Here is a 56,298-nt window from a genome sequence, read left to right on the forward strand (position 1 = left end):
GAAAGATCAAAGAGGACAAATCGAAAAAATACGCTCCAACACCCAACCCCGGGGAAAGCTGCACGAACCTAGCCCGTTTCCACACAGCCTCCGGACATTGCTGACGTTAATGTCTGGAAATCAGAAGCCCGTTTACATAGACACCCGTTCGTGTCGAAGTATCAACTTTTTGCACGGCGGTTATCACTGCTCTGACGCTCTTGGCATCAGCATTCAGACCAAAGTCGATTGTGGTGAGAACAATAAATGGCCATGTTGTTCAACATGTTGCCGCGTTTGAAACACGTGTTGTCTCAATCTACCCTCTCAATGAGGTTCTTTGCTTTCGGCTTTATTGTTATGTTGGGCGCTGCTCTCGTACTGGGATCATGGGCCAGCAAGCGAATTGAAGCCGGTGTCACAGAAAACTACGGCGCGGCGGCAGCGCTTTATTTTGAAAGCCTCATTCCGCAACTTTCATTCCTGCAAACCACTTCTGAGTCATTCTCTGAGGACAATAAAGACGAGTTGCGTCGGGTGTTCATCGATGGTGCACTCCAAGCACAGGTTGTTACTTACAAAGTGTGGGCGCGGGATGGGACTGTTCTCGCTTCGTATGATCCATTGCTAGAAGACCGAAAATTTCAGATCTCTGCTGCGCTGGCGGAAGCCTGGCAAGGGCACGTTGCCGCTGAGTACGAAGTGATTCAATTGCGTGATTTGGCGGATGTTGCATCAATAGAATTGCCGTTGCTTGGCGTCTACGTGCCGATCCGCAATATCGCAAACGGCGAAGTTGTCACCGTTATCGAATTTTATCGTCGCGCTGAGGATCTGCTCGACGATCTCGTGCAAGCGCGCAGACAAACGTGGTACATGGTTTCAGCGGTGTTTCTCGTCAGCGGTGTGCTGCTGTTTGGCATAGTTCATGCAGGAAGCCGTCTGATCGAGAGACAGCGCAAAGTTCTATTGCAGCAACTGAACAAGAACAAAGACCTTAAAGAACGCGTAACAGCGGCAGCGACGCGTTCGACATCTCAGGCAGACCGCGTCATGCAACGGATCGGGTTAGATTTGCATGACGGGGTTGCGCAACATTTGTCCCTTCTGGCTTTGCGTCTCGAAGGGGCCGGTATCAATGACACGGAAGACGCCGCGACGATCCGAGACGCTCTAGCGAATGCAATGACAGAACTTCGCGCGATCTCACGCGGGCTTGCACTTCCGGACATTGACGTCCTGACACCCGCGGAAACGGTCAGAAGAGCCGTTAGTGACCACAATAAGGCTTTTGGAGCTGAAGTGAAATTCGAAGCGAAAGACCACCCGCCCATTCAGGCAGAGGCTCCTATGAAACTTGCACTGTACCGGGTGACTCAGGAATTGCTGGCCAATACTCACAAACATTCAAAGGCGGCGATGGTCACGGTGACATATCAGCAGTCGGCAACCGAAGTAACGGTCACTGTTTCAGATGATGGCGTCGGTTTCGTGGCCGACAATCCCATCCTCCAGGAAGCTGGCGGGCAAGGATTGTTCGGCATACGCGACAGATTGCTTCCTTTGGGGGGGCGCCTCGAAGTTCAATCGCAACCCGAGCATGGGACAACTGCCGTCTTCACCTTACCACAAGGTGGAGCACGCTCATGACAACAACTGTTCTCGTTGCAGATGATCACCCGATCTTTCGGGATGGTCTGGTGAAGAGCCTTGAGGAACATGGAACATTTTCGGTTGTTGGAGTGGCCGCATCCGCAACTGAAGCGATCAAGCTCGCAGCATCTTTGAAGCCCGATATAGCTTTGCTCGATTTGTCGATGCCAGGCAGCGGGTTGTCAGCGATTGCGCAGATTGCATCTCAGAATCTTGCGAAACATGTCGCAATGCTGACCGTTTCCGAAGACGGTGAAAACGTCTCGGAGGCTCTCCGTCTTGGGGCCAAAGCATATATCTTAAAGGGCGTGTCCGCCCGAGAGTTGCGAGCAATCCTCAGCGACGTTGCCAATGGTGAGACACATGTTACCCCAAGTTTGGCGGCAAAGATGTTGACTTTCATGACAAAGGAACAGAATGCCGCTTCACCCTTGGATGACCTGACCAAAAGGGAGGAAGACATTTTACGACTAGTCGCAACAGGTCAGAGCAACAGAGAGGTCGCCGACGCTCTCGGGCTTCAGGAAAAAACCGTGAAACACTACATGACCACTATCCTTGAAAAACTCCACGCGCGAAATCGGGTAGAAGCAGCGCTTATCGCCCACAAAGCGTTCGAGCGCCAAAACGACGAATAAGGTCAGCCTTTCTTCGATTTTTTTGAGAATGTCGCGTTAAATGCAATAGTGATCCGCTCGTCATCTGCGGTATTCGGGTAGACCCAGTGTACCAGGTATGAGGGAAACAGGACCATCTCGCCTGGTTGCGGCTTCAGACTTTTCTTCAGATTGAAAGCTGATGCCTTCAGGATACGCCAGTTCGGCAGGTCACTGCGCGGATCCAGAAACTCGATGCGGCCAGCATTCTCATCATCAACTTCTGGCTGGGATACATAGTACACACCGGACCAATGCGCACCTGGGTGCGTATGCGGCGCATTGAAAGCGCCAACAGGATTGATGTTCATCCAAGCAAACAGTTTTAGATCAAGGGTATCGGGGTCGACTTTACTGATACGCCGTGTGGATTGGAGAACTGCTGTCTCCACCATGACCGACATAAACGAAAAGCATTGAGCTTTTTCATTGAGTAAATTGCCTTTCGAATGCCAGCCGCCTCTGTTTGACTTTGCAGTACCATCACTCTGATCGCATAGGCGTTTCCCCTCTTTGATCAATTCGGTATTAACGGTCTCGTATCCTTTGACCTCAAAGGAAAATAGTGGCGTCGAGAACAGCTTTTCATACTTGGTCTGTTCAATCAGTGTCATGGCCGCAGTTTCTTTTGAATTGCGGAAACTCGCGCAATGAACGCTGGCATCCGTCACGTTGAAATCTTTAAGCTACTATCCAGAGACGACAATCATCGATCGTCACTGTCGCCTTCGTCGCTGTCGCTCTCGTCGCCTTCGTCGCTATCGCTCTCATCGCCTTCGTCGCCTTCGTCACTATCGCTCTCATCGCCTTCGTCGCTGTCGCTCTCATCACCTTCGTCGCTGTCGCTCTCATCGCCTTCGTCGCTGTCGCTCTCATCGCCTTCGTCGCTGTCGCTCTCATCACCTTCGTCGCTGTCGCTCTCGTCGCCTTCGTCGCTGTCGCGCTCGTCATCGTCGCGCTCATCGTCGTCCGACTCGTCATCACGTTCGTCATCCTGCGAGACCTGAATTTCTGGTGCGGATACGAGACCATCGCCGTCAAGATCACTACGATTAATGATACCTCTGGCACCACGACGCCCGAACGCCTCTTCCAGCTCCTCAAATGAAAGTTGCCGGTCTCCGTTCGTATCAATAGAGCTGAAAGTGCGCGACTGAGCCAGCAAGGGACCTGTGGCAACCGCACAAAGTGAAGTGGTCATAAGTAGGTGGGAAAGCTTCATCGGGGTTCTCCATGGCTGTTTGTGGGTAGTTTGAACCATCTTGCGGAGGGCAACGATAAGCGAACGTCTGACGGATTTTCAGACCATAGTCTGAGCATGCGAAGCCTAATTTCTCCGAAAGCTGACTTTCGCCAACGTGTAGATATACTGAACTTTGGGCTCGTTGTAGACATCGGAGGCAGTGCAGCATGTGCTCAGGATCGTTTCAGGGCCCGATTGCGGGCGGCCCTAAGCTGAACTTGGCCTGGGCTCCAAGCCGCTGCGGCGCGTCCGTCGAACCGGTCACTCACTGCACACGCACAGACACATTGCGGCCGAACCGCTGGCGAACTTTCATGCTACAACAGACGCTGCGGATCGAGTTATCCCCTGCGCCAAAATTTGGTCGAGGTATTCTACCACAAGATTTTTCCATCTTTCATTTGTGAATAGACTTTTGGGCAACAACCCTTCGACCGTATCCAATGCTGCGAAGATCGCCAACGCGTCAGTTGCGCCTGCCAGCACTTGATGTATTTCCTGCTCTCTTGGATCACGAAGTTTGTAGCGACTTCCGTCTTCGTTTTTCCCCAATAAGTAGCGGAACCAGACCGCTGTCGCGAATGCATAAGTTTGGGTGGGTGCACCTTTCTCCAGCGCTTCTATAGCGGGTTCGAATATACGTTGGGGCATTTTCAGGCTGCCATCCATCGCGATTTGGTAGGTTGAATGCTGAATGTTTGAATTCTCGAAGCGTTCGATCAGCTTGTGGGAGTACATCGTATAGTTAACTCCGTTCAGCGGCGTCAAATTCGCGCTAAGCTCAGCCAAATGAAGTTGCAGGAGCATTCGCAACTCGGCAGTTTTCATGCAATCGCTGATGGTCTTTATTCCAGCCACATGTCCGGCGTAAGCCAACAGTGAATGAGACCCATTCAGCATTCGCAGTTTCATCTTTTCATAGGGCGCTACGTCTTCAACGAATGTTGCCCCAGCTGTTTCCCAGGTAGGTCGGCCGTGTTGGAAATTATCCTCTATAACCCATTGGCTGAACGGCTCTGTCTGAACGGGAGCCGCATCAAATATTCCCGCTGCTTCCCTGGTCTCTTCGAGTATGTCATCTGTCGCTTCGGGCGTTATTCTGTCCACCATCGTCGATGGAAATGTCACGTTTTCTTCGATCCAATCAGAAAGATGCAGATCAATCCTGTCCGAGAAATCCAGCACGACTTGTTTTGTTATTTCACCATTGTTGGGAAGGTTGTCGCAGCTCAGAACTGTAAACCCGTTCATTCCCAGCTTTCGTCGCTCGCTCAGCGCCTTAACAATTAGGCCGGGAACGCTGATCGGTTGATCAAACTCTGCAAGATCGTGACAGATTGCTTCGTTATTCAGGTCAAGTCCCCGATCGCGTGAGGCATAGCAATAACCTTTTTCAGTCACTGTCAGGCTGACGATTTTGACCTTTGGTGAGGTCAGCAGCGCCATGATTTCAGCGCGCTGATTGCGAAGCGCTAAAGCCGAGGAAATACTGCCTATGATCCGAGCGTTGGTCTGACCAGGCGCTTTTTCAAGCAGGGTATAAAGGCCATTTTGTTCGGCCAGATTTCGTGCCGCTTCGGTAGAGCGCATACTGACAGCAGCTATGCGCCAGTCTCCACCGCATGCTGCCAGCGCTGTGTCGGTGTAAGCCGCCTGATGCGCGCGGTGGAACGCCCCAAGCCCGATGTGGGCAATTCCCGTTCCGTGAGCGGAGGGATCGTACTTGGGGCGTTCCACGTTGCGGCGGGCGTTTGGGAGTGAACGCCCGTCCAACCGCCGGTCAGAGGCGGGTTTCATATGAAATTCCATCAATCAGACCTCGTAGTTCTGCCAGACCTTTTAGGCGTCCTATCGCGGGGTAGCCCGGATGCGCCTTGCGGGTCAGATCATCCAGAATGTCCTGACCATGATCGGGTCTAAACGGAATCGAATGATCCGCGCGGGCAGTAGACTTGCGGCGCTTTTCTTCGCGCAGAATTGCGGCAACCAGATTCGGCATGTTCAGATCACCATTCAAGTGTTCGGACTCGTGAAATGATCCGAACACGCCATCATGCTCTCTGCGGACGTTGCGCAGATGCAGGAAATGCACCCTGCCACCCAATCGATCCATCATGCCGGGCAGATCATTGTCGGACCGGGCGCCTAACGACCCGGAACATAGCGTGATTCCGTTGGCCGGAATATCAACCGATTCGATCAGGCGTCTGTAATCGGCCTCCGTTGACATGATCCGGGGCAGGCCCAGTAACGGTACTGGTGGATCATCGGGGTGACAGCAGAGCCGCAGCCCCAGTTTCTGCGCAACTGGCGCGATTTCTTCAAGGAAATCTGTTTGATTGCGTGCGAGTTGATCGTGATCGAAAGCAGCATAAATCGCCAACTGCTCCTTTATGTCGTTGAGGCTGAAATTCTCCGCAGCGCCCGGCAGACCGCAAACGATATTGTCGACGAGGCGCCTTTTGAATGTGTCGTTTGTCGACTGGAACCGGTGCTGAGCCTCTGTGACAAGCTCGTCGTCATGTTCTTCGGATGCGCCGTGACGTTTCAATATGAGGACATCAAACATGATGTAATCAATAAGGTCGAATCGCATACAGGTGGCGCCTGTATCCAACTCATACGCGAGGTCCGTTCTGGTCCAATCGAGAAGTGGCATGAAGTTGTAGCAGATGACTTTAATGCCAGCTAAGGCGATGTTTTCAAGGCTTGTTTTGTAGTATTCGATATGTTCGCGCCAGTTGCCTGTCTGCCTTTTGATATCCTCTGATACAGGCAGGCTTTCGACAACAGACCATCTGAGCGGCCGCTGCGCACGTACGGAGTTCTCAGCAATGTAATCCCGGCGCTCGGTAATTTCGGATAGCGGCCAGATAACTCCGGGCGGAATGTGGTGAAGGGCTGTGACAATCCCTGATGCACCCGCCTGTGTGACATCGCTTAAAGAGACCTGATCCTGTGGACCGAACCATCTCCAAGTCTCCTGCATTGCGTCTTCCTCCTAAGTTCTTACGGTTGCTTTGTCTGCCATTGGCGGCGGTCTGTCAACATTCTTGTTGACTTGTATGGAAGAATGTAAGAAACAACACGTAGGAGGACAACGTGGTGCATGAAGTCGTTATCAATGATGCTTTCGATCGCGATGTGGCGATAACGCCGCAGATTTATCGGATATTGCGCGAGCGGATCATCAAGAACGATCTGCCTCCGGGTTCCAAGCTGTCAGAGCCAGAGCTTGCGCGGCACTATGAAATCAGCCGCCAGCCCGTGCGCGAGACTTTCATAAAGCTTTCAGAGGAAGGGCTTGTGATCGTGCGTCCCCAACGGAAGACGCAGGTCACGAAAATCGACTTCCCGACTGTGATGCAGTCCAGATTCGTTCGCGAAGCTGTCGAGGCCGATATTGTCTCGGAACTGGCGGCATCAACCGACGAGGCGTTGATCAAAGAGCTTCGCAGTCAGCTAATGAACCAGTTGAAGGTCGCCAAAACATCGCGCCCGGACTTCATCAACGAGGATATGAAATTTCACCGTACGCTGGCGGAGGCGGCCGGAAAAGAGATCGCCTGGAAGTTTCTGGAAGGGCTCAACAGTCAAATGGACCGGGTTCGTTTCCTAAGCTTGGGGCAATTCCCGGCCGAACAACTGGTCGAAGAGCACAAGAAAATCGTGGATCAGATCGAACGACAGGACGCGCCGCAGGCCTCAGTCGCCATGCGTGAGCACCTGAGGCGCCTGATCAATGATCTGCCAAAAATCGTTCGCGAGAACAAAGAATTCTTTGATCGGTTCGACCCCGAATTGATCGACGAATAGTCACCAATAAGGAGGATAAAATGGTGTTTAAGCTCAAAAATCTGGTGGTCGCAGGGCTGCTATCTCAACTACTCGGCGGGGCAGCGGCTGCGCAGGAGGTTACCCTGAAGCTAGGCCATCTGGCCAATGAGCAAAACGCCTGGCACCTTGCTGCTGTGAAATTTGGCGAAGAGCTTAACGCGTTGACCGACGGGCGCATTGCTGTGGAAATCTTCCCCAATGAATCACTGGGTAAGGAAATCGACCTGATCAATGGCATGCAATTGGGCACAGTCGATATGACGATCACCGGCGAAAGCCTGCAGAACTGGGCCCCGATGGCCGCCCTGCTGGCGGTACCCTACGCCTATGCCTCGACTGAACATATGGACGAGGTCGCCGGTGGTGAAATCGGCGATCAGATCGAAGCGCAGATCGTCGAAAAAGCGCAAATTCGACCGATTGCATACTTTGCTCGCGGGCCGCGCAACCTGACATCAAACCGCCCGATCGCGCATCCCGATGACCTGAATGGACAAAAAATGCGCGTTCCCAACGTTCCGCTTTTTGTCGACGTTTGGAATGCACTTGGCGCCAACCCGACCCCCATGGCATTTTCGGAAGTCTTTACCTCGCTGCAGAACGGCACAATCGGATCGCAGGAAAACCCGCTCGCCCTGATCCGCTCAGCCAATTTCAATGAAGTCCAAAGCCACGTGAATCTGACGCAGCACGTTCGCTCGTGGATCTATCTGACGATTGCTGAGTCCACCTGGCAATCGCTCAGCGAAGAAGACCAGGCCCATGTGATGGAGGCAGCAGCGCGTGCTCAGGCCTATGAGCGCGGATTGCTGGAGACCAGCCTCGCAGAAGACCGGGCGCATCTTGAGGCAAACGGCATGACCTTCGTCGAAGTCGACGGCGCGGCCTATGCGGCAAGGGCGAAAGACGCTGTGTTGGCCAACGTCAATGATGAGATCAAGCCGATCGTAGAAGAGCTGTTCAACAGCCAGAACTAAGTCATCAGGCAATACATCTGCCGTTGGTGCGATCAGCGGCAGATGTTTTTAAGGGAGGGACAAAGCCGTGCTGAAACATGTCCATAAATACATGACATCGATATGCAGGATCGGCGCGCTGGCTGCCTTCTCGGTTCTGATTATCGCTGTACTCACTCAGGTGATCGGCCGCACCATCGGCAACTCACCGGTCTGGACCGAAGAGTTGACCCGCTTTGCCCTGATTTACCTGACTGCTTTTGGCACCGGTGTTGCTCTGATGACCGGCGATCTGGTGAATGTTGATGTCATCTGTGATGCGCTTCCCGGAGATCTGCCAAGAAAACTGAGAATGCTGGCGTCTGCCGCGACTGCCATTCTCAGCATCGCGCTCATTCCCGGGGCCATGAAATACGTAAAGATTGGCACAATGCAGAGCTCTCCTGCGCTGGCGCTGCCGATGGAATTCATACATTTCAGTGTGTTGCTGCTTCTCGGACTGCTCGCCGCCTTCGCAGTTCTGCGCTTCGTCCTTGATTGGGCAAATATCAAATACCGCCCGCAGGGTGTCAGTGGAGCAGAACAATAATGGAAGTCTTCGTCCTTTTCTCGGTTTTCATCGCCGGTCTGATGGTTGGCATCCCCGTTGCCATCACTCTCGGCCTGTCTTCGATGGCCTATCTGCTGCTTGCGGACATACCACTGGTTGTCATGCCGCAAAAAATCTACGCAGGTATGGATGTCTTTGTGCTGCTGAGTATCCCGGGCTTCATTCTAGCTGGGAATCTGATGAACAATGGCGGGATTACCGAACGCATCATCCGGTTTGCGAATGCGCTTGTCGGTTGGGTGCGCGGTGGTTTGGGCCTGACCAATATCGGTGCCTCCATGCTGTTCGGAGGAATCACGGGAACAGCCGTAGCTGATGCGGCCTCGATCGGTGGAGTAATGATACCCGGCATGAAAAAAGCTGGATACCCGGCAGATTTTTCAGCTGCGGTCACCGCCGCGTCTTCGACCGTGGGCCCCATCATCCCGCCAAGCGTTCCGATGATCATCGTCGGTGCCTTATCCGGTATTTCAGTCGGTAAGATGTTCCTCGCCGGGGCAGTTCCGGGTCTTCTGATGGGCTTGGGCATGATGGTAACGTGTTACCTCATATCCGCACGTAAAAGGTTTCCGCGGCAAGAATGGCAGGGGTTCGGTGAAATCGGAAAAGCGTTTGGAGGTGCATTCTGGGCCCTCGCCATGACCGGGATCATTCTCTATGGGCTGCTTAGTGGCATTGCGACACCAACAGAAACTGCCATCGTTGCCAGCATTTATGCCTTCATAGTCGGTGCGTTCGTCTATCGCGAACTGCCTGTCAGAATGGTGCCCAAGATCATCACCGACAGCGCCATCTCCGCCGCAGCAATTCTGGCTTTGGTCGGATTTGCCAATGTGTTCGGATGGATACTTGTTTCTGAACGCATCCCCCAAGCTATTGCCTCGGGCGTGCTGACGATCACTGACAACCCCATTCTGGTCATTCTGATCATCAACATCCTGTTGTTGTTTGTTGGCATGTTCATGGAGACAATCGCAGCGCTGATTATCCTATTCGTACCGCTCCTGTCCCTCGCCACTGCCGTGGGCATCGAACCTTTGCACTTTGCGACGTTTGCGGTTCTCAACCTGATGATCGGTCTTACGACGCCTCCGGTCGGTGTGTGCCTGTTCGTCTGCGCGGGGATTGCCAAGCTGCCACTTACTCCGGTGGTTCGTGCAATCTTTCCGTTCTTGCTGAGCAATCTGATCGTGTTGCTTATGGTCTCCTACATTCCTGCGCTGGCCACGTGGCTGCCCAATCAAATCCTTCCGTAAGGCTGTCTCATGGAAACGCGAATTTGCCGACTACATGCGGCGCATGACTTGAGAATCGAATCTCAGCCCGTGTTTGGCCCCGGTCCGGATGATGTGCAGATCGCGGTTGGTGCCGGAGGTATCTGCGGCTCGGACCTGCATTATTTTCACGACGGTGGCATTGGGCAGGTCAGGGTACGTGAACCGATCATTGTCGGGCACGAGGCCGCCGGAAATGTGCTTGAAGTCGGCGAAAAAGTGGCTGAATTCGCCGCTGGCGATCTGGTCGCGATCAACCCAAGCCTACCCTGTGGGCAATGCCATTATTGCAAAAAAGAAGAGTTCAACCACTGCACAGAGATGCGATTTATGGGTTCTGCCTACCGCATGCCACACGAACAGGGCATGTTTCGCGATTTCCTGACTGTGCCAGCCGCGCGCGTGCACCGTTTCACCAATCCGATACCCGTCAACCGAGCCGCTTGCGCGGAACCTCTTGCTGTATGTCTTCATGCCGAAGCACAGGCTGATTGTCTTCACGGAAGGCGCGTTCTGATCACCGGTGCGGGTCCCATCGGCGCGCTGATGACATCGGTCGTTGGCCGGAAGAACCCACGCGAATTGATCGTAACGGACCTTCACGATTATCCTCTGTCTGTCGCAAAAACGATGGGGGCGTTCGAAACGATCAACGTTGCGTATCGGCCAAAGGCATTGGAGTCTTTCCGTCAGAACAAAGGGCAGTTTGATGTGGTGTTCGAATGCACCGGGTCGCCTGCGGCTATTGCCGATGCCATGACCATGCTCAGACCGCGCGGAACCATGGTTCTGGTTGGCGTTGCCGGTGAGATCAGCCTGGCCTTGAATGTCATCGTAAGCAAAGAGATCCGAATGCTTGGAACTCACAGGTTTCACCCCGAATTCGCCAAGGCCGTCAAGCTGATCGACAGTGACGAAATCAATGTCGATCCCATCATTAGCCGATCCTTCAACATCGAAGACGCCACCGCGGCGTTCGAATTTGCCGGGGACAGAACACAGGCCATCAAGGTCCATCTAACTTTTGAAGAGGGGCGCAACTCATGAGCGGGTTAAAAATTGCTTGTGTAGGTGAGGCGATGCTTGAATTGCAGGTATCCTCGGTCCCCGGCCCAGCTCAAGTCGGAGTGGCAGGAGACGTTCTCAACACAGCGATTTACCTGCGACGTATGCTGCCTCGGGAACATAGCGTAAGCTTTGTCAGCCTTTTAGGGGATGATCGCCTATCCGATGATATTGTCAGGTTCGTAGCCGCGCAGGATATCGACACCTCTCAATTAAGCCAATTGAGCAACAAGCTTCCCGGGGCATATGCAATCACCACGGATGATACCGGTGAACGCAGCTTTCAGTACTGGCGGGAAAATTCAGCAGCGCGGCAGCTGTTTCAAACAGATAGCGCTCCATCTTTTGCTATGTTGGCCGGTTTCGACCTTGTCTATCTTTCTGCCATTACTCTGGCAATCTTGCCTAATGACATCCGGCTTGGCCTTCTTGATTGGTTAAACACCTACCGATCTCGAGGAGGGCTGTTTGCCTTCGATTCAAATTATCGTCCCAAACTCTGGGAATCGGAAAACGTCGCACGGCAAATAAGCGAGGCGGCGTGGCGAATTTGTGATATTGCCTTGCCCTCTATAGACGATGAACTGGCCCTGTTCGGAGAAGTCGGCGAAACGGATGTCCTTGCCCGGTTCAGTGGCTACACCAATTGTGTGGGGGCGTTGAAGCGGGGCTTCCTGGGGCCAAAGTCCATCAACGAGCTCACGGATTTTTCGGATTTTGAACCGGCGCGAAACGTTGTGGATACCACAGCAGCAGGCGATGGGTTCAATGGCGGGTATTTGGCGGCAAAGCTGTCGGGCCGCCCTCAGGCCGAAGCGCTTAAGCAAGGTCACGAACTAGCCAGCAGAATTGTTGGATTTAGAGGTGCTATCATTCCGATTTAGAGTTTGTAGCGGTCGGCGCGGCCCAGAGCTGTACCTGAGCACGGTCCTCAAATGTTGCGGGCGCAGCTTGCATTCCAGACTTTGGCTACAACCGCAAAATCGCAATCAGTTTGGAGGTAGGAACCGCGGACTTGGCCGCCGTTCGATGCTTCGTGGCGAATGGCTGATTTATCGCGTCGATGCCATCAGGGCGCTGCCGCCGAGAAGGCATGACCCTCCGGCGTAGCCCATCGACTTCCGTGCCCGCAGGCTTTTGAGCTGCCGCCGTGCTTGGGCCGCCAACAGAGCATATCCAAACAGGACCGAAAAAACGACCATGCAAGAGGTTGCCATCAGGATCAGAAACTGGGGCGTCATTGGGAGCTCAGGGTTCATGAACTGCGCCAAAAAGGCCATGTAGAACATGATGGCCTTGGGATTGAGTATCCCGGTCAAGAATCCTGCTCGCAAACTAGCGGATCGGTGTCCGACCAATCCTATGTCTTTCAGATCGTCTTCGCGAAGTTGGCGTGCGGCTTTGATTTGGGTGTATCCCAGCCACGCCATGTAGGCCACACCTGCCCATTTCAGTACAAAGAACGCCTCGCTCGACGCTGCCAGAATGACACCAAGACCTGCATAGGATGCTGTCATGACGATCACCCCGCCACAGACATCTCCCACGACGCAGTATGCCGCAGCTTTCAATCCACGCGATAGTGTTTGGCCAAGTACCATGAATACACTTGGACCCGGAATGAGGGAAATGACCACTGTGGCCGCCACATAGGCCAACCAGGTTTCAATATTCATTCTATCAACTCCAATCTTTGGTATTGTGGTTGTCGTGCCTTGGCTTGGTGGCAGAGCCAAAATTCCTGCCCCCAGGATAACGAATATGCCAATTAATACGACGATGCCCGGTTAATCGTTGAAGAACAATGCCCCCAAAGGACCGTTTTTTGTGCTTAGGCTCCATGGCGGCTCTGCGGAAAAAGCAGCTTGTGTAGGCTAGTTCTGAAGGTCCGATTTCCATCGGGAGGTCGGTTCGGCGAAGTCAGTAAATTGTGGTTGCCAACCAATGGCTGACTTCAATTTCCGCGCCGACATTTGCTGATCGAGGGTCGGGCCTTTTGCCCACGCACCGTTCACCTCAGTTTGTTCTTGGTGCCTGCAGAGTTGCTGGCAACACTAAGTGTCAACACTCTATTTTTCAATCCGCCTGCGTATTACGGTTCAGTTTAAAGGTGCGGAGTGTGCTCTTGTTGTCAATACTAGAGACATATATAATTTCAATGCCTTAGCTGATCCGGCGCGCTTTCACTAATGCCAACGTTGGACAAGTGATCTGTTGGGAATACAGCCATGGTGGGCCCAGTACCGTCTGGTAGTTCAGCTCACTGTTCGAGCCCCTACAACACACACCGGCAATTCCTGATCCGCAGGCTGGCCTCGCTTAGTCGGGCTTGGACTAGCAGTGAGCGGAAAAAGCGGACATGCGAAGCTGTACAAGGAAAGTCCGCTCAACCTCAAACACGGTCGTCAAACATCCCTTAAGAGACGGCCTGCAATGCGACCCTTCCCAGTTTGTCAGCAAGAAAATCTGCTGCGAGAGAAACATGTGCCTCACATGCTCCTGAATGATGAACAGATATCACGACTTCAGACAGCGGAGGGAAGCCAGCTTGCCCGTCAATAATCCTGAGCCCGCTAGGTATGACGGAAGCTTCCATCGCAGATACTGACGAGCCGTCCATAAGGGCCTTTTCCATCAATCCTATGCTGCGAGTTGAATAGGCGACGCGCCACGGGCGGTTGATGCATTTCAATGCGTCCAGGGCAATTTCTCTGCAAACGCAGCCTGTCGGGAAGAGTACAAGGGAGAGTGGCGCATCAGGATCATCAATGAAATCTGGCGCGGCGACCCAATGAAGCGGTTCATATCGCGCGATCTGTCCCCCAACTGACTCGGGGCGGTGCGTAGCGACGACTAAATCAAGCTGTCCCTGCTTCATCAAGGACAGCAGGTCGCTGGCATTGTCACATGTGACTTCAAGCTCCAACCGGGCGTGTTCCTTTCTCAGCGCCGACAGTAAAGGCGGAAGCAAGTAAGTCGCGTAATCATCAGGTGCTCCGATTCTGATCAGCCCTTCTGCTTCGGGGCGCCGGAGATGCGACAACGCCTCGTCATTTGCACCAAGAATACGGTTTGCATAAACCAGCAAGGCCTCGCCGGTCTGTGTGATGGTCACGGATTGGCGGCTGCGCTCGAAAAGGCGTTTCTCCACGATCTCTTCGAGACGTTTGATCTGAAGGCTGACAGCCGACTGTGTGCGCCCAATAGCATGTGCGGCTTGGGTGAAATTGCGATGGGCTGCGACAGCGACGAAGGATCGCAGCAGGTCGATTTCGAGGTCGCGTTTCATAGCTCAAGATTTAAATAACTCATCATGATAATCAATATTATTCGTTTCTATGATCAATAGACTGGAGCTACGGTCGCCATAGGAGGCCCATGCAATGCTCGGTTTATTCGCTCAGTTTATGTTCGTAGCAACACGTGTAACACCTTCTGTTAACGCAACCAAAGGATACGATTGGCATTCATCACCAGGCCCAGTGGGAGACCAAAACAGAAAAGAGAGTTGAACAACAACATGCAAAGCATCGACATCAGCAACCTCAAAACACGGACAGGTACGGTCGAACGTGTCTGGCAGATCGAAATTCAAGCTACATCTGAAGATGTAGACAAAATTATCGACAGTGTGATGGAGGTCGATCCGCTAGTCTACGGCCGATACAAGCGTAATGCCTTTGTGAGTGCCACAGGCAGTGAAACCTACCTGCCGGAAGAAAACTCAACCAGCGCCGTGCATCTGGGGGCTGCAAACAAAGTTCAAACGTTCCCCGGCGTTCTGATCATCATTTCAATTGAGCAAAACCCTGAAATCCTAGCATGTGTTTTGGATGCGATACGTGATGTTCACCATTACGAAGAACCGTTGATCTTCATCAAAGACTGTTGGGCCAGTCGTGCCAGCTATGACCCGCACAACTCGAACCCCAATCGTTGGTGGAATCGCGACAAAGCTAGTGCAGATACCTGACATTCAAACGAATGCGGCAGATTGCAGCGATGAGTTTCAATCCGACGTAGTGTGACTCGCCGTTCGTGCGCGCCGCAGCATTGGTTACTTTGGGCTCTTTAGCGCCTTTTTCTGCACGTTGAACAAAGGCCCGTTTCGGCCACAAAGGAAATTTCTTCTGCCAAAAAGGAAGAACTTTGGGTGGCGGATCATGAGGAGATGTGGAACGTCACCAATCTTTGACTCAATCGGCCACCAAAACCTCAAGAAACACGTAAATCGCGTCTTTCAATTCTGACCCAAACGTCAAGCATTTCTGACCCAGAACGAGCAGCGGCCCTTCGTCGGAGATACGGCGAAGGCGCCGAAAACACCCGATCCAGACATTACAAAATTCTTCTACACACACTTACAGAGCGCTTTAAATCGCGACGGCAAAAACGGCTGACTTTGGATCGCGGCGAGGCAAGTGGTTTTCAAATCGCAAACAGCCGTGGCTGGTTTGTGAAACGGATTGTATTCATCGGCGAATCGCCGGAATAGAATTTCAACGTTTCACGTCAGACGGCCACGAAATGTCTCGCGCTGGTCCTGCTGCTTTGCGAGTTATGTTGATCTAACACGCTGTTTTTTCATTGTTACTCACATCGATGGCAGGATTTCTTGCCAGATTATGGCCCGAATGGTAAAAAAATGGAAACGTTTCCATCGGGAGGGTGGAATTTGCGCCAACCGGCCACAATCAAAGATGTAGCTCAAAAAGCCGGCTGCGGCGTAGCAACGGTGAGCCGCGTTTTGAACAAGACCGGACCAGCCAGCGCGGACATGCGTGATCGGGTTATGGCGGCTGTGCGAGAGCTTGATTTCCAGTTCAGCGAGGTGGGTCGCTCGCTTCAAAGCAGTACCACCCGAACCATCGGTTGCGTAGTTCCCTCAATTGCCAACCCGGTTTACGCCGATGCCGTTCAGGGTGCACAGGACGTGTTCTTGCCCGCCGGATATCAAACGCTGCTCATCTGCACGAACTACGATACCGAGATCGAGACACAGGCGATCCGAACGCTGATTGCCAAACATGTCGATGGCCTCGTACTGACTGTCAGTGATCCAAAAACAAGCGAAGCTCTGGCCTTCATTGAAAGCCGGCAGGTGCCGCATTGCCTTCTGTTCAACATGGCGCCGGCCAATCACAAGAGCTGGTCTGTGCACGATCAAGCTGCGGCCGGTAGGGTCGCGGATGCCTTTTTCGAGAACAACCATGAGCAAACCGGATTCCTCGCGCTCAAATTCCTGAGCTCGGACCGCGCGCGGCAACGTTACAACGGGTTCGTTGAAGGATGTGCCCGCAACGGAATGCACGAACCCGCGTTGCTGGAAATTGACGAAAGCAATGAAGATTTGACCGACTTGCTCCGCACGTTCCTACAGGACAACCCGAGCATAACCGGAATTTTTGCATCTAACGACTTTCTGGCCCTGGCGGCCATGCGTAGCGCTCGCGAGCTTTCCCTTGACGTTCCCGGAGATCTTTCGATCGTTGGTTTTGACGGCATCGGGTTCGGATCGATGGTCATGCCAAGTCTGGCAACAATCGTTACTGATCCCCGGATGCTAGGGAGCGGTGCGGGCGCGACTGTGCTTTCCATGATTAACGGTTCGGCGGCGCCACAAATGCCCAGCCCAGACCAGACGTTCCATTTCCGCGCCGGTGGCAGCCTTGCTCCTCTGGTTGCAGAAGGCAAAGACGACGGGAAGGTTGCCGCCTTCCCGTCGTCAAATAATCCAACCAGCAAGAAGTCTAAATCCAACAGGAGAGATTAAAATGAGATATAAACTTGCAGCCGCCTTTGTGGCAACGGCAATCGCGACCCCGGTGTTTGCCGAGGATGCGGTGTGTTATAACTGTCCACCGCAATGGGCAGATTGGGCGTCCATGCTGGAAGCGATCGACAAAGAGATCGACATCCAGATGCCCCATGATAACAAGAACTCTGGCCAGACGTTGAGCCAACTCCTGGCCGAAAGAAACAACCCGGTTGCAGATGTCGCATATTACGGTGTGACCACAGGCATCAAGGCCGGCAATGAAGGCGTTGCGACAGCCTATAAACCTACGGGTTTTGACGACATTCCGGACGGTCTGAAAGACCCCGAGGGCAAGTGGTTTGCCATACATTACGGAACGCTGGGTCTGTTCGTGAATGTTGACGCGCTTGGTGGCGCCGAAGTACCGCAATGTTTCGCCGATCTGAAAAAGCCGGAATATCGCGGTATGGTTGGTTATCTTGACCCGTCTTCGGCATTTGTCGGTTATGCCGGTGCCGTGGCGGTTAACCTCGCTTTCGGCGGTGATCTGGACAATTTTGACCCCGCAATCAAATACTTCAACGAACTGGCCGAGAATTCGCCAATCGTGCCCAAGCAAACCTCATTTGCACGCGTGGTGTCCGGCGAGATTCCGATCCTGTTCGACTACGACTTCAACGCCTATCGCGGAAAGTATGAAGAGGACGGCAACTTCGAATTCGTTCTGCCTTGCGAGGGCTCCGTCCGCGTTCCTTACGTGATGAGCCTTGTGAACAACGGCCCGAATCCAGAACTTGGCAAGCGAGTACTTGATTTCATCTTGTCCGACCAAGGGCAGGCAATCTGGACCAATGCCTACCTTCAACCAGCGCGCCCGGTCGAACTACCGGCAGACGTAGCCGCGAAGTTCCTCCCTGCCAGCGACTACGAACGCGCCGTGGCTGTTGACTACGCGAAGATGGAAAAGGCACAGGCCGGATTCGGCGAACGCTACTTGTCTGACGTCAAGTAAACCTTTCCACTAAAGGAGGGGATGGGTTCGTGCCCGTCCCCAACGGCTAAACAATGTCAAATCGCAACTTCGTTCTGGCGTGCCTCACGCCCTTGTTCATCTTTTCTCTCGCGTTCCTCGCATTGCCCCTCGTGCGCCTGTTTCTAGAATCTGGCAGTGGGGATGCTGGCTGGGCGATCTATCTGGATATCCTTCGAAAGCCTCGGTATCTCAACACGCTGGTCCTGACGGTGCTTGTTTCACTGGCGACGACCTTTGCCGCGCTTGCCGTTTCTACGACTGCTGGAATGTTCCTTTCGCGCAACCGATTTCGCGGCCGGGGAACTTTGCTGTCGGTGTTGACGCTGCCGCTTGCTTTTCCCGGTGTGGTCATCGGTTTTCTGATAATCTTGCTCGGCGGGCGCCAAGGGCTGGTCAACCAAATTACTCCGGGCCATGTAGTCTTTGCCTATTCTGTTATTGGCCTTTTTTTGGGATATCTCTACTTCTCTATCCCACGCGTATTGCTGACGGTGATGGCCGCAGCAGAGAAACTTGATCCGGCACTTGAAGAAGCCGCCCGCACCATGGGGGCGTCCCCGTACCGAGTAGTTATTGACGTCATTATTCCGGGGTTAATGCCATCGCTTATTGCATCTGGCGCGATCGCATTTGCGACTGCCATGGGGGCTTTCGGCACAGCGTTCACTCTGGCGACTGATATCGATGTCATCCCGATGGTGATCTACACTGAATTCACTCTGTCTGCCAATATTGCCATGGCCTCCGCTCTTTCCATCGTACTGGGCATCGTCACCTGGGCGCTTCTTCTGATCGCCCGCAGCCTGTCGGGCTCCACCGTGGCCGCAGGAGGTTGAAATGTTCAAATCAAAAACCAAACTTCTGCAACTGGCAGTTACGCTTTCAGCCTGCGCTTTTCTTCTGGTGCCAACGATACTGTCGGTGCTGGCGGGTGTTACGGCCAACTACTTTCAGGGTATTTCGTCGGGGCTTACGTTAAAGTGGGTATTCGAAGTCTGGGAGCTTTATTCCGACAGCATCTTTTTGTCGATATGGCTAGCCATTGCCTGCCTGGTCGTGACGCTGATCATAGGGCTGCCGGCCGCCTATGGCCTGGCACGCCATCCCGGTTGGTTGTCGCGCCTTTTGGAAGAGTTTATTTCGCTGCCGCTCGCGGTCCCGGGTCTGGCAATCGCGCTGGCGCTCTTGCAGCTTTATGGCTCGATGCAAGGTTTTCGGGCCTCATGGACCTTCATCCTAGTCGGTCATGTGCTTTACACATTACCGTTTATGGTCAGATCCATTCTTGCTGTTCTGGCGGCAATGGATCTCAAGACACTTGAAGAAGGTGCAGCCTCTCTCGGGGCATCGCCCTGGCAACGTTTCCGGGACATCGTCATACCCAACGCGATGCCTGGCATTCTTGCCGGAGCGCTCACCGTTGTGACGCTTTCAATCGGTGAATTCAACATCACCTGGATGTTGCACACACCCCATCTCAAGACTCTGCCTGTGGGACTTGCCGACAGTTACGCTTCGATGCGGCTGGAAGTGGCTTCTGCCTACACACTCGTCTTCTTCATACTCATCGTTCCGCTTCTAATGGCCATGCAATGGGCGTCGGCACGTGCTCAAAGGATAACCAAATGACCCTTCGACTTACCAACACCGCCAAAACCTATCCGGACGGTACTAAAGCTCTGTTGCCCACCGAACTGTCCGTTGCAAAAGGTGAGATCGTTTCACTTCTTGGACCATCTGGCTGTGGTAAAACAACCTTGCTTCGTATTATCGCAGGCCTGGAGACCCCCGACGCTGGTAGCGAAATCTGGTTCGATGATGACAATGTCACCTCGTTACCTGTCGAACGCCGCAAGGTTGGCATGGTTTTCCAGTCCTATGCGCTGTTCCCGAACATGTCAGTGCGTGCCAACATCGGTTACGGGCTGAAAATGCAGAAATTACCTAAGGACGAGATCGAGAGCCGCGTCACCGAAGTTCTGGAGCTATGCCAATTGCAGAAGTTCAGTGCGCGGGCAATCGACGCGCTATCAGGTGGGCAGCGCCAACGTGTGGCGCTGGCACGCGCGATCGCGCCGCGTCCGAGGATGCTATTGCTCGACGAACCGCTTTCTGCGCTAGACGCCGCTTTGCGCGAGGCCCTACGCGACGAACTAGCAGTGCTCTTGCGCGAATTCCACATAACCGCAATTTTTGTCACGCACGACCAGGACGAAGCCATGGCAATCGCCGACCGCGTTGCCGTCATGTCCCACGGACATGTCGTTCAGAGCGGTACTCCGGAAGAGCTTTATCGAAATCCAAATTCACCCTTCGTTGCTGGATTTGTGGGTAACGCAATGCGTCTTGAAGGGAAAACCGGTGGAACGACTCTAAACCTCATTGGTGGAGCACTTGCACTGCCTCGCGATGGGGCTGGTCACAACGTTTTTGTCAGAGCAGAGGACGTCCAAATCGACGGCGAAGGCCCACTCAATGGACAGGTGGAAACAGTCACGTTTCTTGGCACCCATTACCGGGTCGGTATCTCTGGCATCATGCCCGATACTCTGACCGCTACCCATGCAGGCCAAAACGCCCCGAAAGTAGGAGAGGCTGTCAAGGTTTCGATCAAGCCGGAGGCGTTGATGCTTTTGCCTGAAGGGGCGGAGACCTGATGTCCAAGATCATTCAGATCTCGGATCCACATATCGTGCCACATGGTCAGCTTGCCTACGGGCAGGTCGATACGGCCACGGCGCTGGCCAACTGTGTCGAAACCATAAACCGGATCCTTCCCGACATCGGCCCGGTCGACATGGCATTTGTTGCCGGTGACTTGACGGATTTCGGGACAGAAGAAGAATATCAGCGGTTTCGAAAAATCATGGAGCCGCTGGCCGTCCCTTTCCGCGCTATCCCTGGAAACCACGACAATGTGGAAGAGATGCGGTGTTGCTTTGCCGATCAGGACTGGATGCCGAAAAAAGGCCCAATCACCTGGACGGCTGAGCTTTCCGGTCTGACGCTAATCGGACTGGATACAAATGTAAGCGGTCAGGCGCATGGACATCTGAGTGACGTTTCACTGGATTTTCTGGAAGCCGCGTTGGCGTGTGCCAACGGAGATCCGGTCATAGTTGCCACCCATCATCCACCGGTCCTGACCGGTATAGAAAGGATGGATATCCAGAACCTACGTGAAAGCAAAAGACTGCAGAGCATTCTGTCGACCTATCAGGGAGAATTGCGATTGGTCTGCGGCCATGTTCACCGCAATATCGTGTCACAATTTGGCAACGTGATTTGCCAAATCGGACCAGGCGTATCGCATGCTGTTTCCATGGACCTGCGCGTTGGTGCGCCGAACTGCCTTACCAAGGAACCCGGCGGGTTCCTGCTGCATGAAATGCGTGGCGGAATTCTAACCCACAGCATCCCTGTAGGTCATTTCGACGGCCCATACCTGTTCTATCCGGACAAATGACCGGCATCATGAATTTGAGATCGCATCAGTAATGGAAAATACGAACATTGTCTTGTTCGCTCTGCACATCGCAGGTGCCGCCGCGCTCCCGCGTTCGCCACGTGGCAGATTAGCAGGAACAGGCAGCTTCGCTGTCTGACCTACAAATCAGCTCTGATTTTCCGAAAGGGAAGTCAGATCAAACCAAACTGTCTGCGGGAGTATGAAATGGGGGCGGCGTGTTAGTTGATGACGCAAAGGTCAAATTCAACTGATGTCCAACGTTGGGGGCGCCTTCTGATGTCGAACGTTCACTGCATTTCTGGTCCAACTGTGACGGTTGGGTCAGGTTCGTGTGACGTTCAACAGGAGAAAAATGGTGGAGCCTAGGGGAGTCGAACCCCTGACCTCTTGCATGCCATGCAAGCGCTCTCCCAACTGAGCTAAGGCCCCATGCAGGTACCGCCAAAGCGGTGGACGGACGTTTATGAGACGTCGCCGCAGAGTGCAAGTCCAAAAATCGGATTCGGTGAAAAAGTGCGAACCGATCCAGTGGACTGGGATGAGGCCGCCGGGGCTGCCTCGAAACCCATCAATTTTCGTCTTCTGACGACATGTCCTTGATATCGTCCAGCGAAACGTTGTCGCTGTCGTCATCATCGTCCAGCAGATCGTCGTCCAGTTCGACATCGACGTTGTCGTCATCATCCAACACGATATCTTCGTCCGACGAAGCTTCACGTGCTTTAACCGAAGCCGCATCTTCGGCATCTGCCGCGATCATCCGGCTTTTGCCGGTTTCCAGTTCAACGATCTCGCCGGTATAGGGGCTGACGATCGGGTCCTTGTTAAGGTCGTAAAAGCGTTTACCAGTGGTCGGGCAAACACGCTTTACGCCCCATTCTTCCTTGGGCATATCAAATCCCCTTGATATCAGGTGAATCTCATCAATGATTCAGGTCACCTGCCATAAGCGGCAGGCACTGTCAAAGCCTTTGCGCGAAGGAGATCGGCCCATGGGGCGACATGCATTGCCTGGAACCCCTCCGGTGCCGCTGACATTGCGCAAATCTGCGCAGGCAAGACGGATCAGTTTAAGGATTTCCCAATTGGATGGGCGGGTTACGCTGACCTACCCGAAAGGTGTCGCCGAAGCCGAGGCTTTGGATTTCGCGCATCAGAAAGAAGATTGGATTCGCGGTCATCTTCAGGACGGGCCAGACCAGGAAACCGTGGAGTTCGGTCAATCCATATCAATTGAGGGAAAAGCACGGCGAATCGTTCAAATCTCAGGTCGGCGGGTGCTGCTGAAGGGGGACGAGATCGGTGTTCCTGCCGGGGCGGAGGCGCGGAGACTCGCCCGGTTTCTCAAAGAACTTGCCCGCGATCGATTAACTGGAGCGTGTGATGACTATGCGGCGATGTTGGATCGTTCGTATAGTAGCATTACGCTGCGTGATACGCGTTCGCGTTGGGGATCCTGCAGCTCTGCTGGTGCGTTGATGTTTTCATGGCGACTGATCCTCGCGCCGCCTGAGGTGCTGCACTATGTGGCCGCTCATGAGGTGGCGCATCTGATCGAAATGAACCATTCTCCCGCCTTCTGGGCGCAGGTCGAGCGGATATTTGGCCCGTACAAAGAGGCCCGCCGCTGGTTGCGCGACAATGGGGCTGAACTTCACCGCTATCGCTTTGAACCCGCCGCTTGACGCCGGGAAAGTTTGTGATCACATAAGCTCATGCTGACCACACGCCCCGCCGAGTCCCACACCGCGACCCATGATCGAGTGTATCGATCACTCAGGTCTCGTATCATGCATGGTGAGATGGCTCCGGGGCAGGCGTTGACATTGCGCGGTATAGGCAAGGAATTCGGTGTGTCGATGACGCCTGCGCGCGAAGCAGTGCGGAGGCTTGCAGCGGAAGGCGCGCTGTCGCTGTCCACCTCGGGCCGCGTGTCGACCCCTGAACTGACACGGGATCGGATCGAGGAGTTGGCCGCATTGCGTGCGCTGCTTGAGGTTGAATTGGCCAGTCGTGCCCTGCCACGCGCGCACATGGCGCTGATTGACCGGCTGCAAAGCATCAACATGACAGTCGCCGAGATGGTCACCAAACGCGACGCGGTTGGTTATATCCGTTCCAATCTGGAATTCCATCGGACGCTGTACCTGCGCGCACAGGCCCCCGCGATGCTTGCGATGGCCGAGACCGTTTGGCTGCAGCTTGGTCCCACGATGCGGGCACTTTATGGCCGGCTGCGACGAACTGAGCCGCCGCATTACCACCGTTTGATTATCGCAGCGCTCAAGGCCGGGGATGAGCCAGGTCTTAGATTGGCGGTGCGCTCGGACGTGACGCAGGGATTGCGTCTGCTCGTAACCTGAGCGGCTTGTTGCCCATCTCATCGACAGGTTGGTTTCAGGTGCTGCTCTGCTGGTCTGAACGGGCGGGCTGCGTTATCCTGAAAGCAAATCACAACAAGAGCAGATTTCAATCATGATCAATCGAAGAACTTTTTCTATCGGGCTAGGGTCGACCCTGTTGGCAGCCTGTTCCACTGGCAGCGCACCAACCAGTGCTCCAGCGTCACGAATGCGTGCTGTCCCGAACGCTGGATGGGATGCGTGGGTTGCTGGTTTCAAAGGCCGGGCAGCGTCGCAGGGTATCTCTCAATCTACCCTAAATCGCGCCTTTCAGGGGGCGGGATATTTGCCCGATGTGATCGAGCGCGACCGCAATCAGGTCGAGTTCAAACGCTCGCTTGAGGATTATCTGGCCATTGCCGCGTCGGACGAGCGGATCAGCACCGGCAAACAGATGCTTGTGCGGCACGCAGGGACTCTGTCGCAGATCGAAGCGCAATATGGCGTCGACAAGGAAATCGTTGTCGCAGTGTGGGGGCTAGAAAGCCGCTATGGCGCGCGGCGCGGTGATGTGCCGGTGATCTCGGCGACCTCGACGCTGGCCTATGATGGGCGGCGCGGGGCGTTCTTTGAAAAGCAACTGGTGGCGGCGCTGAAGATCATTCAAGAGGGCGATACAACCCCGGCCAACATGACCGGCAGCTGGGCCGGAGCGATGGGACACACCCAGTTTATCCCTACCTCTTATCTAGCCTATGCCGTTGATTTCACCGGTGATGGACGTCGCGATATTTGGTCCGAAGATCCGGCAGATTCGTTGGCCTCAACCGCCGCGTATCTGTCGCGCGCAGGCTGGGTGCGGGGTCAGCCTTGGGGTGGGGAAGTCGGTACAGTCTCGGGCTCTCCGGTGGCAGTGTTACAACCGCAGACGCCCGGACCACGCATTGCGGTGTTCCGCAATTTTCAAGTGATCAAGCGCTATAACAACTCGGACAGCTACGCGATTGGTGTTGGCCATCTTGCGGATCGGATCGTGGGCGGGGCACCGTTCCAGGCCTCATTCGGGCCGGACGCAACCGGGTTGACGCTTGACGATCGCAAAGAGCTACAGCGCCGCCTGACATCTGCGGGCTATGACACGCAGGGTGCAGATGGAGTGATCGGGAAAAACACCGAGGCCGCAATCAGCGCATATCAACGCGCCAACGGGCTGTCCGTAACCGGTCAGCCTTCAGTGGCGTTGTTGCAGAGTTTGGGAGGCTGACGGCTTAAGCCGCCAACCCTTTTGAGCCGATATCCAGGAATTTCTGACGGCGGTCCTTGATCAGGGCTGCCGCATCTTTTCCGTCAAGCTCTTTCAGCATCGAAGCAATTGCAGTCCGCACGGATTCAACCGCTGCAGGGCGGTCGCGATGCGCCCCGCCTTTGGGTTCTGGAATGATGTGGTCACAGATACCCAGTTTGTGCAGGTCCTGAGCCGTCAGACGGAGCGCTTCGGCGGCTTCACGCATCTTCTCGGCATCCTTCCACAGGATCGAAGCGCAGCCCTCGGGCGAAATCACCGAGTAGACCGAATGCTCCAGCATCGCCACGCGGTTCGCTGTCGCAAACGCAACCGCGCCGCCCGATCCGCCTTCGCCGATGATGACAGAAACCAGTGGTACTCCAATCTTCAGGCACATCTCGGTTGAACGCGCGATGGCCTCGGACTGGCCGCGCTCTTCCGCGCCTTTGCCGGGATAGGCGCCTGCTGTATCGATCAGGGTGATCACTGGCAGGCCAAAGCGTCCCGCCATCTCCATCAATCGAACGGCTTTGCGATAGCCTTCGGGGCGGGCCATGCCGAAATTGCGCTCGATCCGCGATTTGGTGTCGCTGCCTTTTTCATGGCCAATCACCATCACCGGTTGATCGTTGAACCGCGCCAGACCGCCAATGACCGCCAGATCGTCGGCAAAGTTCCGGTCGCCGGCCAGAGGTGTGAATTCGGTGAACAACGCATCTACGTAATCGTTGCAATGAGGCCGCTCAGGGTGCCGCGCGACCTGGCATTTCCTCCACGGCGTGAGGTCGCCATAAAGCTCGTCCAGCAGCTTGGCGGCTTTGGCATCCAGCGCGGCAGCTTCTTCGGCCACGTCCATCTCTTCATTGGCGCGGGCCAGCGCGCGCAGCTCTTCAGCTTTGCCTTCGATCTCGGCCAGTGGTTTTTCGAAATCCAGATACTGGGTCATGACGCCTCTCAACGCGGAAGTTCCCTGCTATATGACTAATGCTTGTCCCGGATGCAACTCAGCAAGATTTGTGGTTTCACAATATGCGACGACAGGCGGGCGAAGATTTAGGAAGGATACCGATGGCTGTCAGCTATGAAGATCGCGTGTTGCGCGTGTTGGCTTATATCCACGATCAACCCGCTGGGGATTTGTCGCTGGATGCCTTGGCCGACGTCGCGGCGATGTCACGATTTCATTGGCATCGCGTGTTTCGCGCAATCACCGGCGAGACCTGCGCGCAGGCTGCCCGCCGGATACGTCTGCACCGCGCCGCCTGTTGGTTGGTGCAGTCGGAAAGGCCTGTTGCGCAGATAGCGACCGATATTGGTTATCCGAACCTGAAATCTTTTGCGCGAGCCTTTTCCGAGGCCTACGGCAGCAGCCCCACCGTGTTTCGCAAGGCGGGGCAGATTCTGCCGGCTCATCCAAAATTCAAAACCGGAGAATACCCCATGCATCCCGTGACAACCCGCACCGAACCGTCCCGCCGTGTCGTAGCACTTCCGCATAAAGGGGCTTATGCCGAGATTGGTCGTAGTTTTGAGGCCTTTGGTGCCCTATGCGAATCCCGAAAACTGTGGCCACAGGTCGGCCCGATGATCGGGCTCTATCTCGACAGCCCCGAAGACGTGCAGGAAGATGAATTGCGCAGCTTTGCCGGGGCTCAATTCTGCGGCAAAGATATACCGGAGGGGATGGAAGACCTCAGCATCCCTGGCGGCAAGACGGCGGTTCTGACCTACAAAGGCCCGTATTCCGGCATACACGCCGCCTATCAGACACTGTTCGGAAATTGGTTGCCCGATTCTGGCGAGGAGCCTGCGGATCAGCCTTGCTATGAAATCTATCTGAATGATCCGCGCGAAACTGCGCCCGAGGAACTGCTGACCGAAATCTGCCTACCGCTCAAATGACTTAGTGCGGCCAAAGAACAGGGTAGAGCGAGGCAACAAGAAGTACGGCCATTGTCCAGTTAAATATCAGCAAGCGGTGCGGGTTGGTCAGGACCCGCGCCATTTGTTGGCCCAGAACCGTCCATACGCTGACCGATGGCAGATTGATCGCTCCGAACACCAGCGCAACCAGTATGATGGCTTCAAGCGTTTGTCCCGGCGCATATGCTGCAGTTGCCGTAAGCGCCATGGCCCAGGCCTTTGGATTGACCCACTGAAAGCTGGCAGCCTGAAAAAACGTCATCGGCGTACCGCTTGCTGCTTGTCCCTTTACAGGCGCTGCATGTGCGATCTTCCATGCCAGATACAGCAGGTAAATGACGGATGCGATCTTAAGCACCGTATAACTAACCGGGAATCGGTCGAAAACCTGAACCAGCCCTGCGCCCACCAGCAATACCATGAAGGTAAAACCCAACCCGATACCCAACATATGTGGTATCGTTCGCCGGAAACCAAAATTCGCGCCTGACGCCATGAGCATGAGGTTGTTTGGCCCCGGAGTTATCGAGGACACAAAGGCGAACACGATCAGGGCCATCAGAATCTCGTATGTCATGAACGCATTTTCTCGCCAATCGCGGCGAATGAAATTGCTTTTTTGTGCGGCTGTAGGATATTGCTCACAACAAATGGCTAAGATTGATCGAATTAATCAACATATATTGCGAGAAGTGTCGCAAGATGGTCGTATCAGCAACCTCGATCTTGCCGACCGCGTTGGCCTGTCGCCGTCTGCCTGTCTGCGTCGGGTGCAAGAGTTGGAGCGCGCGGGTGTTATATCGGGCTATCGCGCAGTTCTAAACCCGGCAGCCTTGGGCATAGGCTTTGTTGCCTATATCGGCGTCGGGCTGGGTGAGCATACCAAGGCCGCCCAAGAAGGATTTGAAGAAGCACTGCAGCAGGCGCCCGAGGTGGTCGAATGTCACAATATCACCGGCACGATCGAGTACCTTTTGCGGGTCGAATGTGCAGACCTCGCATCCTACAAAACCTTCCATACTGAGGTATTGGGAACGCTTCCGCATGTGACCTCGATTACCTCATATGTGGTTATGGGGTCGCCCAAGGATATGCGCGCGTAAAGGCCGAAAAAGTGAATTCTAACCACCTTGCAGGTCAAAAATTCACAGCCTAAGGTCTTTGCAACAGTGTCGCCGGCAGGGATTGATCCCCAAGCGGGCGCGAATTCAGGGAGAAGACCATGAAATTTTTCCGGACCGGAGCGCTTGTTGCCGTCTTAGCAGTTTTTGCGGGTGCGGCGACGGCTGCACCTTTGAAGTTAACGCCTGCAAATCCTCAACCCAGTCCAAAAGCGGGGTTGAATGCAAAGTATAGCTGGGAAGGTAATCCGCCTCGCAAAATCCAAAACCTCGCCAAAGTTAAACAACTATTGAGGAAGGCCAAGCCCGGCGCGCCACTTAGAGGGCTGGACTACCGTGATACGAATGAGGGCGATCCTGTCCTGACTTTCAACGAAGCCTTCAATGTTGCCGCGGAAATCACGGGTTATATTCGTTTTGATTCACCCGGGATATACGAGCTTGAAACCTGGTCGAATGACGGGATTGATGCGTGGGTCGGTGGCCAGCAAATTGGATATGTCAATGGTCGCCAAGGCTGTGAGGCTAACCAACGGACCGAAGTCGAAGTTCCGAAAGCTGGTTGGTATCCTCTCAACATCAAGTACTTTCAGAAATACGGTACGTCTTGCTTGATGATGAAATGGGGTAAACAGGGTCAGAGAATTACCTGGACACCCAACGACGTTTTCGGCCGCTGATTACATAAAATGAAAGGCGCTCGATCGAGCGCCTTTTTAATTTGTGCGCTAGCCGCCTGCCGCGATCAGTTCGGACTGCGCTACAATGACTTCGGCCTGCTTGATCGAGGCGATATCCACCAAACGTCCTTTGTAGACGGTTGCGCCTTCACCGTTGGCCTTTGCCTGTTCCATTGCGGCTAGAATTTCGCGCGCTTCAGACACCGCCTCATCTGACGGGGTGAAAACCTGATTAGCCAATGCAATCTGCTTGGGGTGGATGGCCCATTTGCCAACCATGCCCAGTGTGGCCGAGCGTTTGGCTTGCGCGATATATCCCTCATCATCCGAAAAATCGCCGAACGGGCCATCGACCGGCAGCACGCCATGGGTTCGGCAGGCGGCGACGATGGCGGCTTGCGCCCAGTGCCAGGGGTCGGACCAGTGCTTTTCGCCTTCGCGCAGCATGTAATAGTTTTCCTGTGTGCCGCCGATGCCGGTTGTTTGCATGCCCATCGAGGCTGCAAAATCCGCAGCGCCAAGGCTCATGGCCTGCATACGCGGAGATGATGCTGCGATCTCTTTGACATGCGCCAAGCCAGCGGCGGATTCGATGATCACTTCGAAAGAGATGGGCTTGGTTCGGCCCTTGGCCCGCTCGATGGCGGTGACCAGCGCGTCCACCGCATAAACATCCGCCGCACACCCGACCTTGGGGATCATGATCTGATCCAGCCGATCGTCTGCCTTTTCCAGCACATCGACCACGTCGCGGTACCAATAGGGTGTATCCAGCCCATTGATCCGAACCGACATGTATTTGTTGCCCCAATCGACCGTATTGAGCGCCTCGATGACATTGGCGCGGGCGGTATCCTTGTCGGACGGGGCCACCGAGTCTTCCAGATCCAGGTTGATGACATCCGCTGCCGACGCGGCCATCTTGGGAAATAGCTTAGTATTCGAGCCCGGGCCAAACAGTTGACAGCGATTGGGGCGCGCCGGAGCGGCGGGTTGGATGCGGAAACTCATCTGAACCTCGTCTGAGTAATGAAATTGCGTTCTTTCCTGAGCCTGAGATATTAAATTGCGTGGCGCTGTGCAAGCTTGATTGTGCAGCTGCGGCAATGCGTGTGCAGAATGTTCGAATTTTAAACCGACAAAAGAATGCTCAAAGATTGATCAGTTTGAAAACTTCGAATAGTTTTGCGAGTTTTAAAATTATTGTGCAAGTTTATCCTGTCAGAAGGCGGATTGTAAGGAGAGTTTGAGAAATCCTCGTCAAATCGGTTCTCTAGCTTAGGCCAGAATCAAAGGAGTGCAGCGCGATGATCGAGACACCGTACCTATTGTTTTTGGGCGATGCGCCCGACTTGTTGGCGGCCAAAGTGGCTATTGGCATCCGGGACTGGCGTCCTGAGAATGCTGTTGGTCAAATCAAGCTGGAAGGTTGCAAGGCCGACCTGGGCCTAACGGAAATGACTCTGGCCGAAGGTAAAGCGGCTGGTGCCAAGACACTCGTCATTGGAGTTGCAAACCGGGGCGGGATCATCAGCGAAGCTTGGAAAGAAGTTCTGATTGAAGCGTTGGAAATGGGCTATGATCTGGCATCTGGCCTGCACAACCTGCTGCGTGACGAAGGTGATTTGGTTGCGGCTGCGCAGACCCATGGATGCACATTGCACGACGTCCGTGTGCCGACTGTTGGTTACCCGATTGCAAACGGCCGCAAGCGTACCGGCAAACGGTGCCTGGCCGTTGGAACCGATTGCTCAGCCGGTAAGATGTATACGGCGATGTCGATGGATGCCGAAATGCGCAAGCGCGGTATGAAATCCACGTTCCGTGCTACAGGTCAGACGGGCATTCTGGTCACAGGGCAGGGTGTGCCGCTGGATGCCGTTATCGCGGATTTCATGGCAGGATCGGTCGAGTACCTGACACCGGACAATGATCCGGATCACTGGGATCACATCGAAGGGCAGGGTTCCCTGTTCCACGTGTCTTATTCAGGTGTGACCATGGCGCTGATCCATGGTGGGCAGCCCGATGCGCTGATCCTGTGCCACGAACCAACCCGGACCCATATGCGCGGACTGCCTGAGTATTCACTGCCGACGCTGGAGCAGTTGCGTGACACAGCACTGCCGCTGGCGCGCGTGGCAAACCCAGAGTGTCAGGTTGCAGGCGTGTCGATCAACACCCAGCACCTGAGCGAAGAAGATGCGCTTGCCTATATCACTAAAGTTGAGACCGAGATGGGCATCCCGGCGACCGATCCCTACCGCTTTGGAGCCGGTAAACTAGTGGATGCGCTGGCCACACTGTGATCTAAGAACTCTCGCCGGAGGCGGAGCAATCCGCCGCCGGCGGGCGTATTTGTCAAAAAATAGAGGAGCAGGCGCGTGCAAATTGAAGTTTCTCGCGATGTGTTTCGATTGGCGCAGGTATTCACCATCTCGCGCGGCTCACGTACCGAGGCAAAAGTTTTGACTGTCCGTATCTCGGACGGTGTGCACCATGGTTGGGGCGAATGTGTACCTTATGCCCGCTATGACGAAACACTGGAGTCGGTCGAGGCCGAGATAGCCGGGCTACCCGATGTGTTTTCGCGCTATTCCCTGATGGACCTGTTGCCTGCTGGCGCGGCGCGGAATGCGGTGGATTGTGCACTGTGGGATCTGGAAGCGAAACGCGCAGGTAAACGGGTATGGGAGCTTGCTGAAATCGCTGCGCCAGGGCCTGAAATAACAGCCTATACGCTGTCATTGGACACGCCCGAAGCGATGCGGGCTCAAGCGGCCGAGAACGCTTTCCGCCCCTTGCTGAAGATTAAGCTGGGAACACCCGATGATATGCCGAGGCTCGAGGCTGTCCGGGCTGGGGCGCCAAAGTCGAAAGTCATCATCGACGCTAATGAAGGCTGGTCTGCCGAAGTCTATGCAGATCTTGCCCCGCATCTCGTGCGCCTGGGCGTGGCTCTGGTCGAACAGCCTTTACCAGCTGGTGAGGATGATGCCCTGATCGGGATGGATCGCCCTGTGCCAGTTTGTGCTGACGAATCCTGTCACGATCGGGCAAGCCTACCCGCACTCAAGGGCAAATATGATGTGGTGAACATCAAACTGGACAAGACCGGCGGTCTTACCGAGGCGCTAGAATTGCGCAAGGCCGCATTGGCTGAGGGCTATGATGTTATGGTTGGCTGCATGGTCGGAAGCTCGCTTGCGATGGCCCCGGCAACACTGGTGGCGCAGGGGGCGATGGTCACAGACCTTGACGGGCCGCTTCTGTTGGCCGAAGACCGCGATACACCGCTGATTTTTGACGATGCCGGAGTACATCCGCCCAAAGCGGCGCTCTGGGGGTAAGGAACGGGCGAAGCCCGGAAACAAAAGGAAATGACATGACCCGTACCGTCTATGTGAATGGCGAATACCTGCCTGAATCCGAAGCAAGTATTTCGATCTTTGACCGGGGTTTCCTGTTTGCGGATGCCGTGTACGAGGTGACCAGCGTGCTGGACGGCAAGCTGATCGACTTTGAAGGCCACGCCGTACGTCTGAAGCGCTCATTGGATGAACTTGATATCGTTCAGCCTTGCAGTATGGACGAATTGTTGGAAATCCACCGCAAATTGGTTGAATTGAATGGAATTGATGAGGGGCTGGTTTATCTGCAGGTCACTCGTGGCTCGGACGGGGATCGGGATTTTGTTTTCCCAGCCGCCGATACAAAGCCAAGCCTTGTTCTCTTTACCCAGAACAAACCAGGCCTTGCAGACAGTCCGGCAGCGAAGAAGGGTGCCAAGATCATCTCGATTGATGATATCCGCTGGGGCCGTCGTGACATCAAGACCGTGCAGCTGCTTTACCCTTCCATGGGCAAGATGATGGCCAAAAAGGCAGGCTGCGATGATGCGTGGCTGGTTGAAGATGGTTATGTGACCGAAGGCACCAGCAATAACGCCTATTTCGTCAAGAGCGGTAAGATCGTCACCCGTCCGCTGTCTAACGACATTCTGCACGGCATCACGCGCAAGGCGGTTTTGCGCATGGCGGCCGAGGCGCAGATGGAGGTCGAAGAGCGCCTGTTCACCATCGACGAAGCAAAAGAAGCCGATGAGGCCTTCACCACTTCGGCCAGTGCTTTCGTTATGCCGGTGGTTGAGATCGATGGCGTTGCGCTGGGCGATGGCACACCGGGTCCGATCGCCAAACGTCTGCGCGAGATCTATCTGGACGAAAGCCGCAAGGCGTCGATCTAGAAGAGGTAGTTATATCTAGTCTCGTTGCCAGCAATGGTATGAACTCAAATGCGACGCGCGGCGCAATTTGCCGTTATTCCTGCACCCTCGCAAAATATTGCGAGGGTGTTGTCGGTTCACAGGATGTTGGTGCCGTGAACAAACCGTCATGTTGGGTTTTTACGGATCACTGAGGTGTTACTGATTATGAACCCGTGTTCGAATGATCAGCAACATCCCCGGTGGAAGGTTTACACAGAGAAGGCGGTTTTTTCCGGTGTCGAGCGTCAGCTCTTCTTCGTCACATTCTCTTCAAACGCAACCTTGAATGCGGCCTGTTTTTCGGCGCTGGCATCGGTCTGATAGTTGGCCTTCCATTCATCCATGGACATGCCATAGAAAATCTCGCGAGCTTCGTCCTTGCCCATTTCAATGCCTTTTGCATTGGCGGCTTCCTGATACCAGCGCGACAGGCAATTGCGGCAAAACCCGGTCAGATTCATCATGTCGATGTTCTGGACGTCTGTGCGGTCTTTCATCAGGTGCTGCTGCAAACGACGGAACGCAGCGGCTTGCAGTTCGATTTCGGTTTGCTTGTCCATATTCTGGCTCCGAGTAGATGTTTTTACATTCTGAGGCTGAACTAGCAATCCGCAGGCTTTGATGCAATGAATACAAAGGTCTTTGAATTGGCCGATCCGGTATTTAGGAGAGTTTCAGTGCCAACCATGGCACCAGGCAAAACACCAGAGTCAGGATCTTGTAATTCGCAAGATACCGGAAGTAAGCGCGTTTTATGTCGGCACGTTCCATCTGGAACATTCTGCCATGCACATCTGCAATCCAGTTTTGCAAAGCCAAGACCATCATGGTGCTGAAGAGCAAAACACCGATGTTCAGAACCGTCATCCAACCGAAGACAGTCGTCAGGAATTCCTGCGTCATAGTCGTCTCCTTTCGCCTGATATATGGGTATTGGCCAATGCGCTCCCAACATTAGGAGGAACAAAAAACAATCTGCGACGTCACTGTGTCACAGTCTGCTTTCGACGAGCGCGTCTTGTAGTGCAACGGCCAGACGGTTGGCCCAATGGCGCTGCCCTTCGTGATCCGCAATCAGATCGTTGCGCAGCTCAATCAATGCATTGGGTCGACCGAATGCTGTGCAATGTTTGTCGATCGCATCACCGGGTAGAACGCCGGTATAGGGTTCATTTACACCGACGCACAGATCACTCTCGGCATTCAGTCGGTTGATTAACGGGCGTGAGAACCGCTCATCCGGAGTGTGCAGGACGCCGATATGCCAGGGTCGGGGATCGCGACCGCGTAGCTGGCGCGTAAAGGAGTGCATTGAGACGATAACCGCATGAGGCAGGCCTGCAAGCTGTGCCAGCGCATCGTGATAAGGACGATAGCACATATTCAGGCGCCGCTCCTTCTCAACTGGATCGGCGTGGCGATTGCCGGGGATGATCGAACCATCATAGAGCTTCATCAGAAGCGTCGGATCATCCTCACCGCGATTGGGGTCGATCACCAAGCGCGAAAAATTGGCCGCGATAACCGGGGCGTTCAGAATCTCGCCCAGATGCTTCGACACCTCGTAGGCGCCCACATCGTAAGCGATGTGCCGTTCCATGTCTTCGCGCGGCAGTCCCAGGTCCCCGTCATTGATATCGGGTGGGACCATGTTGGTTGCATGGTCGCAAGTTATTAGCCAACGCGACGGCCGATCCGCGCCGTGAACAAAAAACGGAGAATAAGTCATGAGCCTGTCATCTTGTTTGTCGCAGGTGTAGGACAGTTGCGTTGGAAAGGGAATTGCGCAATAAGCGGCCCAAGCAATGTTTGCGGTAACATTCGTGCGTTTAAGGAGAGCCTGATCAATGCGACGCCTGAGAAATGTGAAAATCGTGGCGACGCTGGGACCGGCGTCTAACGACTATGACACCATCCGCGCTCTGCACGAGGCAGGGGCCGATGTGTTTCGCCTGAACATGAGCCATGGCAGTCATGATGAAATCCGCGAACGGCATCGGATCATCCGGCAGATCGAAAAGGATCTGGACAGCCCGATTGCAATTTTGGCCGATCTTCAAGGACCGAAGCTGCGCGTTGGTGTGTTTGCCAATGACGCAGAAGAGCTGGAAGAGGGCGCAGCGTTTCGTCTGGACCTTGATCCGGCAGCGGGGGATATCAACCGGGTCTGTCTACCGCACCCCGAGATTTTTGCTGCTTTGGAGCCGGGTGCGCGCCTGCTGGTCAATGATGGCAAGATTCGTCTGATCGTGCAGGATTGCGGTCAGGATTTTGCCCACTGCACAGTTGAAGTAGGTGGCACGATCTCAAACCGAAAAGGTGTGAATGTTCCGGACGTGGTTCTGCCGCTGGCGGCGCTGTCTGACAAGGATCGCGACGATCTGGAATTTGTCTGCCAGTTGGGCGTGGACTGGTTAGCGCTGAGTTTTGTGCAGCGCGCCAAGGACGTTTTCGAAGCACGTGCGCTGGCAGATGGTCGCGCATCGATCCTGTCCAAGATCGAAAAGCCTGCCGCAGTGGAAGCTTTTGATGACATCCTTGATGCCTCGGACGGGATCATGGTTGCACGTGGCGATCTCGGTGTTGAATTGCCCGTTTCAGCTGTACCGCCGATTCAGAAGCGTCTGGTGCGCAAGTGTCGTACTGCAGCGAAGCCCGTGATTGTTGCAACACAGATGTTGGAAAGCATGATCGAAAGCCCGATGCCAACGCGGGCCGAGGTTTCGGACGTGGCAACCGCCATCTATGAAGGCACCGATGCAATCATGCTTAGCGCTGAATCCGCGGCTGGATCCTATCCGATCGAAGCGGTCCAGACCATGAATAAGGTCGCCATCGAGGTTGAAGCGGACCCGACCTACCACCAGATCATTGCGGCCTCACGAACTGCCAAGGGCACGACCATCGCGGACGGAATCGTGGCAGCCGCGCGCGAAATTGCGGAAAAGACGGACATCAAGGCCATCTGCTGTTTCACTCAAAGTGGTACAACCGCGTTGCTCACTGCACGCGAGCGTCCCGGTGTGCCGATAATTGCGATGACTCCGGCCACTGGCACCGCACGCAGGCTTTGCTTGAGCTGGGGCTGCCATTGTGTTCTGACCCCCGAGCAGGAACGGTTCAAGGGCGCGGTGGTCAGTGCGGCTCGCGCGGCTCGCTCGGGCGGCTTTGCGGCCGAGACTGATCAGATCGTGGTCACCGCTGGCGTGCCGTTTAATGTCCCTGGAACGACCAACATCTTGCGTATCGCTCCGTGTGATGAACGGCTGATTTACAACACCGATCCGGGTTAAGTTGCGACCCAATATCAACAATTTATTTTGATACCTTACAATCTGCCTAAAATTTAGGCGGAAATAAATTAGCAATTTCAAGTAGATGATCGATTGTTGGTTGCATTTCAAAATTACTTCTCTGTTTTTCCGTGTTTTTGGGGATACTTGCCTCTAGGGCAGTCTACTCAAACAAGTTCCAGGTTCCGGCTGCTCTGCCGGGGGCACGGGCCCCGGTCAAACAAACCACAACGGAGGAACGACATGACAACGAAAATTGTCATTGGACTGGACGGGACAGAAACCGGAGAACGCGCGATCGCCTTCGCCAAAGACTTGGCCGGACGTATCGGAGAATGCGAGCTGCTGGTTGTTTATGTCATCGAATGGTCGCCTTTCACATTCCAGACACCGGAAGAAAATGCTATGCGCCACAAGAGGCGCGAGGAAGAGGTAGAGCTGGCTACATCGCGGATCATCGCGCCAGCGGTCGAAGCGCTAAAGGCAGCAGGATTCGAAGCCCAAGGTATCGTGCGTCACGGAGATGTCGCCGAAACACTGAACACGATCACGGTCGAAAACGGTGGATCACAGATCGTTGTTGGTCGGGCTTCGGCTGACGGGTTCAAGAAGCGCCTGTTTGGCAGCTCCACGCAGAACCTTGTCATGCATGCCGACGTTCCCGTCACGGTCGTGAATTGAGGGGAGAGTAGATGATGAGTATTCAAAACAAACTTGGTTTGGCTGCGCTTACCGCTCTGGCTGCGAGTCCTGCCGCCGCTCAGGAAGCGGTTGGGCTGGACGACAAGATCAATCAGGCATTTGCAGACTTCACCGGGCCATTTGTAAGTTTTATTTTTGCACCTTTCCCCGGGACAGGTTTCCCCTGGATCGTGGGATGGCTGGTTGTAGCTGCGACTGTGTTTACGCTGTATTTTGCCTTCGTGCAGTTGCGCTTTTTCAGCCATGCGATCAGCCTGGTGAAAGGCGACTACTCTGACCCGAACGATGCGGGTGAGGTCAGCCATTTTCAAGCGCTCGCTACAGCCTTGTCCGGTACGGTTGGGCTTGGCAACATCGCCGGTGTTGCGGTTGCCGTTGGCATCGGCGGGCCGGGTGCGACTTTCTGGATGATCGTCGCGGGTCTGTTGGGTATGGCGTCGAAATTCACCGAATGTACGCTGGGCGTGAAGTATCGCAACGAATACGAGGATGGCACCGTTTCCGGTGGTCCGATGTATTACATGTCCAAAGGGTTCAACGAACTGGGCCTGCCGGGTGGTAAGATCCTTGCGGTTCTTTTCTCGATCTTCTGTATCCTCGGTGCCTTGGGCGGGGGCAACATGTTCCAGGCCAACCAGGCGCACCAGCAGATCGCAGGCATCGTTGGAGACTATCCCGGTTGGATCACCGGTCTGGTGTTCGCGGGCATCGTGTTTGCAGTGATCGTGGGTGGCCTGAAATCTATCGCACGCGTGACCGAGAAAGTCGTGCCCTTTATGGGCGTGATGTATGTGGCTGCTGCGCTAGTAATCATCCTGATGAACGCGGATCAGATCGGTTGGGCCTTTGGCCAGATCTTCGCGGGTGCCTTCACTGGTCTCGGCGTGGCAGGCGGTATGGTCGGTGCGCTGATCCAGGGCTTCCGTCGTGCGGCGTTTTCGAACGAGGCAGGCGTCGGGTCTGCAGCGATTGCACACTCTGCTGTTCGGACCAAAGAGCCGATTACCGAGGGCTTTGTATCTCTGCTTGAGCCGTTCATCGATACGGTCGTGATCTGTACCATGACCGCGCTGGTGATCATCATCACCCAGCAATTGATCGTTGATCCGGAAACCGGCAATTACATGCTGAACGAAGCGGGTAACGCGATTGCAACTGTTGATGGTAACACCGGTGTCAGCCTGACCTCGGCAGCCTTCGGCAGCGCGTTCAGCTGGTTCCCGTTCATTCTGGCTATTGCCGTGGTGCTGTTTGCTTTCTCCACCATGATCAGCTGGTCCTACTATGGCCTCAAGGCCTGGACTTACCTGTTCGGTGAGGGCCACACGAAGGAACTGGTGTTCAAGGTCATCTTCTGCATCTTCGTTGTCATTGGCGCTGCGGCCAACCTTGGTCCGGTCATCGACTTCTCAGATGCGGCGATCTTTGCGATGGCTGTTGTGAACGTCTTCGCGCTCTACTTCCTGATGAAAGTGGTGCGTCAGGAGCTGGCGTCCTACGCAGAACGGTTGAAGAGCGGCGAAATCCGCAAATTCGAACATTAAACCATACCACCGGGGCGGCGCGTGTCGCCCCGGTACTCAGTCTGCCCGTGAAAATCGCAGATTCTGACCCAAACCCCCTTGCCAGTATGACCGAACTTGCGTAAACGGCGCTTCTGATCGCGTGACCGGCCGAGATGGCATGCCGAGTCGCGTCTGAAACCGAACCCGGAAAAGGAGACGGAAATGCCTAAGATGAAGACCAAGTCGAGCGCCAAGAAGCGCTTTAAGGTGACTGCGACCGGTAAGGTCCTTGCTGGCCAGGCCGGCAAACGTCACGGCATGATCAAGCGGACCAAGAAATTCATCCGCGATGCCCGTGGCAACACCACCCTGTCCGCCCCCGACGCCAAGATCGTCAAGGGCTACATGCCCTACGACCGCTAAGAGGAGATTTGAGAGATGTCCCGCGTTAAAGGTGGAACCGTAACCCACGCCCGTCACAAGAAGATCATCAAAGCCGCAAAAGGCTATTATGGTCGTCGCAAGAGCACATTCAAAGTTGCGTCTCAGGCCGTTGACAAGGCCAACCAGTATGCAACCCGCGACCGCAAGAATCGCAAGCGCAACTTCCGCGCGCTGTGGATCCAGCGTATCAATGCTGCTGTGCGTTCGCATGACGAAGCACTGACATATTCCCGCTTCATCAATGGCCTGAACCTGGCCGGTATCGAAGTGGACCGCAAAGTTCTGGCTGACCTGGCCGTGCACGAACCGGAAGCGTTCGGCGCGATCGTCGCCAAAGCTCAGGCAGCCCTGGCCGCCTGATCCTCGTCTCAGAGACAGTGAAATCAAAGCCGCTCCTACAGGGAGCGGCTTTTTTGTTTTAACAAACCGGGTCGTAAGCCCAACCGCCTCACAAATTTTTATCGGAGAATGGGTCCGATGGCGTGTTTAGCCGAAGATGTCGCATGAATGCGCGGGCGATTCTAGGAACCGGCCTTTGATCCGAAATGACGAAGTGGCCACGATATCGCATGGGCGCTTCAAACGGGACAAAAGTCAGGTCCGGTGATCGATACATGTACACCGGAAAGGGATTGATCACAGCCAACCCAAGGCCCTCCTGAGCCATATCGGCTGCTGCGAACGAGGTCGAAACCTCGGCGACAATTCTGGGTTCCGCTCGTACCTGATGCAGTAATCGATCAAGCTGCCCGCGTCTGCCGTGGCGATATGTCAATGCAATCAGATCTTGTTCATGCAGATCTGCGGGGGTGAGCGCACTGCGTTGGGCAAGTGGATGTTCGGGTCGCATTACGCAAACTGCTGGCGATTCCCTGAACGGTATCAGTTTGATCCCCGCGCGGCTTTGCTCAATCCCGGTTACCGCCAAGTCGAAGCGGTTTTCCAATACGCCCAATGTCACCATGTCTGAGGTCGTCACCTCCAGGTTCACAAAAAAACCCGGATTTCCACGTATGAAACTGGCGATGAGCGTGACGATATAGCGGTGAGCATAACTTGGAGGAGCGACAAGGCGTAACGTTTCCTGGACGGTTTCACCCGGTCCATCGATCCGGTCGAGAGCCTCGAACAAGGGGTCGAGACGCATGTTCAATCGCACGGCCTCTTGCGTCGGGCGTAGTCTGCCCGCGTCCCTTTCAAACAGAATTTTCCCAAGTCGGGATTCAAGACTGCCAACAGATCGGCTGACGGCTGATTGAGACAGGCCCAGTTGTCGTGCAGCGGCGGCAGTGGTTCCTGCCTGCATGAGGGCCCGCAAGGCTTGATACTCCGGTAGTGAGTGCCAGTTGCGTGTTTTCTTCATCGACTTGCACCCTCATGAATCCGACTAGCTCTATGAGTAAAACTCATTGAATTTTTTTACAATCATGACGATAACGTCTGTTAGCGTGTATCGGATTGATACTTAATTCGGGTGATACGGCTTTGAACACCTTCCCCCTCATTTTCGATGGGCACAATGATGTGTTGTCCAAGTTGGCTTCGACCGGTCGTGTTTCAGAAGCGGGCCAATTTCTGAGCGGCCTGGAAGGCGCAATCGATCTGGGCAAATCCAAAGAGGGTGGGTTTGGCGGCGGGTTCTTTGCCGTGTGGGTGCCGTCGCCAATGGATGTCGACGCCAAGATGGAAGAGATGGTCCAGCCCAGATATGACCTGCCGCTTCCCGATCAGATAGATGCTGAAGACGCCTTCCCGGCAGCATTGAGCCAGATTGCCATATTGTTGGAACTGGAAAGGCTGGGCGCGTTGAGTGTTGCACGCTCAGTCACAGATATCCGGGATTGTCTGGCGCAGTGTCGGATGGCAGCGATATTTCATATCGAAGGTGCCGAAGCGATTGATGCCGATCTGCATTCGCTCGACGTTTTTCATGCTGCGGGGCTGCGCTCGCTTGGTCCGGTCTGGAGCAGGCCAAACATTTTCGGGCACGGTGTGCCGTTCAAATATCCATCAGGACCAGACACCGGCCCAGGATTAACCGATTATGGTCTGCGACTTGTCCGACGCTGCAACGCGCTTGGTATCATGCTGGACTTGTCTCATCTCAATGAGAAAGGTTTTTGGGACGTTGCGCGATATTCAGATGCGCCTTTGGTTGCGACGCATTCGAATGCGCACGCCATTTGCCCACACGCTCGGAATCTGACCGACGATCAGCTTCGCACAATCGCAGAAAGCGACGGGATGGTCGGACTGAATTTTGCCGCCGCGTTTCTGCGCGAGGATGGGCGAATGCTTTCTGACGTGCCGCTGACACAGGTTCTGAAGCACCTAGATCACCTGATCGGGATCTTGGGTGAGGACCGGGTCGGGCTTGGGTCGGACTATGACGGGGCCGTGGTTCCAGACGATGTGACCGACGTATCGATGCTGCCCCGATTGAGAGATGCCATGGAAACCCATGGATACGGCGAAGAGCTCATTAAGAAGCTCTGCCATGAAAACTGGTTGCGTGTACTTGAGAAGACTTGGGGATCGTAACCGTTAGTGAATAACTTGATGACAGAGAGGACAAAATGAACGTATTTAATAGATTGCTTACCGGTGCGGCGCTGGGATTGGCGCTGGCTGTGACCTCGACTTCGGCAATCGCGGAAACGCCGCCAAACATGTTGGTGATCGCGAACCGTATTGACGACATTACAACACTGGATCCCGCCGAAAGTTTTGAATTTGCCGGGTCGGATGTCAGCCGGAATGTGTACCAAAAGCTCGTTAATTTTGATCCGCTGGAACTGGATGCGGGGTATCAGCCGGACGTTGCGGAAAGCTGGGATGTATCGGATGACGGTAAATCGATAACCTTCAAAATCAGAGAAGGGCTGACTTTTCATTCCGGTAACCCCGTGACTGCTGAGGATGTTCAGTTTTCGCTGCGCCGCGCGATCATTTTGAACAAAACTCCGGCATTTATCCTGACCCAGTTTGGCTTTACGCCGGAAAACGTCGAGCAAACGATTGTCGCCGATGGCAACACTCTGACGATCACGACAGACAAACCCTACGCGACATCCTTCGTTCTGAACTGCCTGACGGCCACGATCGGCGGTATCGTCGACAAGAAGACGGTGATGGAACACGACAAAGATGGTGATCTGGGCAACGAGTGGCTCAAGACCAACACGGCGGGCTCCGGTGCCTACAGCTTGGTGAGCTGGAAGCCCAATGAAAGCGTGACCCTACAGTCCAACCCTGATTTCTATCTGGGTGCCCCGGCGATGGAGCGCGTCGTTGTCCGTCACGTTCAGGAAAGCGCCAGCCAGCGCCTACTGCTCGAGCGTGGTGATATCGACGTTGCCCGCAACCTGAACCCCGAAGACGTTGCAGGAGTATCATCAGTTGCTGGCGTCAAGATTTCAGACGAGTTGAAGGGCCGTCTGATGTATGTCTCACTAAACCAGAAGCACCCAGAGCTCAGCAAACCTCAGGTCCGTCAGGCCTTCAAATACCTGATCGACTATGAAGGGATGCGCGACAGTTTCCTGAAGGGTCAGTACACAATCCATCAGAATTTCCTGCCGCAAACCTATCTTGGTGCCTCCGATGAGAATCCCTTCAGCTTCAACGTCGAAAAAGCCAAAGCGTTGCTGGATGAAGCTGGTGTAAGTGGGCTTGAGATCGAAGTTGGCGTGCGCGAAGCACAAGAGCGGATTGAGATCGCTCAGTCGCTGCAAAATGCGCTGGGTCAGGTTGGTATCACGATGAATATTACTGTCGGTACTGCCAAACAAATTCTGGCGCGGTATCGCGCACGGGAACTGGACGTCTATCTTGGCGCATGGGGTCCGGACTATCCTGATCCGCAAACCAACGCGGGGACGTTTGCCTATAATCCTGACAACTCGGATGCGGCCAATGCAACTGGTCTGTTGGCGTGGCGGAATTCGTGGGATACCGGCGGGCTGACAGAGAAAACAGATGCGGCTGTGGTTGAGAATGACACCGTGAAACGTGCCGGTATGTACAAGGAAATCCAGGCTGAATTCCGTGAGACATCACCATTTGTCGTGATGTTCCAGCAAATTGAGCAATCGGCATTGCGTGAAAACGTAACGGATTTCTCGACCGGTCAGGCGATCACATCGGCGTCGTATTGGCAGGTGACCAAGTAAATGGCTCTGGCCGAAAGACCATCTGAGGGGCGCCGCTCGGCGCCTCTTATCCATTGGATCAAGAGTATCCTGAAAACTCTTGGTACCATTGCAATCACGATGTTGGGTCTGCTGTTCGTGACCTTCATCATTGGTCGCGTCATGCCGATCGATCCGGTGCTGGCGATCGTCGGTGAGCGCGCCTCGCAATCGACTTATGATGCAGTTTATCAACAGCTTGGCCTCGATAAGCCGCTGCTGGTGCAGTTCGGTTACTATCTTTGGGATGTCCTGCACGGAGACTTTGGCAACTCGTTACTAAATGCGCGCCCTGTATCCGAAGACATCGCACGCGTCTTCCCCGCCACACTGGAATTGGCGACTCTTGGTGTGATGATTGGCATCTTTCTAGGTGTTCCGCTGGGTGTGATTGCCGCCGTGAAACGGGGGTCCTGGATCGATCAGATCGCCCGTGTGGTCGCACTTGTTGGCTACTCAATGCCAATCTTCTGGCTGGGGCTCATGGGGCTGCTGGTCTTCTACGGAATACTAGGTTGGGTCGGTGGACCGGGTCGCCTGGACATCTTCTATGAGGACCTGGTTCCGACGCGAACGGGGCTCATATTGCTGGACAGCGCTATCGCCCAGGATTGGGATGTCTTCCGCAATGCGTTGTCTCACATCGTCCTGCCCGCTGCCTTGCTGGGGTACTACTCGCTGGCTTACATCAGCCGGATGACACGATCCTTTATGCTGGAACAGTTGTCGGCGGAATATGTCATTACCGCCCGCGTCAAAGGCCTGTCAGAACGGCAGGTGATCTGGCGTCACGCCTTCAAGAATATTCGCGTACAACTCATTACAGTCATCGCACTGAGCTACGCCAATCTGTTGGAAGGCTCGGTTCTGACCGAGATCATCTTTAGCTGGCCGGGGATCGGCAGCTACATCACGACCGCTTTGCTGAGTGCCGATATGAATGCAGTTCTCGGTGGAACCGTTGTGGTCGGGCTGATCTTTATCTGCCTGAACATATTCTCCGACCTTCTCTACCGTTTCTTTGATCCGAGGTCGAAATGAGCGACATGACTTTGCGTCAGTGGCTGCTGACCGACGAACCCACATCTCGACGCCACGCCAGACTGGCCAGCCTGTACAAAGGCTGGCTGACACTGCGATCAAACTCGATGGCAATGGTTGGGTTGGCGATCCTAGTTATCCTCGTGCTGACTGCGGTTTTTGCTCCTATCATCGCACCGCAAGATCCTTTTGTTCAGGATTTGTCCAGCCGACTGCTCCCTATCGGCGCCGAAGGACATTTGCTGGGGACCGACAGCCTAGGGCGAGATATTCTTTCACGCTTGATCTATGGCGCGCGGATAACGCTGTACATTGTGGCGTTGGTGGCGCTTATCGCTCCGGTCGCGGGCCTTTTGGTCGGAACCGTCGCGGGATATGCTGGCGGATGGGCAGATGTGATCCTCATGCGCATCACCGATATCTTCCTCGCCTTTCCGCGGCTTGTTCTGGCGTTGGCTTTTGTAGCAGCGCTTGGGGCAGGGATTGAGAACGCGGTTTTGGCGATCTCGCTGACTGCATGGCCACCATACGCGCGCATGGCGCGGGCAGAAACGCTTACGATCCGGTCGACCGACTATATCAATGCGATCCGGCTTCAAGGGGCTGGGCCACTGCGGATCATCACCCGGCACATCTGGCCACTTTGCATTTCATCGTTGATCGTAAGGGTCACACTCGACATGGCCGGGATCATTCTGGCCGCAGCCGGCCTTGGGTTTCTGGGACTAGGGGCGCAACCTCCAAGCCCGGAATGGGGCGCCATGATTTCCGAAGGGCGTAGGTTCATCCTTGATCACTGGTGGGTTGCCACGGTGCCAGGGCTTGCAATCTTCACAGTTTCGCTGGCCTTTAACCTGTTGGGGGACGGGCTAAGGGACGCGCTTGATCCAAAGGACGGTGGGCAATGAACTTACTCGACATCGAAGACCTGTGGGTTCGCTTCCCTACCCGTCAGGGCGTGTTTGATGCGGTCCGCGGAGTGTCATTCTCGTTGGGGCGTGAACGGCTGGGGATCGTTGGCGAAAGCGGGTCCGGTAAGTCGATGACAGGGAGGGCCATCCTGCGCCTGATCCGAAAGCCCGGTATCGTCGAAGCCAACCACATCAGTCTTGAGGGACGTGACCTGTTGCAGCTCACCGAGCGCGAGATGCGCAGCGTGCGCGGCAAGCAGATTTCCATGGTGATGCAGGACCCCAAGTTCTCTCTAAACCCGGTGGTCACGGTAGGCGAACAGTTGATGGAGGCGTATCTTCAGCACAATTCCGGCTCTAAATCGCGCGCCAAAAAAATGGCGATCGAAATGTTGGAGAATGTTTCGATCCGTAATCCCGAACGGGTAATGCGGGCATACCCGCATGAAGTGTCAGGAGGTATGGGGCAGCGCATCATGATTGCGATGATGCTGATTCCGAACCCTAAGATCCTGATTGCGGATGAGCCGACCTCGGCGTTGGATGTCAGTGTTCAGCGGCAGGTGCTAAACATCATGGACGGATTGGTCAAAGAACGGGGCATGGGCCTGATCTTCATCAGTCATGATCTCAACCTGGTGTCCGAGTTTTGCGACCGTGTCCTCATCATGTACGCGGGACGGATTGTCGAAGTCTGCGAAGCAGATAAGCTGCACCAGGCGCAACACCCATACACTCAGGGGCTGCTGAATTCGCTCCCGCGTCTTGATGAGAAATGTACGCATCTGAGTGTTCTGACCCGCGATCCCGCCTGGTCAGACGCGCCCAGCGTGAGGGGCTGAAATGACCGCATTGGAAATCAACGATCTGAACGTCTGGTTTGGTCACGCGCATGACCGCGTAGATGCGGTTAAGGGTGCTTGTCTTAGTGTTAACCAGGGTGAGAGCTTTGGTCTTGTGGGTGAAAGCGGCTCGGGTAAATCTACCATCCTCCGCGCGATAACCGGTCTGGCACCTCAATGGTCTGGTACTATCCGAGTCGAAGGTGAAGCGTTGTCCGGGGCCAAGCGAGATCGCAGGTTCTTTAGAGCCGTGCAGATGGTTTTTCAGGATCCATACGCCTCGCTTCACCCGCGGCACACCGTCGATCAGGTGCTCAGTGAAACTCTGCATCTGCACGGACTAGATAATATCGATCAAAGGGTCAAAGGTCTGCTGAACGATGTTGGGCTCGGGCAGCGCTTCCGGTTTCGGTATCCACATCAGTTATCCGGAGGGCAGCGTCAGAGGGTCGCTATCGCCAGAGCGTTGGCAGGCGAGCCGGACATCCTGCTGCTGGATGAACCCACATCAGCTTTGGATGTCAGCGTTCAGGCAGAAGTATTGAACTTGTTGACGGATTTGCGAAGACAACGCGGGCTGACATATTTGATGGTATCCCATGATCTTCCAGTTATCGCGCATATGTGCGATCAACTGGCAGTTATGCGAAATGGTGAGATCGTTGAGGTCATGTCCTCTGAAACGCTGCGTGTAGGCACACCTGAACACCCGTACTCGCAAGAATTGCTGCAGGCCTCGGTCGCCGTTTGACGAGATACGAACGCTGGTTGGCGTACATCTATCTGGCGAAGTGCTTTGAGCGTATTTGCGGCTGATTTCACACGACTGCTCGGAAACCTAAAGGGTCTTGATTGTCGTGTAGATTATGGCGGAGACGAAGTCAGTATAACTAATCCTGCAGGTCTATGTTAAATATATAATAAATTGAGCTATATTGAATATATACAACAATAGATACCACACAACGATCGATTTCAAGCGAGGCACAGCGCAAGGTGTCATATGATAGAATGTTGGTAAAACAATTTAGCAGACACTCAAACAGATTGCAGCGAACGGCTGCCCTGAGCCCTTCTCGACAGTTGCTGCGTGGTGCGTGTACGACCGGTTCCCTGTATACGTCACATGTTCATCAGGATGTTTTTGGGGCATAGCTTCCGTCTTTGCGATGTACTTCGCGCCCGCTGAGCGGCGGATTGAATACGCAGACCAGTCGCAGATCAACCTCTGTCGCACGCACCAAATGTCGGTCGTGTTGATCCAAAGCGTAGAGGGTAAATGGCTCAAGGGAATGCCAGGTTTCATTTTCAGACGCTCGGATCTGCCCCTTGCCCTCGATACAGTAACACGCCTCTAGATGATGGGTGTATTCCAGCTCAAGCACTGTGCCTTCTTTAATTATCGTATCTGTCAGCGAAAACCCCATTCCATCAGAGGCGAGCAGCAACCTTCTGCTGTTCCAACCCGGACCGGAAACGTCCCGATCTGTATCAAGGATATCTTTGAGAGCTTTAACAATCATACTTCACCGCCTCTTTGCTATCGGACCGCGCGGTTCATCCCGCCATCAGACAGTATACTCTGACCATTTATGTATCGGGCACCCTCGCTGGCGAGAAACACACAAGCCTGCCCAATTTCTTCGAATGTTGCCGGTCGCTGAGCGGGGATCTCCTGGCGGGCCCGTGTGGAGAGTTTCACATTCTCGCAGAACCCAGGGAGCAGGTTGTTCATGCGAATATTGTGCCGTGCATAACGATCCCCATACAGCTTTGAGAAACTGTGCAGCGCGCCGCGCAACATGCTCATGGGATACGGTGCACGAGGCTCAATCGTGTTCATGGACGAGATGTTTACGAAAGCGCCGCCGCCTTGTTCAATCAGGATGGGCGTAACGATACGGGCAATATTGACGACGTTCAGGACGTACATGTCCAGACTTTCGTGCCACAACTCATCGCTGAGCTCCAAAAGCGGCCCGGCAAAGTCCGGATCGAAACCTACAGTTTTGATGGACTCTGGCACCGTGCCACCGTGACCCATGTTGCTGACGATGGCATCAATTCTACCATACCTGCTCATGGTGTCGTCGATCATCGCTTGCAAATCGTCGACATCTAAGACAGAGCCACGACGGCCAATGCCCCCAAGCTCCTCCGCCAGCTCAACCGAGCGATTGGACGGCGACATTAGCGAAACCTTGTAGCCAGCCTTAGCCATTTCAATGGCGCAGCCTCGGCCAATGCCTTGTCCGGTACCTGTCATCAGCGCGACTTTGACTTCGGGCATCGTATCCCCTTTCTTTAGGCGCATCATATGTGAGATTTATTGCGTTGAAGTCAGTGTACCTCCTTAGAACTCGGCGAACCTATCGAGTTTTCAGAATATTGCTGTTAGGTTTTCTCACATGCCGGAAAACCTTAGACACCTTCGTGCCCTTCAGGCCTTTGATGAAACCGCAACCCACTCCAGCTTATCTAAGGCAGCGGATGCTCTGAACGTTACACACGGCGCGATCAGTAGGCAGATTAAGTTGTTGGAACAGCATCTTGGCATGACGCTCTTTCATCGCCGCCCCAATGGCGTTGAACTGACGCAAGCCGGTGTACGCCTGTATCAATCTACACGAGGGGCATTTTCGGCACTGCAGTTGGGCGTATCGGAGGTGAAGCGATTGCATCACCGACAGTCGATTACAGTGTCTCTTTCCACTTCGCTAGCGCTCAAATGGCTTGTGCCACAGCTCAGTTCGTTTCAGCGAGAGCATCCTGGTATCGCGTTGTTGCTAGACACAAACGATGCCTTTGCCGATTTCGATACCTCCGAGGTCGATGTCGCCCTGCGCTTCGGGAAACCCGGTTGGGATAGGCTGTTTTATGAACAGATCAGACACGAGGAATTGGTTGTCGTGGCCGCGCCCTCCCTTGTCGGGAAAATACAGCTACCGATGCGTGCCGAAGATGTGGTTGCCCTCCCACTCCTGCAGGACGCGTTCAACGTCGGGTGGGAAAACTGGGCTGCGCAGGTTGGTTTGAGCGCTGATCGGATCAACGCGCAGGGTATCAAGTACGTGGACAGCGCTGTTTTGCTGGAGGCGGCAATTGACGGGCAAGGTGTTACATTGGCAAGACATTTATTGGCGGCAAATGACCTGGAACTTGGGCGCTTGATACGTCTGGATGCAAGCTGTGTTCCATTGGAGCGAGGGCTCTACTTTGTCTGCCGCTCGGGCGATCAGGAGCGAGTCACATTGAGAGTTTTCAAGAAATGGCTCATGTCACTTTAGCTCTGGGTTCCAATCGAAGCCCGAGGAAAGCGGACATTGGCTCGCGCGCTGCATAGGTCCGTTTTGTCCCGCGATCTAGACCTTCGACAGCGACTCGATCATGCGCAAGCAGCGAATGGCGTGTGTGGATGGCTCCTGCTTGGCAAGACATTTTTGATCCGATTTGTGCATTCGTCAGAAGCAGTTATGTGTCCGGCCTGTTTGCGCGGTGTTGACCGCTGGCTCTGATGGGTTCCGTAAACCAAGTTCCTATCAGCTTTGCGGGCCGCAATGCCCGAGCCATTCGGCGGAATGTCCTAGTTTTAGCGGCTAACTTATGCACCATCATCTCGCGGGTCTTGCTAACTTATTATTGTTCCTTTCCTCTCAGCCTCTCAAGTAGCTGGACGTGGGCTGTAGGGTTCATCGCGCGTGAGGACGGCCCATACGATCCGGGCTGTCTTGTTGGCCATTGCGACCGTGGCTAAGCGGGCGGGTTTGCGTTCGAGCAACACTGTCAGCCATTTGTTGGCACGCTCAGGGTGCGACCGGGTTTGTCGGACGAGTGATGTCATGCCGACAACGAGAAGTTGCCTGAGATACTGATCACCCATCTTCGTGATCCGCCCCAGTTTTTCTTTCCCGCCGCTGGATTTGTTCGCGGGTGTCAGGCCCAGCCAGGCAGCAAACTCCCGACCATTCCTGAATTGGTGGCCGTCTCCGATGCTGGCGATGATCGCGGAGGCCGCCACAGCGCCGACACCGGGGATCGTGCGCAGCAGACGCACCCGCTCATCTTCTTTGGCTACTTGTTTCAGACGCTCTTCATACCAGCGGATACGCTTGTGCAGCGCCATGAGTTGCTCGGACAGGTTGAGTATCACCTCGTTGGCAACGTCGGGCAGGTCGATAACTTCACCAAGCATGATGTCTTCGCCAAAGCTGATCACGCGGGCTAGGCTCTTGAAATGTAAACGCCAAACTCGGCGACCAATCCGCGCAAGCCGTTGTTCAGTTGCGTCCTTTGCCGGACCAGTAAGTCACGCGCCCGATGCAACGACAGAAGAGATTGTTGTTCCACAGTCTTGATCGCCACGAAGCGCATGGTGAGCCGGGTCACCGCTTTGCAGATTGCCTGTGCATCAATGGCATCTGATTTCCCACGTTTGACGTATGGCTTCACGTACATGGGCGGGATCAGACGTACTTCGTGGCCCAACGCCCGTAACTCACGAGCCCAATGGTGAGCCGTGCTGCAGGATGCCATGCCAATCAGGCAGGGTTCCAACTTCGCAAAGAATGGCAAAACTTGTACGCGTCACAGCGGTTTGTTGAAGACGACACTGTCATCTTCAGCAATTCCGCGGACCTGAAACACGTTCTTCGCCAGATCCAAGCCGATCGTGGTAAATTGCATGGGGTGGCTCCTCTCATGAGCAGATTTCGAACCTGCACTATTGCGCATTGCAACGCCGGTTGGAGCAGGAGCCATCCATCCCATCAGCTTTGACGGGCTGCGACCGCGGCAACTTGAATATTCAGCGAAGGTCCGGATTGGTCCGCGAGCTGCCTCTTCCAGCCCGAAGCAGACTTCGCGAACTATCTTCTGCTTGAAAAGGAAAATTGGAAGCCGACGCGCAGCCGATTTGTCAGCACTTTGCCTCAACAATGAAAATCCCCTATCTGATGTCAGGCTGAGGCACGGCCTAAGATCTGTACAAAAAGGCACGTGGCCGGTCGCCAGGCGATATAGTGATCCGAAGATGGACAGTGTATTCGCGAAGTGTTCAAACGCGTTAGTGCCTATTTGGCCACGTAGCCTTCGGGCCTATTGGATCTTTGCTCCGGTCTGGCCCGTACTCTACATCGTGATCGTCTGGATAGGTCGGCAGCCGCAGGAGGCAGGCAAAATGTCTCTAGCGGTGAAGCTTGCTTGGACGCAACTTGAATTGAATGTCCATTAATCGCCACCTTTCTTGCCTAGATCCGCAATCGCTTTAACTAAGAGCGATCCTTCTTTAGCCAGGACATTTTCGTGCAGACACGTTCCGGCGCTGCTGCCGAATGGCGCGAACTCCGTGCCGGACACAAGACAGCTTTGCAAGCTTCATTGAGACCGGTTCGAATTCCTCTTCGCGTGCTGCTGCAGTCCGGTCAGAGTAGATTGTGCCGGGAATTTCAGTTTGCTAACGTCAGACACGCGCTGGGGAGGGCGGGTACACCTATATGCTGGACTATTCGCACAACGCCTGGCTTGTGGCGGCCTCTTTGGCCGTGTCGCTGATGGCGGGATTTACCGGGCTGTATCTGACCCATGGTGCATCCCAGCTTGACAGTCAGCGGCGTAAGCTTGTGGTTGCTCTGGCGGCAGTCATTCTGGGTGGCGGCATCTGGTCGATGCATTTTGTCGCCATGCTGGGTCTGCAACTGCCGATCCTGTTTTACTATGACGCTCTGATCACACTGATTTCTGCTCTGGTCGCGATCCTGATGGTTGGACTGGCGCTTTTGCTGCTGCATTTTCGCCCGCGCACGCCCCAGATCATGATCGGGTCCGGGGTGATCGTGGGCCTGGGGATCGTGGTGATGCACTATATCGGAATGGCCGGAATGCAGCTGTGCCGTCCCGTCTATAGTGCATTGGATGTGGTTTTGGCGACGTTGGCTTCGGTGATACTGTCGGTTGCGGCCATCTGGGTCGCCTATGGTAATCGCACGCAGCGCAATATTCTCTTGGGTACGGTCTGCTTTGGGCTGGCCGTGTTCACTATGCATTTTGTGGCTACCAGCCTGACTGATTTCGTGGCCAGCGACAGCACCGGTGGCGCGGGACCTGCGCTCGACAATCAGGTTCTGGCGATGGGTGTCACAGTTTCGGTGTTTCTGATTTGCGGAGCGTTCCTACTGACGGGTATCTCGTTCATCGAGCCTAAGGAGGCGCCTGCACCCGAACGTCCTGCAGAACCCGCAGCCCTGCGTGCCGGTGTTCCGTTCGAGCGCGAGGGTCAGACTTTTTTCGCCGAACCCAACCGCATCGCCGCCATTCGGGCCGAGGGGCATTATACCGTTCTCTATATGGGTGCAGAAAAACTGTTCTGCCCTTGGTCGATCACCGAGGCCGAGAACCGCCTGAAACCAGACGGGTTTTTGCGTGCCCATCGCAGCTATCTGGTGAACCCCAAACACGTCTCTAGCTTTGAACGTCACAAAGACAACGGCACCTGTTATTTTGACGGTGTCGACGCGTTGACCAAAGTGCCGGTCAGCCGGTCCCGCCTGACGGACATTCGCGAGGCTCTCGGCCTCTGACCGCAGTTCGTGCAACCTATTCGCATTTCGTGAAACAAGCAGCGCGACCTGTTCCCGATCGCTGGAAGCCTTAAGTCACACGTTCTTTCCTACCTCGCAGGATCCCCAAGGCACACCGCTTGGACCCAGGGAGGAAAAATATGATACCAGCCGGTTTTGAGTATCACCGGCCAGGCGATATCGCCTCGGCCATTGGCATTCTACAGGAACACGGAGATGAAGCGCGCGTGATCGCGGGCGGGCACAGCCTGATCCCCATGATGAAGCTACGCATGGCCGAGATGGGCCATCTGGTTGATCTGCAGGCCATTGAGGAATTGAAAGGCATCCAGATTGGGTCGGAAACCGTCTCGCTTGGCGCGATGGTTACGCAGCATGAATTGATCACCCATGATGGTCTGGCTACCGCCATTCCGCTGATCCGCGAGGCTGCTCTGCAGATTGCGGACCCTCAGGTGCGTTACATGGGGACTGTCGGCGGCAATGTCGCCAATGGCGATCCCGGCAACGACATGCCCGGGCTGATGCAATGCATGAACGCGACATTCGAGCTTTCCGGCCCTGACGGCACCCGCCGCGTGGCGGCACGAGAGTTCTACGAGGCGGCGTACTTTACCGCTCGTGAGGATGAGGAAATCCTCACCCGGATTTCAATCCCCGTGCCGGGCACGGGCGTTGGTCAGGCCTATGAAAAACAGAAACGCAAGATCGGCGACTATGCGACCGCTGCGGCTGCTGTGATGGTTGGCAACGGTCAGGCCTCGGTTGCGATGACCAATCTGGCAGACACCCCCATCTGGTCCGAGAGCGCAAGCAATGCGCTGGCCGACGGAGACGTCAGCGGCTGTGTCGCCGCGATGCTCGACGCGATCGACCCGGTCGCTGACAACCGCGGCCCCGTCGAATTCAAGAAACACGTGGCTGCTGTGATGCTGTGCCGCGCCATCGACCGTGCTCAAAGCCGTGCGGTCTGAGGGGAGAAACACTCATGTCGAAAATGCACGTCAAACTCACCGTGAACGGCAAGCAGGTCGAAGGTCTGGCTGAGCCGCGCACGCTGTTGATCCACTTCCTGCGGGAAGATCTGAAAATCACCGGTCCTCATATTGGGTGCGAGACCAGCCATTGCGGCGCCTGCACCGTGGATATCGACGGTAAATCCGTCAAATCCTGCACGACCTTTGTCGCGCAAGTAAACGGTGCTGATATTACCACTGTCGAAGGCCTGACCAATGACGATGGCAGCCTGGGTGTTCTGCAGGAAATGTTCCGCGAACATCACGGGCTACAGTGCGGCTTCTGCACGCCGGGCATGATCACCCGCGCGCATCGCCTGCTACAGGAAAACCCGAATCCGACTGAGGAAGAAATCCGCTTTGGCATGGCGGGGAACCTCTGCCGCTGTACCGGGTATCAGAACATCGTCAAGGCGATCTCAGCCTCGGCTGACATGCTCAATGCTCAGAAGGAGGCCGCGGAATGAACGATCAAACTATGACCCCCGAAGAGCGCGCCGCCAACCTCAAAGGGATGGGAAGCTCGCGCAAACGTGTCGAGGATGTGCGCTTTACCCAGGGCAAGGGGAACTATGTCGATGACATCAAGCTGGACGGGATGCTGTTCGGCGCATTTGTCCGGTCGCCTTATGCCCACGCTCGCGTTGTCAGTGTGAACAAAGAGGCCGCGTTGGCTGTGCCCGGTGTTGTTGCCGTTTTGACAGCCGAGGATCTGGCTCCACTGGGTCTGCATTGGATGCCGACGCTGGCCGGTGATAAGCAAATGGTTCTGGCCGATGGCAAGGTTCTGTTCCAAGGTCAGGAAGTTGCCTATGTCGTTGCCGAAAATCGGTACATCGCCGCCGATGCGGCAGAGCTGGTTGAGGTTGACTACGAAGAACTTCCCGTCCTGACCGACCCGTTCGAGGCGCTGAAATCAGACGTTGTCCTGCGTGAAGATCTCGCAGGTCAGACTGAAGGCGCCCATGGGCCGCGTAAGCATCACAACCACATCTTCACCTGGGAACAGGGCGACAAAGACGCGACCGAAGCCGTTCTGGGCGAGGCCGATGTTGTGGCCGAAGAGATGGTTTATTACCATCGGACCCATCCCTGCCCGCTGGAGACCTGCGGCTGTGTTGCCTCGATGGATAAGGTGACCGGCAAGTTGACGCTGTATGGCACCTTCCAGGCCCCCCACGCGATCCGGACTGTTGTGTCGCTAATCTCGGGTCTGGCCGAGCACAATATCCGGGTGATCAGCCCTGATATCGGTGGCGGCTTTGGTAACAAAGTTGGTGCCTATGCGGGCTATGTCTGCTCGGTTGTCGCCTCGATAGTCACCGGCCAGCCGGTGAAATGGGTCGAGAATCGGATGGAAAACCTTATGTCCACCGCCTTTGCCCGCGATTACTGGATGCAGGGCAAGATCGCCGCGACCAAGGATGGCAAGATCACCGGTCTCTGGTGCCACACCACAGCGGATCATGGTGGATTTGACGCTTGTGCCGACCCGACCAAATTCCCGGCCGGTTTCATGAACATCTGCACCGGGTCCTACGACATTCCTACGGCATATCTGGCTGTGGATGGGGTTTACACCAACAAGGCACCGGGCGGTGTCGCCTATCGTTGCTCGTTCCGGGTGACCGAGGCCGCCTATTTCATCGAGCGGATGATCGAGGTTCTGGCCATCAAGCTGAACATGGACGCGGCCGAGCTACGCCGGATCAACTTCATCAAGGCCGATCAGTTCCCCTATCAGTCCGCGCTGGGCTGGGAGTATGACTCGGGCGATTATCACACCGCTTGGGACAAGGCGCTGAAAGCTGTCGACTATGAAGGTCTGCGGGCGGAACAGGCGCAACGGATCGAGGACTTCAAAGCCGGAAAGACCCGCAAGCTGCTGGGCATCGGCCTGACCCATTTCACCGAAATTGTCGGGGCTGGACCGGTCAAGAACTGCGATATCCTTGGGTTGGGAATGTTCGACTCATGCGAAATCCGGATTCACCCAACCGGTTCCGCCATCGCACGGCTGGGGACGATCAGTCAGGGTCAGGGTCATGCAACGACCTTCGCCCAGATTATCGCCAGCGAGATCGGCCTGCCTGCCGATGACATCACGCTGGAAGAAGGCGACACTGATACCGCGCCCTATGGGCTTGGCACCTATGGGTCTCGGTCGACACCTGTGGCCGGTGCGGCAACGGCGATGGCTGCCCGCAAAATCCGCGCCAAGGCACAGATGATCGCGGCTTACTTGCTTGAGGTCCACGACGACGATGTCGAATGGGACGTGGATCGGTTCTCGGTCAAAGGTGCGCCTGAGCGGTTCAAGACGATGAAAGAAATCGCCTTTGCCGCATATAATCAGGCGATTCCGGGGCTGGAACCCGGTCTGGAGGCCGTAAGCTACTATGACCCGCCGAACATGACCTACCCGTTCGGGGCCTATATCTGCGTCATGGAGATCGACGTTGATACCGGAGAATGGGAGGTCCGGCAGTTCTATGCGCTGGACGATTGCGGGACCCGGATCAACCCCATGATCATCGAAGGTCAGGTCCATGGCGGCGTGACCGAGGCTCTGGCAATCGCTATGGGTCAGGAAATCGCGTATGATGAGATGGGTAACGTCAAGACCGG

General features: G+C 54.9%; 56 protein-coding genes, 1 tRNA gene and 2 pseudogenes (1 of these 59 only partly in view). 41 read left to right on the top strand and 18 right to left on the bottom strand.

Annotation, left to right across the window (positions count from 1 at the left end; translation table 11 throughout):
- Positions 1-309 precede the first annotated feature (309 nt).
- Complete coding sequence (locus tag ACR0JR_RS10095) at positions 310-1,629, top strand: sensor histidine kinase (RefSeq protein WP_480456045.1); 1,320 nt, start codon at positions 310-312, stop codon at positions 1,627-1,629.
- Positions 1,626-2,270 carry a response regulator gene (locus ACR0JR_RS10100; RefSeq protein ID WP_480456046.1) on the top strand — a complete coding sequence of 215 codons (645 nt, stop codon included), beginning with the start codon at positions 1,626-1,628 and terminating at the stop codon, positions 2,268-2,270. The genes ACR0JR_RS10095 and ACR0JR_RS10100 overlap by 4 nt, the downstream gene beginning before the upstream one ends.
- A gap of 2 nt (positions 2,271-2,272) precedes the next feature.
- On the opposite strand, the gene ACR0JR_RS10105 is transcribed toward ACR0JR_RS10100, so the two are convergent.
- The 4 genes from ACR0JR_RS10105 to uxuA form a co-directional block, all read right to left on the bottom strand.
- On the bottom strand, positions 2,273-2,902 hold the full coding sequence (locus ACR0JR_RS10105; protein WP_480456047.1) for a 2OG-Fe(II) oxygenase family protein: 630 nt from the start codon (positions 2,900-2,902) through the stop codon (positions 2,273-2,275).
- 92 nt (positions 2,903-2,994) lie between these two features.
- Entirely contained in the window at positions 2,995-3,510 is a 516-nt protein-coding gene (locus ACR0JR_RS10110; protein WP_480456048.1) for an EF-hand domain-containing protein, read from the bottom strand.
- A gap of 333 nt (positions 3,511-3,843) precedes the next feature.
- Positions 3,844-5,340: a mannitol dehydrogenase family protein gene (locus ACR0JR_RS10115; RefSeq protein ID WP_480456049.1), complete on the bottom strand. Its 1,497-nt coding sequence runs from the start codon at positions 5,338-5,340 to the stop codon at positions 3,844-3,846.
- Positions 5,312-6,520 (bottom strand): mannonate dehydratase, encoded by a 1,209-nt coding sequence (gene uxuA / locus ACR0JR_RS10120; protein ID WP_480456050.1) that lies wholly within the window; start codon positions 6,518-6,520, stop codon positions 5,312-5,314. The genes ACR0JR_RS10115 and uxuA overlap by 29 nt, the downstream gene beginning before the upstream one ends.
- A gap of 116 nt (positions 6,521-6,636) precedes the next feature.
- On the opposite strand from uxuA, the gene ACR0JR_RS10125 reads away from it, so the two are divergent.
- From ACR0JR_RS10125 to ACR0JR_RS10150, 6 genes are all read left to right on the top strand, one after another.
- Positions 6,637-7,347, top strand: coding sequence for a GntR family transcriptional regulator (locus tag ACR0JR_RS10125; RefSeq protein WP_480456051.1), 711 nt, complete (start codon positions 6,637-6,639; stop codon positions 7,345-7,347).
- Between the two features lie 20 nt (positions 7,348-7,367).
- Entirely contained in the window at positions 7,368-8,345 is a 978-nt protein-coding gene (locus ACR0JR_RS10130; RefSeq protein WP_480456052.1) for a TRAP transporter substrate-binding protein, read from the top strand.
- A gap of 67 nt (positions 8,346-8,412) precedes the next feature.
- The gene (locus ACR0JR_RS10135; RefSeq protein ID WP_480456053.1) at positions 8,413-8,913 is read left to right on the top strand and encodes a TRAP transporter small permease; all 501 of its coding nucleotides are present in this window, start codon (positions 8,413-8,415) and stop codon (positions 8,911-8,913) included.
- Positions 8,913-10,190, top strand: coding sequence for a TRAP transporter large permease (locus tag ACR0JR_RS10140; RefSeq protein ID WP_480456054.1), 1,278 nt, complete (start codon positions 8,913-8,915; stop codon positions 10,188-10,190). Before ACR0JR_RS10135 ends, ACR0JR_RS10140 begins: the two co-directional genes overlap by 1 nt.
- A gap of 48 nt (positions 10,191-10,238) precedes the next feature.
- Positions 10,239-11,255 carry an L-idonate 5-dehydrogenase gene (locus ACR0JR_RS10145; RefSeq protein ID WP_480456055.1) on the top strand — a complete coding sequence of 339 codons (1,017 nt, stop codon included), beginning with the start codon at positions 10,239-10,241 and terminating at the stop codon, positions 11,253-11,255.
- Positions 11,252-12,157, top strand: coding sequence for a sugar kinase (locus ACR0JR_RS10150; protein ID WP_480456056.1), 906 nt, complete (start codon positions 11,252-11,254; stop codon positions 12,155-12,157). The genes ACR0JR_RS10145 and ACR0JR_RS10150 overlap by 4 nt, the downstream gene beginning before the upstream one ends.
- Positions 12,158-12,325: 168 nt before the next feature.
- Here ACR0JR_RS10150 and ACR0JR_RS10155 read toward each other — a convergent pair whose 3' ends face one another.
- Together ACR0JR_RS10155 and ACR0JR_RS10160 are read right to left on the bottom strand one after the other, a co-directional pair.
- Positions 12,326-12,949, bottom strand: coding sequence for a LysE family translocator (locus tag ACR0JR_RS10155; protein ID WP_480456057.1), 624 nt, complete (start codon positions 12,947-12,949; stop codon positions 12,326-12,328).
- 740 nt (positions 12,950-13,689) lie between these two features.
- The gene (locus ACR0JR_RS10160) at positions 13,690-14,562 is read right to left on the bottom strand and encodes a LysR substrate-binding domain-containing protein (protein ID WP_480456058.1); all 873 of its coding nucleotides are present in this window, start codon (positions 14,560-14,562) and stop codon (positions 13,690-13,692) included.
- Between the two features lie 231 nt (positions 14,563-14,793).
- On the opposite strand from ACR0JR_RS10160, the gene ACR0JR_RS10165 reads away from it, so the two are divergent.
- The 8 genes and pseudogenes from ACR0JR_RS10165 to ACR0JR_RS10200 all read left to right on the top strand — a co-directional run bounded on the left by ACR0JR_RS10165 (position 14,794) and on the right by ACR0JR_RS10200 (position 21,530).
- A complete protein-coding gene (locus tag ACR0JR_RS10165; protein WP_480456059.1) occupies positions 14,794-15,246 on the top strand; it encodes a hypothetical protein in 453 nt (150 codons plus the stop codon).
- Positions 15,247-15,918: 672 nt separating this feature from the next.
- Positions 15,919-16,035 (top strand): annotated as a pseudogene (locus ACR0JR_RS10170) (LacI family DNA-binding transcriptional regulator); the annotation flags it as partial.
- A gap of 15 nt (positions 16,036-16,050) precedes the next feature.
- Positions 16,051-17,046, top strand: a complete 996-nt coding sequence (locus ACR0JR_RS10175; protein ID WP_480456275.1) for a substrate-binding domain-containing protein — start codon at positions 16,051-16,053, stop codon at positions 17,044-17,046.
- A gap of 1 nt (position 17,047) precedes the next feature.
- Positions 17,048-18,043 carry an ABC transporter substrate-binding protein gene (locus ACR0JR_RS10180; protein ID WP_480456060.1) on the top strand — a complete coding sequence of 332 codons (996 nt, stop codon included), beginning with the start codon at positions 17,048-17,050 and terminating at the stop codon, positions 18,041-18,043.
- 53 nt (positions 18,044-18,096) lie between these two features.
- On the top strand, positions 18,097-18,900 hold the full coding sequence (locus ACR0JR_RS10185) for an ABC transporter permease (RefSeq protein WP_480456061.1): 804 nt from the start codon (positions 18,097-18,099) through the stop codon (positions 18,898-18,900).
- Between the two features lies 1 nt (position 18,901).
- Positions 18,902-19,693 carry an ABC transporter permease gene (locus tag ACR0JR_RS10190; protein WP_480456062.1) on the top strand — a complete coding sequence of 264 codons (792 nt, stop codon included), beginning with the start codon at positions 18,902-18,904 and terminating at the stop codon, positions 19,691-19,693.
- Positions 19,690-20,721, top strand: coding sequence for an ABC transporter ATP-binding protein (locus ACR0JR_RS10195; RefSeq protein WP_480456063.1), 1,032 nt, complete (start codon positions 19,690-19,692; stop codon positions 20,719-20,721). Before ACR0JR_RS10190 ends, ACR0JR_RS10195 begins: the two co-directional genes overlap by 4 nt.
- Positions 20,721-21,530, top strand: a complete 810-nt coding sequence (locus ACR0JR_RS10200; RefSeq protein WP_480456064.1) for a phosphodiesterase — start codon at positions 20,721-20,723, stop codon at positions 21,528-21,530. The genes ACR0JR_RS10195 and ACR0JR_RS10200 overlap by 1 nt, the downstream gene beginning before the upstream one ends.
- A gap of 356 nt (positions 21,531-21,886) precedes the next feature.
- Here ACR0JR_RS10200 and ACR0JR_RS10205 read toward each other — a convergent pair.
- Together ACR0JR_RS10205 and ACR0JR_RS10210 are read right to left on the bottom strand one after the other, a co-directional pair.
- Positions 21,887-21,962, bottom strand: a tRNA-Ala gene (locus ACR0JR_RS10205).
- 139 nt (positions 21,963-22,101) lie between these two features.
- Complete coding sequence (locus ACR0JR_RS10210; RefSeq protein WP_010443532.1) at positions 22,102-22,425, bottom strand: TIGR02300 family protein; 324 nt, start codon at positions 22,423-22,425, stop codon at positions 22,102-22,104.
- A gap of 100 nt (positions 22,426-22,525) precedes the next feature.
- Here ACR0JR_RS10210 and ACR0JR_RS10215 point away from each other — a divergent pair, with 100 nt between their 5' ends.
- From ACR0JR_RS10215 to ACR0JR_RS10225, 3 genes are all read left to right on the top strand, one after another.
- Positions 22,526-23,218 carry a M48 family metallopeptidase gene (locus ACR0JR_RS10215; RefSeq protein WP_480456065.1) on the top strand — a complete coding sequence of 231 codons (693 nt, stop codon included), beginning with the start codon at positions 22,526-22,528 and terminating at the stop codon, positions 23,216-23,218.
- Between the two features lie 30 nt (positions 23,219-23,248).
- Positions 23,249-23,896, top strand: coding sequence for a GntR family transcriptional regulator (locus ACR0JR_RS10220; RefSeq protein ID WP_319546045.1), 648 nt, complete (start codon positions 23,249-23,251; stop codon positions 23,894-23,896).
- A gap of 112 nt (positions 23,897-24,008) precedes the next feature.
- Positions 24,009-25,139: a lytic murein transglycosylase gene (locus ACR0JR_RS10225; protein ID WP_480456066.1), complete on the top strand. Its 1,131-nt coding sequence runs from the start codon at positions 24,009-24,011 to the stop codon at positions 25,137-25,139.
- Between the two features lie 4 nt (positions 25,140-25,143).
- On the opposite strand, the gene ACR0JR_RS10230 is transcribed toward ACR0JR_RS10225, so the two are convergent.
- Entirely contained in the window at positions 25,144-26,106 is a 963-nt protein-coding gene (locus tag ACR0JR_RS10230) for an acetyl-CoA carboxylase carboxyltransferase subunit alpha (RefSeq protein WP_480456068.1), read from the bottom strand.
- A 122-nt stretch (positions 26,107-26,228) separates the two neighbouring features.
- Between ACR0JR_RS10230 and ACR0JR_RS10235 the strand changes: the two genes are divergently transcribed.
- Entirely contained in the window at positions 26,229-27,062 is an 834-nt protein-coding gene (locus tag ACR0JR_RS10235) for an AraC family transcriptional regulator (RefSeq protein WP_480456069.1), read from the top strand.
- Between the two features lies 1 nt (position 27,063).
- Here ACR0JR_RS10235 and ACR0JR_RS10240 read toward each other — a convergent pair whose 3' ends face one another.
- Entirely contained in the window at positions 27,064-27,660 is a 597-nt protein-coding gene (locus ACR0JR_RS10240) for a LysE family translocator (protein ID WP_480456070.1), read from the bottom strand.
- Between the two features lie 73 nt (positions 27,661-27,733).
- Between ACR0JR_RS10240 and ACR0JR_RS10245 the strand changes: the two genes are divergently transcribed.
- On the top strand, positions 27,734-28,186 hold the full coding sequence (locus ACR0JR_RS10245) for an Lrp/AsnC family transcriptional regulator (RefSeq protein WP_010443540.1): 453 nt from the start codon (positions 27,734-27,736) through the stop codon (positions 28,184-28,186).
- Positions 28,187-28,305: 119 nt separating this feature from the next.
- Positions 28,306-28,884, top strand: a complete 579-nt coding sequence (locus ACR0JR_RS10250) for a PA14 domain-containing protein (protein WP_480456072.1) — start codon at positions 28,306-28,308, stop codon at positions 28,882-28,884.
- Positions 28,885-28,932: 48 nt separating this feature from the next.
- On the opposite strand, the gene ACR0JR_RS10255 is transcribed toward ACR0JR_RS10250, so the two are convergent.
- Complete coding sequence (locus ACR0JR_RS10255; protein WP_480456073.1) at positions 28,933-29,895, bottom strand: L-malyl-CoA/beta-methylmalyl-CoA lyase; 963 nt, start codon at positions 29,893-29,895, stop codon at positions 28,933-28,935.
- A gap of 296 nt (positions 29,896-30,191) precedes the next feature.
- Here ACR0JR_RS10255 and dgcN point away from each other — a divergent pair, with 296 nt between their 5' ends.
- The 3 genes from dgcN to ACR0JR_RS10270 all read left to right on the top strand — a co-directional run bounded on the left by dgcN (position 30,192) and on the right by ACR0JR_RS10270 (position 33,130).
- Positions 30,192-31,193: an N-acetyltransferase DgcN gene (gene dgcN, locus ACR0JR_RS10260; protein WP_170547225.1), complete on the top strand. Its 1,002-nt coding sequence runs from the start codon at positions 30,192-30,194 to the stop codon at positions 31,191-31,193.
- 75 nt (positions 31,194-31,268) lie between these two features.
- Positions 31,269-32,234 (top strand): N-acetyl-D-Glu racemase DgcA, encoded by a 966-nt coding sequence (dgcA, locus tag ACR0JR_RS10265; RefSeq protein WP_480456074.1) that lies wholly within the window; start codon positions 31,269-31,271, stop codon positions 32,232-32,234.
- A 35-nt stretch (positions 32,235-32,269) separates the two neighbouring features.
- Positions 32,270-33,130, top strand: a complete 861-nt coding sequence (locus ACR0JR_RS10270; RefSeq protein ID WP_480456075.1) for a D-amino-acid transaminase — start codon at positions 32,270-32,272, stop codon at positions 33,128-33,130.
- Positions 33,131-33,396: 266 nt separating this feature from the next.
- On the opposite strand, the gene ACR0JR_RS10275 is transcribed toward ACR0JR_RS10270, so the two are convergent.
- The 3 genes from ACR0JR_RS10275 to ACR0JR_RS10285 form a co-directional block, all read right to left on the bottom strand.
- Positions 33,397-33,711 (bottom strand): DUF1244 domain-containing protein, encoded by a 315-nt coding sequence (locus ACR0JR_RS10275; RefSeq protein ID WP_010443546.1) that lies wholly within the window; start codon positions 33,709-33,711, stop codon positions 33,397-33,399.
- A gap of 103 nt (positions 33,712-33,814) precedes the next feature.
- The gene (locus ACR0JR_RS10280; protein WP_010443547.1) at positions 33,815-34,054 is read right to left on the bottom strand and encodes a DUF6868 family protein; all 240 of its coding nucleotides are present in this window, start codon (positions 34,052-34,054) and stop codon (positions 33,815-33,817) included.
- An 88-nt stretch (positions 34,055-34,142) separates the two neighbouring features.
- A complete protein-coding gene (locus tag ACR0JR_RS10285; RefSeq protein ID WP_480456076.1) occupies positions 34,143-34,880 on the bottom strand; it encodes an N-formylglutamate amidohydrolase in 738 nt (245 codons plus the stop codon).
- A 118-nt stretch (positions 34,881-34,998) separates the two neighbouring features.
- Between ACR0JR_RS10285 and pyk the strand changes: the two genes are divergently transcribed.
- The 5 genes from pyk to rplT all read left to right on the top strand — a co-directional run bounded on the left by pyk (position 34,999) and on the right by rplT (position 39,455).
- Positions 34,999-36,444, top strand: coding sequence for a pyruvate kinase (pyk, locus tag ACR0JR_RS10290; RefSeq protein WP_170473948.1), 1,446 nt, complete (start codon positions 34,999-35,001; stop codon positions 36,442-36,444).
- Positions 36,445-36,687: 243 nt separating this feature from the next.
- Positions 36,688-37,125, top strand: coding sequence for a universal stress protein (locus tag ACR0JR_RS10295; protein ID WP_010443550.1), 438 nt, complete (start codon positions 36,688-36,690; stop codon positions 37,123-37,125).
- A gap of 14 nt (positions 37,126-37,139) precedes the next feature.
- Complete coding sequence (locus ACR0JR_RS10300) at positions 37,140-38,690, top strand: alanine/glycine:cation symporter family protein (protein ID WP_411353638.1); 1,551 nt, start codon at positions 37,140-37,142, stop codon at positions 38,688-38,690.
- Between the two features lie 183 nt (positions 38,691-38,873).
- Positions 38,874-39,074, top strand: a complete 201-nt coding sequence (rpmI, locus tag ACR0JR_RS10305; protein ID WP_010443552.1) for a 50S ribosomal protein L35 — start codon at positions 38,874-38,876, stop codon at positions 39,072-39,074.
- A gap of 15 nt (positions 39,075-39,089) precedes the next feature.
- Entirely contained in the window at positions 39,090-39,455 is a 366-nt protein-coding gene (gene rplT / locus ACR0JR_RS10310) for a 50S ribosomal protein L20 (RefSeq protein ID WP_010443553.1), read from the top strand.
- 88 nt (positions 39,456-39,543) lie between these two features.
- Here rplT and ACR0JR_RS10315 read toward each other — a convergent pair whose 3' ends face one another.
- Positions 39,544-40,458, bottom strand: coding sequence for a LysR family transcriptional regulator (locus tag ACR0JR_RS10315; protein WP_480456077.1), 915 nt, complete (start codon positions 40,456-40,458; stop codon positions 39,544-39,546).
- A 122-nt stretch (positions 40,459-40,580) separates the two neighbouring features.
- Here ACR0JR_RS10315 and ACR0JR_RS10320 point away from each other — a divergent pair, with 122 nt between their 5' ends.
- From ACR0JR_RS10320 to ACR0JR_RS10345, 6 genes are read left to right on the top strand one after another with little or no spacing between them, the layout of a single operon-like run.
- Positions 40,581-41,636 carry a dipeptidase gene (locus ACR0JR_RS10320; RefSeq protein ID WP_480456078.1) on the top strand — a complete coding sequence of 352 codons (1,056 nt, stop codon included), beginning with the start codon at positions 40,581-40,583 and terminating at the stop codon, positions 41,634-41,636.
- Positions 41,637-41,671: 35 nt separating this feature from the next.
- Positions 41,672-43,267: an ABC transporter substrate-binding protein gene (locus ACR0JR_RS10325; protein ID WP_480456079.1), complete on the top strand. Its 1,596-nt coding sequence runs from the start codon at positions 41,672-41,674 to the stop codon at positions 43,265-43,267.
- The gene (locus ACR0JR_RS10330; protein WP_170782059.1) at positions 43,268-44,326 is read left to right on the top strand and encodes an ABC transporter permease; all 1,059 of its coding nucleotides are present in this window, start codon (positions 43,268-43,270) and stop codon (positions 44,324-44,326) included.
- Positions 44,323-45,234, top strand: a complete 912-nt coding sequence (locus ACR0JR_RS10335) for an ABC transporter permease (protein ID WP_010443558.1) — start codon at positions 44,323-44,325, stop codon at positions 45,232-45,234. The genes ACR0JR_RS10330 and ACR0JR_RS10335 overlap by 4 nt, the downstream gene beginning before the upstream one ends.
- Positions 45,231-46,079, top strand: coding sequence for an ABC transporter ATP-binding protein (locus ACR0JR_RS10340; RefSeq protein WP_480456080.1), 849 nt, complete (start codon positions 45,231-45,233; stop codon positions 46,077-46,079). Before ACR0JR_RS10335 ends, ACR0JR_RS10340 begins: the two co-directional genes overlap by 4 nt.
- 1 nt (position 46,080) lies before the next feature.
- The gene (locus tag ACR0JR_RS10345; RefSeq protein WP_480456081.1) at positions 46,081-46,830 is read left to right on the top strand and encodes an ABC transporter ATP-binding protein; all 750 of its coding nucleotides are present in this window, start codon (positions 46,081-46,083) and stop codon (positions 46,828-46,830) included.
- A gap of 382 nt (positions 46,831-47,212) precedes the next feature.
- On the opposite strand, the gene ACR0JR_RS10350 is transcribed toward ACR0JR_RS10345, so the two are convergent.
- Complete coding sequence (locus ACR0JR_RS10350) at positions 47,213-47,602, bottom strand: ectoine synthase (RefSeq protein ID WP_170472714.1); 390 nt, start codon at positions 47,600-47,602, stop codon at positions 47,213-47,215.
- Between the two features lie 17 nt (positions 47,603-47,619).
- Positions 47,620-48,369, bottom strand: coding sequence for an SDR family oxidoreductase (locus ACR0JR_RS10355; RefSeq protein WP_480456082.1), 750 nt, complete (start codon positions 48,367-48,369; stop codon positions 47,620-47,622).
- Between the two features lie 118 nt (positions 48,370-48,487).
- Here ACR0JR_RS10355 and ACR0JR_RS10360 point away from each other — a divergent pair, with 118 nt between their 5' ends.
- Complete coding sequence (locus tag ACR0JR_RS10360; protein ID WP_170782110.1) at positions 48,488-49,366, top strand: LysR substrate-binding domain-containing protein; 879 nt, start codon at positions 48,488-48,490, stop codon at positions 49,364-49,366.
- A 374-nt stretch (positions 49,367-49,740) separates the two neighbouring features.
- Here ACR0JR_RS10360 and ACR0JR_RS10365 read toward each other — a convergent pair.
- Positions 49,741-50,762: pseudogene (locus tag ACR0JR_RS10365) on the bottom strand (IS110 family RNA-guided transposase).
- 809 nt (positions 50,763-51,571) lie between these two features.
- Here ACR0JR_RS10365 and ACR0JR_RS10370 point away from each other — a divergent pair.
- From ACR0JR_RS10370 to ACR0JR_RS10385, 4 genes are all read left to right on the top strand, one after another.
- On the top strand, positions 51,572-52,654 hold the full coding sequence (locus ACR0JR_RS10370; protein ID WP_480456083.1) for an MHYT domain-containing protein: 1,083 nt from the start codon (positions 51,572-51,574) through the stop codon (positions 52,652-52,654).
- A gap of 140 nt (positions 52,655-52,794) precedes the next feature.
- On the top strand, positions 52,795-53,628 hold the full coding sequence (locus ACR0JR_RS10375) for an FAD binding domain-containing protein (protein ID WP_480456084.1): 834 nt from the start codon (positions 52,795-52,797) through the stop codon (positions 53,626-53,628).
- 14 nt (positions 53,629-53,642) lie between these two features.
- Positions 53,643-54,137, top strand: coding sequence for a (2Fe-2S)-binding protein (locus ACR0JR_RS10380; RefSeq protein WP_093963851.1), 495 nt, complete (start codon positions 53,643-53,645; stop codon positions 54,135-54,137).
- A protein-coding gene (locus tag ACR0JR_RS10385) for an aerobic carbon-monoxide dehydrogenase large subunit (protein WP_480456085.1) crosses the window boundary here: on the top strand, positions 54,134-56,298 show its 5' portion. 253 nt of this gene lie beyond the right edge of the window; 2,165 of the gene's 2,418 nt are visible here — the first part of the coding sequence; it begins with the start codon at positions 54,134-54,136; the stop codon falls past the right edge of the window. Before ACR0JR_RS10380 ends, ACR0JR_RS10385 begins: the two co-directional genes overlap by 4 nt.

This window comes from Ruegeria sp. AA3 (genome assembly GCF_056542905.1).

Coding starts and splice junctions, on each gene's coding strand:
- ACR0JR_RS10350 (WP_170472714.1), bottom strand. CDS start 47,602: ATGATTGTTAAAGCTCTCAAAGATATCCTTGATACAGATCGGGACGTT.
- ACR0JR_RS10115 (WP_480456049.1), bottom strand. CDS start 5,340: ATGGAATTTCATATGAAACCCGCCTCTGACCGGCGGTTGGACGGGCGT.
- ACR0JR_RS10330 (WP_170782059.1), top strand. CDS start 43,268: ATGGCTCTGGCCGAAAGACCATCTGAGGGGCGCCGCTCGGCGCCTCTT.
- ACR0JR_RS10275 (WP_010443546.1), bottom strand. CDS start 33,711: ATGGACAAGCAAACCGAAATCGAACTGCAAGCCGCTGCGTTCCGTCGT.
- ACR0JR_RS10225 (WP_480456066.1), top strand. CDS start 24,009: ATGATCAATCGAAGAACTTTTTCTATCGGGCTAGGGTCGACCCTGTTG.
- ACR0JR_RS10215 (WP_480456065.1), top strand. CDS start 22,526: ATGGGGCGACATGCATTGCCTGGAACCCCTCCGGTGCCGCTGACATTG.
- ACR0JR_RS10095 (WP_480456045.1), top strand. CDS start 310: ATGAGGTTCTTTGCTTTCGGCTTTATTGTTATGTTGGGCGCTGCTCTC.
- ACR0JR_RS10100 (WP_480456046.1), top strand. CDS start 1,626: ATGACAACAACTGTTCTCGTTGCAGATGATCACCCGATCTTTCGGGAT.
- ACR0JR_RS10325 (WP_480456079.1), top strand. CDS start 41,672: ATGAACGTATTTAATAGATTGCTTACCGGTGCGGCGCTGGGATTGGCG.
- ACR0JR_RS10280 (WP_010443547.1), bottom strand. CDS start 34,054: ATGACGCAGGAATTCCTGACGACTGTCTTCGGTTGGATGACGGTTCTG.
- ACR0JR_RS10180 (WP_480456060.1), top strand. CDS start 17,048: ATGAGATATAAACTTGCAGCCGCCTTTGTGGCAACGGCAATCGCGACC.
- ACR0JR_RS10130 (WP_480456052.1), top strand. CDS start 7,368: ATGGTGTTTAAGCTCAAAAATCTGGTGGTCGCAGGGCTGCTATCTCAA.
- ACR0JR_RS10110 (WP_480456048.1), bottom strand. CDS start 3,510: ATGAAGCTTTCCCACCTACTTATGACCACTTCACTTTGTGCGGTTGCC.
- uxuA (WP_480456050.1), bottom strand. CDS start 6,520: ATGCAGGAGACTTGGAGATGGTTCGGTCCACAGGATCAGGTCTCTTTA.
- ACR0JR_RS10335 (WP_010443558.1), top strand. CDS start 44,323: ATGAGCGACATGACTTTGCGTCAGTGGCTGCTGACCGACGAACCCACA.
- ACR0JR_RS10285 (WP_480456076.1), bottom strand. CDS start 34,880: ATGACTTATTCTCCGTTTTTTGTTCACGGCGCGGATCGGCCGTCGCGT.
- ACR0JR_RS10175 (WP_480456275.1), top strand. CDS start 16,051: ATGCGTGATCGGGTTATGGCGGCTGTGCGAGAGCTTGATTTCCAGTTC.
- ACR0JR_RS10165 (WP_480456059.1), top strand. CDS start 14,794: ATGCAAAGCATCGACATCAGCAACCTCAAAACACGGACAGGTACGGTC.
- ACR0JR_RS10270 (WP_480456075.1), top strand. CDS start 32,270: ATGACCCGTACCGTCTATGTGAATGGCGAATACCTGCCTGAATCCGAA.
- rpmI (WP_010443552.1), top strand. CDS start 38,874: ATGCCTAAGATGAAGACCAAGTCGAGCGCCAAGAAGCGCTTTAAGGTG.
- ACR0JR_RS10380 (WP_093963851.1), top strand. CDS start 53,643: ATGTCGAAAATGCACGTCAAACTCACCGTGAACGGCAAGCAGGTCGAA.
- rplT (WP_010443553.1), top strand. CDS start 39,090: ATGTCCCGCGTTAAAGGTGGAACCGTAACCCACGCCCGTCACAAGAAG.
- ACR0JR_RS10370 (WP_480456083.1), top strand. CDS start 51,572: ATGCTGGACTATTCGCACAACGCCTGGCTTGTGGCGGCCTCTTTGGCC.
- ACR0JR_RS10150 (WP_480456056.1), top strand. CDS start 11,252: ATGAGCGGGTTAAAAATTGCTTGTGTAGGTGAGGCGATGCTTGAATTG.
- ACR0JR_RS10160 (WP_480456058.1), bottom strand. CDS start 14,562: ATGAAACGCGACCTCGAAATCGACCTGCTGCGATCCTTCGTCGCTGTC.
- ACR0JR_RS10300 (WP_411353638.1), top strand. CDS start 37,140: ATGAGTATTCAAAACAAACTTGGTTTGGCTGCGCTTACCGCTCTGGCT.
- ACR0JR_RS10345 (WP_480456081.1), top strand. CDS start 46,081: ATGACCGCATTGGAAATCAACGATCTGAACGTCTGGTTTGGTCACGCG.
- ACR0JR_RS10235 (WP_480456069.1), top strand. CDS start 26,229: ATGGCTGTCAGCTATGAAGATCGCGTGTTGCGCGTGTTGGCTTATATC.
- ACR0JR_RS10375 (WP_480456084.1), top strand. CDS start 52,795: ATGATACCAGCCGGTTTTGAGTATCACCGGCCAGGCGATATCGCCTCG.
- ACR0JR_RS10200 (WP_480456064.1), top strand. CDS start 20,721: ATGTCCAAGATCATTCAGATCTCGGATCCACATATCGTGCCACATGGT.
- ACR0JR_RS10240 (WP_480456070.1), bottom strand. CDS start 27,660: ATGACATACGAGATTCTGATGGCCCTGATCGTGTTCGCCTTTGTGTCC.
- pyk (WP_170473948.1), top strand. CDS start 34,999: ATGCGACGCCTGAGAAATGTGAAAATCGTGGCGACGCTGGGACCGGCG.
- ACR0JR_RS10295 (WP_010443550.1), top strand. CDS start 36,688: ATGACAACGAAAATTGTCATTGGACTGGACGGGACAGAAACCGGAGAA.
- ACR0JR_RS10355 (WP_480456082.1), bottom strand. CDS start 48,369: ATGCCCGAAGTCAAAGTCGCGCTGATGACAGGTACCGGACAAGGCATT.
- ACR0JR_RS10105 (WP_480456047.1), bottom strand. CDS start 2,902: ATGACACTGATTGAACAGACCAAGTATGAAAAGCTGTTCTCGACGCCA.
- ACR0JR_RS10195 (WP_480456063.1), top strand. CDS start 19,690: ATGACCCTTCGACTTACCAACACCGCCAAAACCTATCCGGACGGTACT.
- ACR0JR_RS10245 (WP_010443540.1), top strand. CDS start 27,734: ATGGCTAAGATTGATCGAATTAATCAACATATATTGCGAGAAGTGTCG.
- ACR0JR_RS10315 (WP_480456077.1), bottom strand. CDS start 40,458: ATGAAGAAAACACGCAACTGGCACTCACTACCGGAGTATCAAGCCTTG.
- ACR0JR_RS10185 (WP_480456061.1), top strand. CDS start 18,097: ATGTCAAATCGCAACTTCGTTCTGGCGTGCCTCACGCCCTTGTTCATC.
- ACR0JR_RS10140 (WP_480456054.1), top strand. CDS start 8,913: ATGGAAGTCTTCGTCCTTTTCTCGGTTTTCATCGCCGGTCTGATGGTT.
- ACR0JR_RS10190 (WP_480456062.1), top strand. CDS start 18,902: ATGTTCAAATCAAAAACCAAACTTCTGCAACTGGCAGTTACGCTTTCA.
- ACR0JR_RS10340 (WP_480456080.1), top strand. CDS start 45,231: ATGAACTTACTCGACATCGAAGACCTGTGGGTTCGCTTCCCTACCCGT.
- ACR0JR_RS10210 (WP_010443532.1), bottom strand. CDS start 22,425: ATGCCCAAGGAAGAATGGGGCGTAAAGCGTGTTTGCCCGACCACTGGT.
- ACR0JR_RS10220 (WP_319546045.1), top strand. CDS start 23,249: ATGCTGACCACACGCCCCGCCGAGTCCCACACCGCGACCCATGATCGA.
- ACR0JR_RS10255 (WP_480456073.1), bottom strand. CDS start 29,895: ATGAGTTTCCGCATCCAACCCGCCGCTCCGGCGCGCCCCAATCGCTGT.
- ACR0JR_RS10230 (WP_480456068.1), bottom strand. CDS start 26,106: ATGACCCAGTATCTGGATTTCGAAAAACCACTGGCCGAGATCGAAGGC.
- dgcN (WP_170547225.1), top strand. CDS start 30,192: ATGATCGAGACACCGTACCTATTGTTTTTGGGCGATGCGCCCGACTTG.
- ACR0JR_RS10360 (WP_170782110.1), top strand. CDS start 48,488: ATGCCGGAAAACCTTAGACACCTTCGTGCCCTTCAGGCCTTTGATGAA.
- ACR0JR_RS10250 (WP_480456072.1), top strand. CDS start 28,306: ATGAAATTTTTCCGGACCGGAGCGCTTGTTGCCGTCTTAGCAGTTTTT.
- ACR0JR_RS10155 (WP_480456057.1), bottom strand. CDS start 12,949: ATGAATATTGAAACCTGGTTGGCCTATGTGGCGGCCACAGTGGTCATT.